This is a genomic window from Tardiphaga sp. OK246 (assembly GCF_900188215.1).
GTDB classification, from domain to species: Bacteria; Pseudomonadota; Alphaproteobacteria; order Rhizobiales; family Xanthobacteraceae; genus Tardiphaga; species Tardiphaga robiniae.
Genome location: NZ_FZOX01000012.1, coordinates 1 through 57,671, shown reverse-complemented (window position 1 = coordinate 57,671; position 57,671 = coordinate 1). Strand labels below are relative to the sequence as shown.

The following is a 57,671-nucleotide window of genomic DNA, read 5'->3' as shown; positions in this document are numbered from 1 at the left end:
CCCGCTGCTTCCCTGGCTGGCCCAAGTGTCAGTTCCATTCTCTGATCTGGTGGGGTCACCTGAACGCGCATTTTTGCTTGTAAATGCATGTATCAGTGCGGCAACGCTGGCGGTCGTCTTCTCCACGGTCATGCGTCTGAGCGCTGGAGTTCTAGCGGCCATTGCAGCTGTCCTTGCTTGTGGTGGGGCCTCACTATTCATCGGGATGAGCCACGAATTCGTTGTCGAGCCTTTGCAGGCGTTGCTGATTGCCGTGCTAATGCGAATTTCGTTGGACGCCGACGTCGTGCCACTGCGTCGGCTGCTTGCTGGGCTGGTCATTGTTGTCGCGTTGGCCATGTTGGCCAAGACGACCAGCGCTGGGTTCATTTTGCCGTTCTTGTTCTACATTGTTCTGGTCAAGCTTGTTGTCGATCGGCCTCTCCCGCAACCGTTCACCTTCGCCGATCTCGTTCTGTTTGCCGCCGCCCTCGGCGCTGCAGGGGCCGCACTTCTCGTCTACGTGGCGAATTGGAACGAGATGGTGGGACATTTTCGCAATGCCACGTCCGCCGAGATCGCAATCCAGTACGGATCCATTGGCGCGTTTGGGCCGAAGATAAAGTTCTGGTTCGTCGCACTGCTTCAAGCGGTATCGCCATGGACTTTACCTCTTGGCGTGGCAATGATCGCTATCCCGGTCGCGCTTGTTGCCGCAGCCGCTCGCACGCTCGGCGTTCCGCCACGGCAGTGGTTGTTCAGCGCAGTGCAGTCGCGCACTTTGTTCGCATTCTGTCTATTCGGCACGCTGTCGGCAGGTTTGGTGAGCTATGCGAACCAGATCAATGAGGAAACTCGTTTCCTCAATCCGATGCTGCCGATTCTGAGTGTTTCTTTCAGCTTTACTTTGAAGCAGTTCGGGTCCCGATGGCTTTCGTTCGCGGCGATCGCGTTCTTTGCCGCTAACGCGATTGCGGGACATCTTCACGCCCTCGGATTGATCGACTTGGGTCCGACACGTTCTGTTTGGCTAAAATCCTATCGGATCGAGACGGCATCGGTTGATCGGCTATCGAAGGCCGTGGCACTCACGTGCGATCATTCCCGGCCTCCGCGATACAATATCGTCGGCGTCGAGTTGCCCGACTTCAACGCCAATTCGGCTGCGTTCTATGGCGAGAAATTGCGACCGCGCGGTCCGTATGAATGTTATTATACTTCGCTCGGATATGCAGAAAAGAATGTCGATACCGCGATTAAGCGTATCGCCGATCTGAATGCTCAATATTTCATTACGCTGCCGCATGCGTTGATCCCCAGCGTTGAAACCAACTTTCTCAACATCGTTGACCGTCCAGCCGCGGACTGGGTATCCAGCAGCGACCAGTTCCAGCGCGTCACGGAAAGCGGCGATCAGGTCGTCGTTTATCGTCGGGGGCCATGATGGCCGTGCCGAAGGGGGCCAGCCGTGTTGTTACGTGCAGACTCGTTAACAGGTCAGTATGCGGCGCGAACGGAAGTGTATTTAAATCGCCGAGCGAATTTGCTTCCAAACTCGACGTTGGACGACGTGGAAATGGCGTTGGAGTTTTCAATGATACCGCATGACCGGCTGTCCCGAATTCTGGATGATATCGTTCGGAGTTTATCGCGTCAGGCGATCGAGATTGAAACTGTGCTGGTGCTTGGCGGGGGGGATTCCGCTTCGGTTTCATCGCAATTATGGAGGAAGGAGACACAGGAGACGGCTCCATGGAGGATGGAGGCAAGCGCGCTGGAGGTGAAGACACGTCTCGATGCGCCATTAATTGGTCAAAGCGATGATACTCGCTCGGATTGCGTGCTTCTTCACATTGAGCTCTGCACTAAAGAGTTCATCGGCGGACTTCGCTCTCTGTCCGCAAACCATTTTGCCGTTCACGCCAACCAGGACGGCTTGTCGGATCGCGCAATCCAGAAACTGGTAAAGCTCGCATTCGATGTGGGTTTTATTGCTCTTGCAGGTGACTGGGCCCAATACAAGACCGTCGTATTTCTGCGATCTGAACGGATTGTGGACCTAAGCGGAATTGGTGGACCTGAATTTGGGCGGGTCAGTATGTCGACCCTCGGTCGGAACGGTCGATTCGCCAATCAGCTATTCCAGCACATCTACATCCGCTTCTATGCGCTCAGACACAGTCTGGTTGCTTCCCATCCGAACTGGATCGGCGAGGTGATGTACGGGTTGCCCAGCCCGCCCGCCATCACGGAGGCGAAACTACCCGAACTCCGCTTTTATGCATTCGACAACGATGATCTCTATCTTTGGCGCATGCAGGAGGCAGTCTACGACGTCGACTTGTGGGGGTACTTTCAGGAGACGCCGGAGTGCTGGCAACCGCATCGCGCGCTTCTCAGACGCATGCATTCGCTCGCCGAGCTGTATCGGGCCCCGGTCAGGCAGGCAATCGAAAGGATGACCGACGATGGCCGCCGGCCACTTGTCGCGTTACATGTGCGACGCGGGGACTATCTGCAGCTCCATCAAGAGGGACTGCCTTGGTATCGCTTAGTGCCTGAGGAGTGGTATGCCGCCTGGCTGGATCGGCTTTTGCCATCGCTACGGGATCCGGTCGTCTTCATTGCGACGGACGACGTGGATCTGATCTCCGCTAAATTTGCCCAGTATCATCCCGTATATGCCCGTGATCTCGATCTGCCCGATACGCTACAGACGTTTATGTTCGACTTCGAAGTCCTTCGGCAGGCAGGCTATCTCGCCATTTGCAACAGCAGTTTTTCACGCTTTGCCGCGATCCTCGCAGAGGATTCGCAGCGCTGCGTCGCTCCCGAGTTGAGAGTGGGGGCATTCGTTCCATACCAGCCTTGGACCGATCAGCAGTTTTGGTCGCGGTTCGAAGAGGGGGAGAAGGCTAGTCCGTCATTCGGTTATGGCCGCCAAAGCGCGGCCGCGCGCGGCATCATGCTGCGCCAGGAACGCGGCAAGTCCAACGCTGCGCTTGAAGATTATGAAAGAATTCGACTGTCGTTGGTCGAAGCTTACGAGGCCGGGCAGGCGCGGGCGAGCAAGGCGGAAGAACGAGCACGACAGGAGGCAGATCGCGCCGCTGCTGCGGAACAACGGGCATTTTTCCCCGAGCGAATGAATTTGCGCTCCATCGTGAGAGGATCGCTAAGAGCGATGGCAAGAGTTGTATTTCTGACTCTAGCCGCGCTGATGCGAAAGGTGAGCGCATGGATGGCACCGCGTTTTCCGGGCTTGTCCGGGCGTCTTGGAGGCGGCGTGCGCCTCCTCGAGCAGCGGCGCTATCGTGAATTTCTGGGCGGGTCGAAGCGCGGATTGAAATGGTTGGTTCGCAGGGTAGCCGGTCGAATCGGTGCCGGTCTCGGTGGACGCGTGCCTACGTACCGTGCGTGTTTCTCCGAAGCTGTCCCCCGTCAGAGAATTCTGTCGCCAAAGATTCGCCTCTTGCATGGATATGGTTGCGAAAATACGAAAGCAGCATTGAGCCGGCAATCCATTGTTCTCGATTTCGCGTCGGGCTATGGTGCGGTGGACGCAGTCGAGGTACTGTTCGCGTCGGAAGCTGATTTTGTCTGTATTGTCGCCGACGGTGCCGTGCTCGACACGACAGCCCTGGAAGTTGCTGTCGCGCTGTCGATCAGTGCTTCGATCCGGCCTGGCATCGTGTGCTTGTCCGCTCACGAGTCCGGAGCGTCTGCTGCCGTAGCCGGTTCGCGCGCCATCGGTGCGGTCGTTCTGCCATCCGACCTGCTCAATGCCGTGTTACCGAACATCGCGCATCCGCCAAGGCCGGGTAACCTTCTGAAGGATTTGCCGGCTGTGCACCGCGAACTCGCGAAGAGAAATGGCGAGGTGATCCTGCCTGGCCTTGTAGATTTGCTTGGCGGTCGGCAACCGCTGTTCGTCGTGCACGATTTCTCGCGCGAAGTACCTCGAGAACACCTGCTGACGCGCGCGGGAAGCGCCGACGCTGCCCGAGATCTTGCTCAGACGTTGGCGAGCATTCGACGTAGGCCTGAGCTGCAGGCGCGAGCCAAGCTGCTCGTAGTAGTTCCGTGGTTGCCGAGGGGGGGCTCAGAAGTATTGCTGCTCGACATCCTCACAAGCCTCGCTTCGGCTTGGTCGATTCACCTTGTGACCACGTTGGCGGACGAGCATGTGATGAGCAACGCATTTCTTGAGGTCGTGGCGGATGTCTACCATCTCGGGAACGTGTTCGATTCAATCAGAATAAAGGCATTCGTTTCCGGCCTGATCGCCGCCTTGCAGCCGGCTGTAGTTCTCTCGAGCAATTCCTCACTGCATTACGATCTCTTGCCCGAGTTGAAGGCGATGAACCCGCTGATTCATTTCATCGACGTGATACATAACGATCTGCCCGAAGGACACATCGCTTCCGCGCAGATGGCGTCGAGCGCACTGACCAAGCATATTGCGATCAGCCGCAGGGTGGCTCAATCATTAACGGCGCGTGGGGTCCCCGCCGATCGAATTGCTCTGATTGAGAATGGCGTTGATACGTCGTTGTTCAAGCCGGAAGGAAGTATATCATCTGCATGCGTCGAACCGAAGGCTGCTGCTAAAAGGCTAAAGCTTCTGTTTATCGGCCGCTTCAGTCCGGAAAAGCGACCGATGGCGTTTCTCGATGTCGTAGCCCATCTGAGCAGTCATCATCCGGTAGAGGCCAAGATGGTGGGCCACGGACCGCAAGGCGATCTCGTCAGGCAGCGCATCAAAGATGCCGGCCTCAGCGTGACATTGCTGGACGAGTATCCACGAAGTAATCTGGCGGACCTTTACAGGACGGCGGACATTCTTGTGCTTACATCGACTGTCGAGGGAATGCCGTTGGTCGCGCTGGAAGCTCTGGCTGCCGGATGTCCGGTCGCGGCCACAGATGTTGGAGATTTACGTCGCATTATCGTTCCTGGCTCGAATGGCTTCCTGGTACCCGTAGAGCAACCCGAACTGATAGGGAACGTCCTCGCCGACTTTGTGGGACAGGCGGAGGGGGGGCTATGGTCGCTTCGTGAGAAAGCGCGGGCCTCGGTGATCGAGGCAGGGATGGATTACGATACGATGATTGGCAAATATTCCAGTCTCTTCTCAAGCTTGCTGGTGCGCCAATGAATCGGCCTGTATCTCTTGAACGGCTCGATGTTTCCTTCGTTGTCAATATTCATGCCGGACATCGCTACCTTTGGCGTACGATGCAATCGCTTGAGGCCGCGGCAATCTACGCTCGATCGGAAAGGCTGCGCATTGAGCTGCTTTTCGTCTTGGACAGATCGCCTTTGCCTACAAAAAGTTGGATCCGCGCCTACCGGACGGACTTGTTCGACCGAGTTCGGATTGAGGAGGTCGATAATGGATCGCTCGGGCTTTCCCGTCAGGCTGGACTGCTGCTGGCTGGCGCCGAATATATTCAGTTCTGCGACGAGGACGATCTGATCTCATCAAATGTGACATTGGTGAGTTATCGCGTAGCGCAAGCTGCCGGTCCGCGCAGCCTCGTCATTCCCGAGTTTCTCTTCGCATTCGGTGCGCAGGCCTATCTGGCTCACTATGCGTCGTCTGATCACGTGCCTAAACTCTCCATCATCGCTCAGCATCCATTTGTCTCCAGATTGTTCGTCCACCATTCCATCGTAGAGACTCTCGCATATGACGATGTTCCGCTTGGAAGTGGCTATGCCTACGAAGACTGGCATTTTAACTCGATCGCTCTCGCACGCGGATTCACGTTCGAGATTGCACCGGCCACCGTCATCTATTACCGGCAGAGAGCTAAAAGCCTCTTACAAAATATGAATGCAAGTTCGGTCGGGCTGCCGCCTCCAAGTCCTCTGTACGAACCGATGACGTTCATCGTCACTTGCAGGGATGATTTTCATCGGCTGCAGCTCGGAGAACTGCCAGCTTTTGATCCGAAGGCGATGCTCGACCGTTTTGTCGCAGACGCGGATATTCTCGATGCAACGCTCGCTGCTCACGAGATCGATGCAGCCATTGTTGTTGACACGCTGAAGGAGGCTCCACTCCTATCCAATCTTGTCGGGGATTTTACGCTGGGGCAGGCTTACTTCAAAGCCTGCAAACAAATTCTTGCCGAAAAGTTCGACGTGGTCATCTTGTGCGAGACGCCGGATGCCTATGCTCGTTCGGGAACCCTCGATGCGACATTCACGCGTGGCAGCGGAGCAGGGTCCATGCTTGTGCTTCTGGACGGCGGGCCGCACGATCGGTCGAGCCTGTATTACCTGCCACCATGCGCTGTTGCTATCGATCTCCGGTCTCTGGAGCCCGGTCTGTCAGACATGCAAGTTGACATCGTCGCTCTGCGACTAATCGAGGCTGCCGCACCGCAGGCTGATATTCATCTGTCGGCGTCAAGGTTTGGCTCTCGATTCGTTCGCAAATTCGCGGCGCTGCTCGCAGACGTGGATTTCATATTTCACTGTTCGCCGACCGACGGAGACGGCCGGTCTGAAATCATGCGCGGCCATGAGTTCAACTTCATTTCCGAGTTTGGAGACGACATCGACTGGATCGTCTGCGCCGACGCTGCGGCAATCAAGACGTATAGAAGCCGACTGGATTGGTTGAATGCCAAACTGATCCGGAAGGAGGATTTATCGCAACGCGCTCGCAGATTGACAGCACTAGGCCCGCCAACGACGAAATGATCAATTCGTGGAGTGTGTACTGGTCGGTACGCCAAACGCCATTAAGCGGCAGCGTGGCCGTCTCTAGATGTCAGCGTGTCCTTTTCGATGACGATGAGCATACGGAAACCCAGCCAACGGCCGAGGGCTCTCTCCAGGCATTTTTCGAAGGAAAGGCCGGCCTTGGCTCCGTTGATGGAGATCAACGACCACTTCTTGAAACCGCCGCTGAGTGGGTAGACGAAGAAGGAAAACCAATGCGTATTCGCAATACGCAGGCTGGGAAATAATTGAGCCATTTGCTTGCGAAAACGACCAGCGAGCAGGGTCGGAATAGCTTGGTTGGAGTCGTAGGCATTGCGCTTAGGGTCTGGCGTCCCATTCACCAAAGGGGTTGCGCTCATATCAACGGGCTCGTGATGAATGAACTTGTAGAAAAGCCAACTTCCCCATGTGATGGCAGGTTCGACGAGAACAATGCGCCCCCCGGGACGCAGGGTGCGCTGCGCTTCGGCAAGAAAAAGAGCCGGAAATTCAAGATGATGCAAAACATCAAGCATCACGATATTGTCGAACGATTGGTCGCAGAACGGCAGCTTCTGCGCATCGGCAACAACATCGAGCCAATCGGCATACTGGATGTCCGACGAGATCACGTCGCGAAAGGCCTCTTTGAGATTACCCGCACCGCCCCCGATTTCGAGCGTTGTGCCAACCCTGCATGACGCAACGATGCGTTCGAAAATATCTCCGTACACCAGCCTGAGTACAGGCTTGTCCATCCACGTCGCGCGATAACCTTTTAAAGCCGTCTTCAAGACGATTAAAGTCCCGTTGAAAGAGTGAGAGGTCAATGGTCGGATGCTCGAACGAGTATCACGGATGAGGGCGTGGTGATAGGATAAATCGATCAACGACGTATCGGATACTCCGTGGCGGTCGGTCTGAGGACTGAGCAGATCAAGTCCGCCAGCTATACTCTCGATCGTCATTTTTCGCGGCTGACAAGACGGTCAATGGCTCCTCTCGGGGGCATCGGCCTGTGCATTTCACAGCCATTGAGACAGCGCATCGGGCGGGCTATGAGCTAGGATGGCAAAGGCTGGCTGAAAGTGATAGTGAACTCTTCTCCACAACGAAACGTGACTGAATCGGGCCGCGGACAGCTGATTCGTGCGAGCCTAATGCTTGCGAGAACGCTGCGTCGACTTGTACGCGCAGTCGCGCGTCCGCTGCTGCGCGCACTGGGATGGCGCGGCGCACAACTTAGGGGCGTGAATGGGCAGGGCGAGCGAATCATCGCGGAGATACGCGAGATACATGCGCGTTACGTCAAACTCGCCAGCGATGCGGTTCGGTTGATCGCGGCGCGACGTCCATCGCGGCGCGGCGCACCGATCTCGCGGGGGGTTTGCATCGTTCGCACGCAGGGGCGCCGGATCGATCTCATGGCTGAGGCAATCGCCTCGGTGGAAGTGCAGAGCGTTCCGATGCAAGTTCTGCTAGTGACGCACGGTAACAACGAAGCATTTTCCCGGGTAAAGGCTTGGCAGCAATCGAGTGGATCGTCGGCCATTTGTCTTCATGCGGGAGTCGCGGGCCGTCGTCGGGGTTACCCAGCAAATGTCGGACTGGATTATATCTCCCAGCATGCCCAGGAGTTTGATTTTCTGTGCTTCCTGGATGACGATGACATCCTCTATCCGTACTTCGCGAGCCGTATGGCTGAGGTCCTGGATCTTTGCGATGCGGATCTTGTCTATGCCCAGGCCAATCAGCGTGACGCTTGGCAAGCTCCGAAGCAAGGGGGGAATCTCCTGCCTCCAATGTGCTTGCTCGGCGGAAACTTCATCGTGATGAACTCCTTTGCCTTGCGGGTTGAAGCTTGGGTTGAGTCCCAGGTGTTTTTCTCGGAGGAGATGGAGTATTTGGAGGATTGGCATTTCCTGTTGAAGCTGCTCGATCGCGGTGTCGTCTTCGAGCCTCTATTTGAAACGCTTAGCGAATATAGATTGCTCGGCGACGGAAATGCGTCAGTCAAGAAATTGCCGCTGCTTTATTCGGCCGGTATCCACCGTATTGAGGCGGCATGTTTTGAACTGCTGAGCAGCAGCGATGCATCAAACTTTTACGCCGACGTCAGTCATTTTGATTTTTCGTCCCGAGAGCCGTTGACCTCCGGCGAGGTGGCGGTCATCGAAGGTGCTCGGAAGAAGTTCGAGATGGCTCGTCGGACGTTGAAGCCAGCGGCGTTGCCGCCCGAGGGGGCATAGCGATGACGTCACCGTTGAGGTCGCTCGACATTTCCGTATTGATGCCGGTCTATATCCGGGAGCCGACCCGCAAGATAATTGATCTCCTCGATCGTGCCGTCGAGTCTGTTGCCGAACAGAAATATCCCGGGGAAGCGGAAATTCTCATCGTTGATGATGGAAGTTCGACTCCCGTTCAAGAGCTTTTAGCGGGCCATGAGCGTCGCATTCCGTTGCGCTTCGTTCGCTACGTGCGGAACAACGGTCTGGTGTACGCCCTCAATGCCGGGTTGAACGCCGCCAGATACGGTTTGATTGCGCGGATGGATGCAGACGATTGCTGGGCTGCTCACAAGATAGAACAGCAGATCGATCGCCTGGTCGCGGATCCCGACCTCACTGTCGTGGGGACAGGTATGAGGCGCGTATTCGAGGACGGTTCGCCGACCGAGGATCACATCCGTCCGGATGGGTGGTCTCCTCTCCTAAAATTCTTTGTGGACTGCGGATGCCCATTTCCGCATGCCAGCATATTGGCCAGAAGCGATATATATCGTCTCCTCGGTGGATATTCGCATTCAGAGCGCGTCTCGCATTGCGAGGACTATGCGCTCTGGGGGATCTGGCTTCGTTTTTTTAAGCCGGCAATGATAGAGCTTCCGCTTCACATCTATACCGTATCGGCCGACTCTGTTTCATCGCGGCATCTGGCCCAGCAGCAAAAGGCGACCGGACGGATCAACTCCGCATTCGCATCGCTGCGCGTAGTCGATACCGTGCCGGATGAAATGTCGAGTCTGGCGGACATTCTCGGCATCTCCCTCCTTCAAGCCGGCGTTTTATGCTATCGGCTCTGGCATCTTAAGATCGCAACCTGCTTGCCGGAAGCCGCTCTCGCCCCGCTGCAGAAGATGCTGACCGATCGCGATGTCGCGTCATCACCTTCGGGAGGAATCGTTGCCGTTTCCCGGATCCTCGGCGCCTTCGGATCAGTTGAAGATAGGGGAGGCGTTCCGATACAGGTGAGACCACGCCTGACATAGCGTAGACGTAGGCACGCACAGCAACCACCGAGTTGCGCCCTCCAATAATCGATCTGCAGGTCAGGCGACTCTCTTGAGATACCCATTTGGAGCCACTGTAATCAGCAGTTTCTGCTCCATCTGCAGATCGACCTCGAACTCGGGATGCCGCTTGAGGTAGTCCCAGACAGCGGTTTTCGGATTGTCGCCTTTATCCCAGGGACGATCGGGAAATGAGCCCGGCGGCATGTCTTCGATCAGCGTATCGAAGACAATGCAGTAACTGCCGATCGTCGTCAGCGGTGCATAGGCTTCCAACTCGGCGAGCACATGCTCATGGGTGTGATTGGAGTCGAGGGATACCAAAATGCGTTCGGCAGTCGTTGCAACTTCACGAACTTTCGCGACGATGTCGGGATCAATCGAAGAGCCCTGAATCATATCGATTCTGTTGGCCATCGGGTGGCATTCGATGGCCGCTCTGTTGTGCTGCCGTATATCGATGTCCACTCCTAACACGCGTCGTTTTGGCTTGTTGGGATCGAGTAACTCGCTGGATTGCTGCGCATCGCAGTAATCGAGCAGAGCAAGCATCGACGCATTCATGACCAGTGAGCCGCCATGCGCGATACCGGTCTCGATGATGAGGTCCGGCCGAACCTGCCAGATCAGCTCCTGCATGGCGACCATATCCTGCGGATATTGGATGATAGGCCGGCCTAGTGCGGAAAAGTGATAAGAGTAACGAGCGGCGTTCGCCATCCGAATCCAATCGGTGGTGGCTTCGTGCAACCGGGTATCACCGCCTTGCGCAGCGATTTCTCTCGCGCACTCGTCCTGAAAATCTTCCCGTCTTGTCAAGTGTCCCTCTTCTCGATTTCTATTCGCACCTCGAAGACATCATCGCCATCGGAAAACCAGCAGGCGGGATGAGGTCTGAAGGTGCGTGCACGAAGTAAATTTAGTAATTCACGTCCCGTATAACTCCGGTCAAGATTGATGTGACTAGCCTGTTCGAGCTCGGATGCCTGATGATAGCTTCCGCTGCCAATGGGTTGTGGGAACCCACTGAGTTTAAGTGTACGCAAGTCTGGATAGCAATCCTTGACTAGAACGACGGTTTCTTGCTGTGCTTTTGAATAAAGCGAGGCCCCGTTGTCTTCCCATCCGTATTCTATCTGACGTTGTGAGACGATTTCCCCTGTATCTACTCCTTCATCGACCTTGTGAAGCGTGACGCCAAACGGAACCTGCTCCACTAAAGCCCAGAAGTTATAATGTTTCCCACGATTGTATGGTAGGAAACTGGGGTGTGTGTTCACGAATCCGGCAATCGGTAAGGCCAGAAGATCGCGTCTCAGTAGTTTTGGCCACCAAGCGAGAAAGCCCAGATCGAATTGTTGATGTTCTTGATCGGCATATTCAATTAAATCGCTTTCCGATGTGAAGACCGCGCAGGGTATGTTGTGTTGGGTGGATGCTTCGAAAATCGCGTTCTTGGAAGTGGTGACGACTAGTGCAAGATCGGCAGCCCAGTTAGATGCGAGCCATTCAAAAATGGAAAGACCGACCGTTCCGTCGGCCATCAATAGCAGTCGCATCAGTTTTTCCTTCGAAGATAGAAGCAAATCGTCTGCAGCGATTTAGCCAACAACGGAGCGCTCGATGACTTCGCTGATCCGTTGAATGTCGCTCGTTTGAAGGTCATGGTAGCTCGGCAGATTGACCGCCCGTTCATGAAGGTCGTGAGCGATGGCGTTGCCCGTCTGGCTGTCAAAGAACGGCAATGTTGATAGCGGCCAGAAGAACACCCGGCCATCGATTTCGCTATTTTTGAACTCTGCAAGCAGGGCTGCGCGATCGAATTGTACCGATTTATCGACCACGATTGTTGGCATCCAATAGCCATTGCGCCTGCCGTCTGGTTCCGGGTTCATGGTCAATGGCAGATGCGATAGCCGCGATTTGTATTCGAGGAATACCCGCCGTTTTTCGGCGATCAGCTCGTCGATGCGCTCCATCTGCGCGACGCCGATGGCTGCCTGAATGTTCGACATCTTGTACTTGAAGCCAATCATGTCGGGCCAAAACTGGCGTGTCTGCGTTCGCGAGCGGCCATGATTAGAGAGCGTTGTGACCTTCTCGTAGAGCGCGTCGTCATCGGTGACGAACATGCCGCCTTCACCGGTGGTAATGGTCTTGGTGCCATGAAACGAGAAAGTCCCGAACAGTCCCATCGAACCTGCGCGCCGGCCATGCCAAACTGATCCTATCGCTTCCGCCGCATCCTCTATAATGGGGATTCCGTGGCGTCGGCCGATGTCGCGCAATGCGTCCATGTCGCAGAGATTGCCGTAAATATGCACTGCCAGTATCGCTTTGGTTTTCGCAGTAATCGCGGCCTCGACCCGTTTTGGATCAAGGCACCAACTGTCGGCACATATATCGACAAGGACCGGGGTCGCGCCGAGATACTTTACCGGCGCAACCGACGCGATCCAATTGATGTCGGCGCAAATGACCTCGTCGCCCGGCCCGATATCGAGCGCGGCCAATCCCATATGCAGCGCACCCGTACAGCTTGACGTCGCGATCGCATGCTTGACGCCCAGATGCGCAGCAAATGCCCTTTCGAAGCGACCGATATATTCGTAGCAACGTTCGCCCCAGCCGTTGGCGGCAGCGTCCGTGGCGTAGCGTACTTCGAGATCGGTGATCGACGGTTTGGTATAGTGAATACGGCTCATCAGACCCGGCTCAGGTGTTCTTGGAACGATGGAAGGTTCTGGTCTCGACCGCTGACCTCTCGGTGCTCCACGGCTGGCCAATCTACGGCAATGTCTGGATCATTCCAGCGAATACCACGGGACGCCGAGGGGTGGAACGGGACCGTCATCTCGTAGAAGACTTCCGTGTCGGGAGCCGTTGTCTGAAATCCATGCGCAAAACCCTTGGGAATGTAAAGCTGCTGACGGTTGTCCGCTGTCAGATCGCTGGCGAACCAGCGCCCGAAAGTTGGCGAGTTTTTTCGGAGATCGACGATGGCATCAAAAATGGCCCCCCTGGTGACACGCACCAGCTTCTCTTCCTCATGTGGAGAAGCCTGAAAATGCAGTCCTCGCAAGGTGCCAGAGCGCGGGCTCCAGGAGACGCTTTGCTCCACAAATGTCGCATTGAGGCCAAAGCACGCGAACTGCTCTTGACACACTGTCCGCGCAAAGAAGCCTCGCGAATCTGACAGCGGCTCGATCTCGATTAGCCAAGCTCCAGCAAGCGGTGTTGGATGGAAGATCACGAGATGACACGCAGGGTGGGAATTGGGACCACGAACTGGCCGCCCCACGTCCGGATATCGGCCATGTCCGCCATGACCTCGTCCTGGATATTCCAAGGGAGAATGAGCAGGTAATCTGGACGACTAAGACCGACCTCTGCGGGCGATCGTACGGGGATGCGGGAGCCGGGCAGAAGGCGGCCTTGCTTGGCCGGATTTTTGTCCACCACAAAATCGATCATGTCGGATCGAATCCCGCAATAGTTGAGCAGTGTGTTGCCCTTTGCCGCCGCGCCATATCCGGCAATGCTTTTGCCGCGTTCTTTGGCGTCAATCAGAAATGTAAGTAGCTGTCGTTTGGTGGCGGTCACGCCTTTCGCAAAGGACGCGAAACGCTGTGGCGTGTCGAGCCCGGCAGTTTGCTCCGCGTTCAATATTCTCTGGACCGTCGGAGTTTGCAAATAGGACGCTGCGGTATGACAAAGATAGACTCTCAGGCTGCCGCCGTGGGTCGATAGCTGCTCAATGTCGAACACACGTAATCCGTGGCGGGCAAAAATCGGCGTTAAGGCGATCATCGACAGATAGCTGTAATGCTCATGATAGATAGTGTCGAACTGGTTCTCTGCGATCAGGTTTAACAGATGCGGGAATTCGAGAGTTACGATGCCATTTGGCTTCAGCACGATCGGCATGCCGGCAACGAAATCGTTGATGTCCGGAACATGTGCCAGCACGTTGTTGCCCAGCAAAAGATCGACCGTCCACCCGGAATCCGCGATGACACGCGCCGTTTCTCGGCCAAAGAACATCTCTCTGGTTTCGACACCCTTGAGGCGTGCTGCCGCTGCAGTGCTGCGCGTCGGTTCGATTCCCAGAGCCGGAATACCGGCTTTGACGAAATACTGCAGCAGATATCCATCATTGCTGGCGACTTCGACGACTTTGCTAGATGACGTCAATTTCAATCGCGCTGTGACCGCTTCGACATAGCGGTGGGCGTGATCGAGCCAACTAGCAGAAAACGACGAGAAATAGAGATAATCGTCGTGGAAGTGGGCATCGGAGGATGGGCCGCTCTCAAGTTGTACCAGCCAGCAGTTTTCGCAAGCGCATGCCTTGAGCGGAAAATACATTTCACCGGCACCAGTATCTTCCGGCTTGATGAACGCGTTGGAAATTGGTGACAGCCCAAGGTTGCAGACGGTCTGCGTCAGGGGCGCTCCGCAGGACCGGCAGTGAGCAATCACGAGAGATACTCCTGCAGTTGCCGGCGCGTGACAGCTGGCGCGACAGACCTGTCGGTCGCAACTTCCCGATACCAAGTTGCGGTGGCCGCCAACGCGGTGTCGAGCGACCATCGGCTCGTCCAATCAAGTTCGCGATGAGCCTTCGCGGAATCGAGATAGAGAAAGCCGGCTTCGTGCGGAGCGTCACCGTTGGCTTCTGTGCTCCAGTCAAGTCCCGGCCATAGTTTTTTCAATCGCTCGAGAAGCGTGGCGACGCCGATGTTGTCGGTGGGCGGGGGGCCGAAATTGAAGGCGGAGTCGGCGCCTTCGGAGCGAGCCAGCAGCGCTCCAGCCAGCGTGAGATATCCGCTGAGGCAGTCCAGAACGTGTTGCCAGGGACGCGTTGCGTATGGGTTGCGGATGATGAGCTTGGTCCCGGAGGCTATGGCGCGCGCAGCGTCGGCCAACAGCCTGTCCTCCGACCAGTCACCGCCACCGATGACATTGCCGCCGCGCGCGCTGGCCAGGCGCGGGCCGCTGCCGGCAAAAAAGCTTTTGCGATAGCTATGCACGACGAGCTCCGCGGCAGCCTTGCTAGCGCTGTAAGGGTCATGACCGCCGAGCGCGTCGATTTCGCGGTAGCCCCATGTCCAGCCCTGGTTGTCGTAGACTTTGTCCGTTGTCACGACCACGATCGCTGCCACGCTGTCAGAATGGCGCAAGGCATCCAGCAAATTGACTGTGCCGAGGACGTTGGTGCTCCATGTCGTGGTGCATTGAACGTAACTGCGGCGAACCACGGCCTGTGCCGCCAAGTGAATTACGACCTCAGGTCGTGATCGCGCAACCGCATCGGCCAGCCGCTCGCTGTCACGGATATCGCCAAGATAATGGGCGGACAGCTGGCTTTCTACTTTGGACAGCGTGAAGAGATTTGGCGATTCCGCGGGCGGCAATGCGTAGCCGGTAACATTGCAGCCCAGCGCGTTCAGCCAATGCACAAGCCAGCTTCCTTTGAAACCCGTATGGCCGGTCAAGAAAACGCGGCGTCCGGCGAGCCTCCCGATATGAGGGTTGAGCGTCGTCATGGCCAAACGCGCCAGGGCGCCTTTTTTTCCTGCCATAGATGCTCAAGCGTCACTTTATCGCGCAGTGTATCCATAGGCTGCCAGAAGCCGCTGTGCATGTAGGCCCGGAATTCGCGGGCGGTGGCCAAGGCGTCCAGTGGCGCGCCTTCCCAGCTTGAGTTGTCGCCATCAATAAAGTCGATAACCTGGGGTGATAGAACAAAATAGCCGCCATTGATCCAGCCGCCATCACCTAACGGTTTTTCGATGAAGCCGTTGACTACGTCTCCGGCGAGGTCCAGTGCACCGTAACGACCTGGCGGTTGGACTGCAGTCACCGTGGCTAGCTTCCCATGCGCTCGATGGAAAGCGACTAGGGCACCGATGTCCACGTCGGACAGGCCGTCGCCGTAGGTAAAGCAGAAATCGCGCTCGCCTTGAAGGAAATCCGCAACGCGACGAAGGCGACCGCCGGTCATCGTCGTTTCGCCTGTGTCCACCAATGTAACGCGCCAAGGTTCGGCGAACTTCTGATGGACCTCCATCGTGTTGTTTTTCATGTCAAACGTCACGTCTGACATATGAAGAAAGTAATTCGCAAAGTATTCCTTGATCAAATAGCCCTTGTAACCGCAGCAAATCACAAAGTCATTTATGCCATGAGCACCGAATAGCTTCATGATATGCCACAGAATAGGTTTTCCGCCGATTTCAACAAGCGGTTTGGGCTTAACAGTCGTTTCCTCGGAGATTCGAGTTCCAAGGCCTCCCGCCAGGATCACAGCTTTCATAAACGCATCCGACACCTAATGTTCGCGCTCAGTTAGCATATCAGGGCGGGTCGGGCCAACATAACCCGTCGCCAGGTGGGAGACGATTCTGCCGATCACCGTCTGTGAAAGATTGCAGTGGAATAAGCTAATATTCCTATTTAATGCCCCGGCCCTTGGTGTGCCGACCGTTACTTCGTTTGCTGCTTGTTAGGGAGTTTTGGCACCGGCGGTCCCGCTGCGACATTCAATTGGAGCTGCACGCACGCTGTCGCATAAGCGCAAGGTCGACACGCCGTTCGGTGCGTACCGTGCGCCGGGAAGGGCGGGCGAGGCCAGCCATCAGAACCTACTTATTCAGGTCCGTAGAATTTTCTCAACCGTCGCCCGTTCACCGGACCCGCCGCATCAATGAGCGCAGCGGTTCGGTAAGTTTCCAGGACCGCGAATTTTCAATGAGTTGCAATTTGGCGAGAAGCTGTTCGTTGGACTGCCGAACACCACCCAGATCACTCTCAAGCTGCGCAATCTTATCGGTGACGTCAAAGAAATTTTCGCCGGGGCTTGCATCACGCCGGAGCTCAAACAGCGTTGCGGCGTCACATTGGTCCATCTCGTCTGCCAAGATCTCCATGTTCCCCCTGATATAAACCGAGCGTACCACCCTGAAGCCTGCCTTAGTCAACCAATGCTCGAACAATTGCTTGCTCATGAAATTGCGCCAGCCTGGATGATCTCGATAGGACTTCGTCGGCTGCTTGTAGTTGTTACTGTAGTGACAAAAACCCTGCGCGCCGGGCTTCATCACCCGTCGAAACTCACCGACGTAGTTATGGACCACGTCGCAGTCGAAATGGACCATTGCATCGTAGGAGAACAGAAATGTTATGCTTGCGCTTGGAATGTCGCGCAAATCTATCCCGTTATTCTGGACGAGTTTAACGCGGGGATCGGACCGGAAACGGTCCTTCATGAACTCTACATTCGTTTCGTTGATGTCGACCGCGACGACATCGTTCGATCGTTCGATCAAACGGGCCGTGTTCCTGCCGTGGCCGGCCGCCAGATCCAGACACTTGGTGAAATCGGCGCCGTCAATCATGTTTGAGACAAACATGTCCCATTGCGACTGGGCTGAGGCTTCAGCTACGTCGTAATACTCACCATTCGTCCAGTCATCCCCAACTTGTTTTGCCGCGGCAGCAAGATCAATCATGCCATGTCTCCGCTATGCGATGGCCGTTCAACTCGCTCTATTTCACAGCATCGCGTCGAGCTTAGCAAGACCGGCCGAAACAAGTCGATTGACGATCGGCGAGTCTATCCAACGGAAGAGCGCGGTTAGGAATATGACACACCCGACCTTCTCGATGAAGCTCCGCCCCAATGGTAGGATCATCAAGATATAGATCGCGACGCAGGCGCCAAAGGATCGCCAGAAGGCGTCGCTAAACTGAGTAAACGCGAACGCATACATCATCGACACGATGATCCCGCGAGCGCTGATAAATCGTGTGCCGATGGCTGCTATCATCTCATCTAGTTCAGCCTCATCTTGCGGAGTTAGGCGGGGCAGAGCCGATGTCTCGGCTCCGCCGCCAACTTGAACAGAGATGTTGTTAGACATTGCATTGTCCGCCCTAGCTTCAACGATGAAACGAATGCGACACAAGTCCGTGACACGATGATGAAAGCAGAGTAGCAACGATGTAGACTATTGTATAATCCTTGAGCTGCATTGATAATTTATGCAACTTATTTGTTTGCGCGAGTATAGCGGTCGATCGGCGTTTCTCCGTAAATGTGGAACCGCCTGCCGGAGAATCAGCCTAGGTTCTGCCACATGCCGCTGCGCAGGCGGTTTTGCCAAAACCCAACGCAGCGCTGACCGCAGCGCCGATCGCGGCGAAGGTTGGCCGCAAATGCGGAACTTTGTCCGCACTGCTTGCATCGGTGGTGGACAAAGCCAGTGACGGACAGCTATTTCGATGGGCTATGCGCGACTGGGTGTCTGTGCCTTTTCACTCCCGATCTGTGAAAGGACGGGCTGGAGCATCGGCTGTGAATTTGGGGAAATCGAATGACCATTCTCGTGACCGGCGGAGCCGGCTACATCGGAAGCCACATGGTGCACGCATTGCGCGATGCCGGTGAGCGTGTCGTGGTCGTCGATAACTTGATCACGGGTTTCAAAAATGCTGTGCCGGAGGGGGTCGCGTTAGCCATTGGGAATATCGGTGACGAGATATTCATCGAGCGCCTGGTTGCGGAGCAGAACGTCGAAGCCATCGTGCATTTCGCGGCATCCTCCGTCGTGCCGGAATCCATTCGCGACCCGCTGATGTATTACAAAAATAATACATCAGCCTCGCGGAGCCTCATTGAGGGCGCGATCAAGGGAGGTGTGAAAAAGTTCATTTTCTCATCGACAGCAGCTGTCTACGGTAATCCCGAGCAGTCGATCCCCCTGTCTGAGGATGCGCCCAAGAAGCCTATCTCTCCCTATGGTACCTCCAAACTGATGACCGAAATGCTGCTCGCCGATGTCGGGCAGGCATATGAGTTCAAATACGCGGCCTTGCGCTACTTTAACGTCGCGGGGGCGGATCCGTCGGGGCGCGTCGGGCAATCAACCCGCAATGCAACGCATCTGATCAAGAGCGCGGTGCAGGCGGCGCTCGGATATCGAAGCAGAATTGAAGTCTACGGGACGGACTACGCGACTGCTGACGGGACTTGTGTGCGCGACTACATCCATGTCAGCGACCTGGTCGATGCTCACGCTTCGGTGCTGAAATATCTGCGCGATGGCGGCGAGAATCTCACGATCAATTGCGGCTATGGGCGCGGCTATTCTGTTCTTGAAGTCATAGACTCCGTGAAGCGCGTTTCAGGACGCAATTTTGAGGTCGCCTTCGCTGACAGGCGACCAGGCGATCCGGAATCGATCGTGGCCGATGTTCGTAAGGCCCATTCGATGATCACCTGGAAGCCGAGTTACGACAATCTCGACACGATCGTCGAGCATGCGTTGGCGTGGGAGATACGGATGGCGACCTCGCACTTCTGTTGATTTGTAATGATCGGTATTAGAAGTGCCGGAGGCAATCTAGGACACTAAGAGAGACGTGTCTTTTAACCGCCGGGCAACCGAGGAGAAAAACGGAACCTCTTTGAGTATGTCGCGAAGGGGCGGAGGCGGCTGCACTCCCAAGCGCCAGTAATTCATTCTACGAACTAAGTATTCGCAGATCGCCCAAATTGTCGCAAACAGGAAACCTATCGATAGTAGGAAACCGCCGATCGCCAAGAATATCAGGAGCGGCAACGTCAGCGCCACGACGACGATGGTGCTTGCCAAGATCAGCAATTTTCTCACCTTTGCTTTATGCCGCCGCATAATTGCGCGTATGCTCAAGCCTTCCTCGGCGATCGGACCGCTATCGATGGTGTTGCGATTGGGCGCTGCGTGCGGGTGACCAATACTCGGCTGGGGGGGGGCTTCGAAGCCGAGGACACTAGCTAACTGCCCGCGCCATACGACCCAGGTAGCGTGCTCTTCTTCCGCAACCATCAGGTCGCGGAGAAGTATCGACCCGGCCTCGAACTGCTGGTCCAATGAGCGAATATCGGATTTATAGCCAATTGCGATGACGTTAAAAAGTGGCGGTTTATGTCCGGATGCCTCTTGTCGAATCTCTACGTCTTTGAATCCCAGTATCTCAAAGGTCTTACGGAACCGGGACGGGAACCATTGCCCCACATGGTAAGCCCACGCGTCTGCTTGGTCTCCTTCAAGATGTCGGATCGCACGCATTTTTTGCTCAAGACTGTCCGCTTCGAGAAAGTCCTGCGCCGAAGCCTCGAAGTCCGGTGTCTCTATATGAAGTTTGCCGCCCGGTCTTAACCACCGTTGCCATTTGACGATCGAGCCAATCGCAACTGCACGATTAAAATGTTCGAAAACATGCTGAAGCCTGATCTCATCGACTGTACTGTCGGGAAGGTCAATTTCATTGATGTCGCACGCTACATCGGGGGTAACAGTCATCACACTGTGCTCTGACTGCGGATAGTCAACGTTTACGTAGTCCTCGAAGTACGCATAGCCACAGCCAAGGTGTAGACGCACCGGCCTTTTGCCGGCACGAGCATAGAGTGAAATCGCAATCAGCGGCGTTTTTGAGGATGCTAATCTGTCAAACAGTTTGGGATTATGATCCTTGAAGTCTAAAATCTCCGCACAACGAAGAGCGCAATCCCGGACATTGCGAATGCCTAAAGTTGTCGCATTAAAAACCAAAACCGATGAATACAGACCGGGGCTCATCACGTCTCTGCAATGGGAAAGATCATTGCTCTGCGCCAAGAGTGTATCGTACTCGTTTGTTAGGTTTGCTGCATCTGAGAAAGCCCGAATCGTGTTGAGCCAGTCGGCGCGTACTTCATTCGAACGAACGGAGGCAAATGCACTTGATATCGCAGACTCCAAGACCCTTGTTTTATCGACCCAAGTTCTGGCGAAAGTGCTGCTATTGCGCTGAACTTTATAGAACGCATCTAGAACAGCGAATTCAATGACTCTTCCCATTGGGACGTCGCTCTCGTACTTGAACTTTGTGTCCGAGTAAAACTGCTTGACGACCTCACTCTCCTTGCTCCCCTGGGTGTGAAGAGTGCCGTTGCTCTTCGAGCTTGCCCCGTTGATAGACAGCGGGGCGTCAGAATAACAGAACTCTTCGATCGTGTCCGCAATTGCAAAGGCCGAGTAAATGTCTGGTGACATCGCGCCGAAAAAAATTCCGTTATTTCGTTGTTGGAATGAACGAATTTCGTTCAAGTGGACAAAGGAGTTATAGATGCAGGGTAATCGATTGTAAGGTGCTCGAAAGTCAAGCACTTGCTTCACGGTTTTAACAGAGTTGAGCTTTTGTATATTTTGGGCGATAGGTAAGTAGAGCCAGTTGCGATACTCTGGTATAATGTGGTCTGGCCAACAGTATTCGATTTTTTGCCAAGTGAGAGCTTTGGCATTTGTTTTCGTCAGCAGTTGTCGAGCTTGCGCAATTGCGCCGGGCAATAGGGCATCATCGTCACCGAGAAATGTGACGAAACCATCTTGTACGTGGCTTAGTGCAAACTCCCAGTGTTCCGACATTCCCAAGCGAATATCCGGTTTCACATAGCGAATTCTTGGGTCATTGAATTTACTTACTACCTCAAAAGTATCGTCATCCGACATATTGTCGCTGACAATAATCGAAAGGTGGTTGTCATCCTGCATCGTACAAGTTTGTATCGCGCTCTGAAGCGTTTGAGCGCGATTGAGTGTTGGGATCACGACCGTGAACATCGGAGTGGTGGACATAACGCAATTCTCCAGCGCCAGTGCTGATTGGAGTTGTGCCTACTTCGAACAATGCGCGGCTCGAGTCGAAGTGCGAAATCAAGTTTAGCGTTTTGTAGCTTCCACGTGATACCCGATGGTGAACTCAGGAATCATGACTTTCTTGTCGAGTGCGTAGAAGTAAGGGGCCAGAACGTCACCGATTAGGTGTGACGCTCTGTCCGCGAACTCACCATGGTATTGGCTGTGTTTCTCTGAATTCCACGCAAACCGCGCGCATTCTTGCGCGAGGTGGGCAAAATATCCGTGGTTGGGTTCAATCGATACAACATCACAGGCAAAATCGGCCAAGAACTTGCGGTACCAGTGGGGCGTGTACCCGCCGTAAAAGTGATAGGGTTGCTGATGAAGGCCTGATCCAAGCGGTGCGGTGATGAAAAGACGTCCGCGAGGTCGTAAGATGCGAGCCATCTCTGCGAGCGCCTCAATCGGCCGCGGGACGTGCTCGAGGACCTCGGTGCACAGTATGGCATCGAACGAATTGTCGTCCACCTCGATCGCCGTGATATCCGAAACGTAGTCAATCTCAGCGTATGTACCTTCGTCTCCCTTGTATCCTTCGTAGGCCGCAAAATCGTGGGATTTATAGACACAATGTGCAAATAGGTTTTTGTATGGACCCGTTCCTGCACCCACATCGAGTATGCGGGAGCCTGGAGCGACCGTGGCTGCTCGATCTGCGACCCAGTCATCTCGGGTGCTTTCGTTCCAAGTGTGGACGTGATTCAGATCGGAGTGCCCTTGCGATTTCATCCATTGGATGAGCGGCGCTTGCTCAAAATCACTTTGGTCTCTGGGAAACTCATTTTCTGCTCGAAGAGCTTTCGCTTCTCGGAGAGCTTCATCGAGATCGCGTCTAGCCTGTTCAGTTTCCGCGCGGGCAACGTCAAGCCGGTAAGGTACACGGCGCAAAACTGGGATCCTGCTAAGGAAATTCTCAATTCGACCCACGGGCATTTGCATCTCGTTGTTTGTACGAACTCGTAGAGTTCAGGTGTGGTATACTCCGGCGTTCAACATCGGTAACATGTCTCGGCCTACGAAGACGGACGATGTAGGACGCCGCATCAGACGTAGTTGGCGGAGCCTTCATAAGCGCCGATCACTTCCTCAATCGGTCCAAAAGCTTTCGGAATGCCTTGGTCGAGCCAAAGACCAAGATTACACCATTCGCGGCACACGTTCATCTGGTGTGTGGCGAGCACCATGACATTCGCCTTCCGCACAAACGACTCGATCCGTCGCTGGGCCTTCACCATGAAATGGGCGTCGCCTGCGAGAATCCACTCGTCCATCAAAAGAACTTCGGGCTCAAAGCAGGTCGCAATGCCGAAAGTCAGTTTCATCAACATGCCCGAGGAATAGGTTCTGACCGGCATTTCCAGATATTCGCCGAGCTCGGTGAATTCAGCGATATCGGGGAGGTGCTCCTCGATCTCTGCAGGCGACATGCCCAGGATCATGCCTCGAATGCGAATATTGTCGAAGCCGCTGAGATCGGTGTCGATCCCGAGACCGATGTCGAACATGGGGGAAATGCGCCCGCGAACCGAAATGGAGCCGACATCCGGCTCGTAAATCCCCGCCATCACGCGCAGAAGCGTCGTCTTGCCCGCGCCGTTGTGCCCGATCAGCGCGAGTCGGTCACCTGATTGGAGTGATAGCGAAATCCCGCGGAGTGCTTCGATCGTGATGCGGTCGCTAGCATCACGGCTGATACGCCCCGAAGAGCCGCGGAAAAGAAGGCTCTTCTTCAGGGACCGGGAGCCCGCGTGATAAATCGGCAAGGAGACTTGAACGTTATCAAGACGCATTATTTGCAACGAAGCGGCTTCGGAGGGGGGGGGTGTCATCGGCCTATACCCAATATGGGATGCGGGATCGAAACCGACTGAAGAACGCGAGTGCGATGATCGCATTGATGCAAGTCAGGCCGATTACCATCAGGTAATTTTCAGTGGACGGGAGCTCACCGAGGAGCGGAGCTCGCGCGATTTCCACCAGATGATAAAACGGATTCAAGGTCACGAAATAAGCTTTTTTACCTAGAAAATTTGCCTTCCAGATAATGGGCGTGATGAAGAATAGGATCTGTACGACGCTGGCGACGATTTGCGGAATGTCGCGGAAGCGCGCCGAAATCATGCCGAGATAGATGCTTGTGAAGAAGCTGTTCAAGAGAATTAGCGCGAAGCCGAAGATCGAAAAGAGCGAAGCAAATCCTGGGTTCACCTGAAAGAAAAGAATGATCGCAAAATAGACGACGAAGTTGTGGGCGAACGTAATCAGCTTGCTCCAGACAAAACGCAGCACATAGACGGAGTAGGGGAGGCGGATTTGCTTGATGTAGGATTCTGATCCCGTAAATAGCGATCCCGCTTCCAGTAGGACGGTACTTATCAACCCCCAAACCATAAGGCCGACGCACAGAAATGGCATAAATTCGTGCAGAGGGACTTTGAAGATTTGTGAATAAACGAGACCCATGGCGACGATCATGATCGCCATACTGGCCGTCAGCCAGAAAGGTCCGAGAAGCGAGCGTCGATATTTCTGAACGACGTCACTCCAGCCAAGCCTCCCCCATAGCCGCCACATGCGCAAGCCGTTGACGAGATCGTCGATCGCGAGGCCAAAGCGTGACGCTTCTTTGTGCTCGATTGAAACTGTCGGATTGCTCATTTGGGCCAAGTCTGGAATTGACGAATCAATGCGGCGCCGGTGACATCGGTACATTGCCAATCTGTAAGCCGCAGCTCCGAGATGTTGGCGCCGCCGCCCTGATAGACGCTTCCGATATTGGAGGCAACTCGTGTTTCCGGGCGGCCTATCCGCGTTCAAGTCGCCTTGGTCGTCTTCACGCATGAGTGCAGCGGGCCTCGGTGGCGGCTCCTGCTAAAATGCCTGCTCGCACATGCGATCACCGGGGCGGTAAGGGCGGTAAGGCAACTCATGGCTCTTGGGTGCTCTGCCAAGGGAACCGGCAGCGACGGAGGCAGCGAGACGCAGTTACCCCATGTTGAAGCATCCGCGCGTGCGTAAGGATCGTACTATGTTGAGATCGGCGCCGAAAACAAAAGGCAACACTCAGATTGATATCCTTGCAGAGCTGTCCTAGTGCTTGCAGCGCTCAATCTGGCTGCTCGAATGTGCCGGTCTTGCACCTTCGTTGTTGCCGACCGTCAGACCGTTTATCCTCCGATTCCAACCATCATAGTGCATGAATGCGTAAAATTACGACGCTTGCGGCTAAAGTTCTGATTTCCGCCGGTATGCTTTATTTCGCAATGCGCGGGATCGACTACGCGTCCATAGCGTCCAGATTGAATCAGATGGAGTTCGGTTGGATCGCGATCGCGTTCATCCTTACCATTCTTCAGATTTATGCTGGGTCGGTTCGCTGGGACCATATTGCGGGCGTCTGCGGTTTTCGTTTAGGGGGCGCTCGATCTTTTCGTTATAGCTTGATTGGGGCTTTCTTCAACCAAACCCTGCCGTCTTCGATCGGGGGGGATGCAATGCGAGTGTGGCTGATGGCCAAGGCCGGTGCGAATTGGCGTACGAGCGCTTACTCGGTGCTGGTCGATCGCGCGATCGGTTTGATCGTGTTGGCGACAATCGTGGTTGCGAGCCTTCCCTGGAGCTTGTCGCTGATCGCCAATCTGAAAGGTCGCATCGGGTTGCTCCTCGTCGATGCGCTGGCTCTTTCGGCCGGGCTGGTGTTTTTACTGCTCGGATTGGTTCGTTGGCAGCGGCTTATCGCTTGGTCCCCCGTGCGACACCTGCACGCATGTAGCCGGATCGCCAGTGCCGTGCTGTTCGACTGGCGGTCTCGCTTTTTGGTTGCTGGGCTGTCTGTGGCGATTCACCTCGCGACGGTCGCGATTGCATGGTTTGCATCCCAAGCCATTCAGGCTCCGGTGGGCTTTTTCGAGATGTTCTGTCTCGTTCCTCCCATTATCCTGATCACGATCATGCCGGTTTCGATCGCGGGCTGGGGATTACGGGAGACGACGATGATGATTGCTTTCGGTTATGCCGGCCTGCCGCAGGCCGACGGCGTGATCGTATCGGTTCTGTTTGGTGCGCTTAGCTTTGTTGCCGGATCGCTCGGCGGCATTCTCTGGGTAAGCAGTCAGGAAAAGGCCGGCCAGCAGCCTACCACGCTGCCACTCCAGTGACGAGCAGACTTCCGCGAGTCGGCTCCAGCCGATTTCGGCGACGGGGCGGGGGTCAGATCGCCTTGATCTTGAAGAATGCGAAGGTGACCATTTTCAGGAGCATCCAGCCGTGGGTGAAGCGAGAGATCTGCGTCTCTCCGTAAACGCGCGCGCCATATCTAATCGGTAGATCGATTGTCTTGAGATTGAGCTTCGATGCACCGAAGATCAGGTCAAAATCGCCGAACGGGTCGAAATCCCCGAAATAGGCCTTCCCCGCTTTGAGGCGTTGGTAATCGCTGCGGCTAATCACCTTGGTCCCGCACAGCGTGTCGGTATATCTCTGGTTTAGCAGCCATGAGAAAAGGTACGAAAACACGCGGTTCGCGATCAGGTTCAAGAAGCGCATGGCCCCGTCGTCCATCGGATAGACAAGCCGCGAACCATTGATGAACTCGCCTTTTCCTGAACTGATTGCATCCCAGAATTTAGGCAGTTGCTCGGGGGGCATTGTCAGGTCGGCGTCGAGGATCATTAGGACATCTCCGCGCGCGACGTCAAAAGCGGTAAACACGGCGTCGGCCTTGCCCTTGCCGGGTTGAACCATCGTCTTAATGTCGAGCTGCGGATACGCTGCTTTCACGCGCTCCATCTCATCGAAAGTGCCGTCGCTACTGTGGCCTTCGATGAAGATGATTTCGATATCTTCGCAGAATTTCTCGATGCGCTGCACCGCCGGCTCGATATTTCCGCGTTCGTTGCGCGCGGGAATGACGACCGTGACCGACTTGAAGTTCGGGTTGCTCGCGCGCAGCGACCTACACACCACGTAATTGCGCAGGGCCAGTTGGCGAATGCCGGGCAGCACACTGACAAACCTGTTGAGGAATCGTCCGATTCCGAGAGCGTAGACAGGCGACAGAACGCGTTGCTCGGATTTTACTGTGTCAAGGCCCGAAAGCTCTGCTAGGCCTCTGAGATCAGCGGAAGAGAGGATGTTCTGCTCCGGATAAGGCATCCGCCGTCCGAGCAATTCGGCGAGTTTCAACGCCGGATACCAGAGATGCGAAAAATACCCAATTACGATCCGAGTGTCGCGCGAACACAGATCATGCAACTGAGCGAGAAATTTCTGGCAATCATCAATCGATCCGATCGTGTCCATGATCAAGATGAAATCGAACTGTCCCTCGATCGATGCAATAACGTCTGCATCTTCCACGTCGCCAACGATGAACTGAAGCTGGGGATGCGCCGTTCGGGCTTGGCCGATCATTTCGGGGCTGAAGTCGATGCCCACGCCATAAGATGGCCTCAAACTTGCCAGTGTATCCCCTGTCCCGCATCCGATCGACAGGACGCGCGCGCCCTCAGGGATGACGAAGCGCAGGTAGGTCTGATCTTCCTTATGGAAAAAGCTGGCCTTGTCCTGCCAGGCATTTCGCTGCTTGGCGTATTTTTCTGAGAAAGCCAGGATGTGCGCTTTGCGCGCGGAATTGACGTTTGTCATCTTAAAGTCTCGGGACCATCAAGTAATCAGTGCCTGTCGCAAATCGAGCCGTCCTGAGAAAACGCGATCCATCGCTTTTCACATCCTGGTCCCGCAATCCGACTGGGTACAGGGTTCGTTATCGATAAACAATGGGCTGATAGAAAATACAGTTCCCCGTCGCAAGCGTCGGAAGGAACTGCGCTTTTACGTAAAGACAGTCGCCGATCGCACGCGGCCGATCGGCAGGCAGATGCGCAAAGCCTTACTGGCGGCTCAATGGATCTGTAGGACTTAATCCTTAGTTCGGCGCTGTCTTCTCCACAGCAACAGAACTCGCTATCCGCCCGCAGCGACACCGACGGTGCTCCCAGGTATAGCCAGTCGCGATCTGCCGAGCCGTAGGGCCGGCTGCTCGATCAGTACCGCCGAAAGGATTGCCATGACGACTGTACCCAGCACGGACAACGAAAGAGATGTCCAGAAGTCAAAACGGTAGGTCACAATGATCTGCTGAATCGGAAACGCGTAGAGATACACGCCATAGGAGATGTCCAGAGAAGGATTGATCGCAGCCGGAGGCCGAATGCGCCCGAGAGTGACCGCCGCCAAGCAGATTACAGGCAGCATTCCGACCTGAGGAACTAGCAGGGCGGTCAAAGATGCAAGAACGCCGACCGCAAGAAAGCCAGGCGCTGCGCCAATGTTCTTCTCGATGATGGCGAAGAGTGCGCCCGTCAGAAACGCTACCGCGAAGCGATTGAAGTGAGCGGTGGCGGTCGTTTCTCCAGTTACGTAGAACCAGACCAGAAAGCCGATATAGAAACCGATTAAAGTGAGGAAGAGCAACTTTATTCGATACCTCACAAAGACGGATATCAATGCGAGATAGATATAAAGCTTGATCTCCGCCGGCAGCGTCCAAAGCGATCCGTTCATGACGGACGGGAACGGATTGGTCTCAAAAACGCCCGGCAGTTGGTACCTGAGCCCGAACAGGATGGTCGAATTCCGGAACAGGAAATCCGGCACAAATGGGAGGATTCCTGAAATCGGCGCGCTCGACACGAACAGTGCGACAATCACGCAGAACACGGCGAGGCCGACGAGTGCCGGGAAAATGCGCAATGCGCGCCGCTGTAGGAATTGCAGCGCTGACGCCTTCGTTGTCAGGCTGATCGTGTTCAGATACCCGCTGATTGCGAAGAAAATATTGACGCCAAGCGCGCCGTTGAAATGGGTGGGTTCCGGCAGCCCCACGAGAGCGAATTGGTGGGACCACAGGACCAGCATCGCGGCGATCAAACGAAGCAGATCGAAGGAATTGTCCCGGTACGTCAGTCCCATTCGTCGTTCTCCACAGGCGGTGCTGCCCAGTGCCGCGCTCAACCGGCGATTTCGATGCATTCAATCAGGGAGCCATTGCGATGGCTTCCCTACAACGAAAGACAAAAACTTTTACGCCAGCCGACGACCGCAGTAGGCGGTTTCCGGCGGCGGACCGGATCTCAAAAGCGGGTCTATCGTTCCACCACGAATCGCGCGCTTGCCGCGACTGGCGGAATGCCGGTTGCTGGCTCGATGTGGTCTGGGACCATACCGCCGATATGTTTGCAACATTCCGTCCTTATAACCGCTCTCCTAGATGACAGCGAGGTGCGTCAGCCAGTAGTTAAGGCGAATGGGTCGCTATCCAAAGGCGAATACACGTCTGTCATCTGATTGAAGGATTGCAACTATAGAGTAATATCTAACATCTATACATCTGCATCAAGCTAGCTCGGGGGGGCGGTCGTGGTCGATTATGCTTTGATAGGTCCGAAGTGGGGTGGCACAGGGCTGGGAACCGGTGGTGGCGTTATCACCTGGGCCGTGGATGGGACGGTTGCAGCGAATTTCATCACAATTTTCAATCAAGCATTTATCGAGTGGTCTCAATACGCGGACATTCAGTTCAAGCAGGTTTCATCGACGGCGTCGGCGCAGATCGATCTGGGATTCACATCGATTGACGGTTTGAACAATACGCTAGGTATTGCGCACTACACTTTCGCCGGTCCAAGCTTCATTTCCTCATCGGTCGAGTTCGACACCGGCGAAGGCTGGCACTCGGTGGGTGGTCAAGCGGTGAGCAATTCTGGTGTCGACTTATTCATCGTCGCGTTGCACGAGATCGGACATACCCTGGGAATTGACCACTACAATGTCGTTCCTGCCGTTATGAATGCTACTTACAATGGTTCGGTTTCTGGCTTTACGGCCTCGGACATTCACGCGATCCAAGCGATCTATGGCGCTCCCGCGGTCATTTATGGCACAGCGGCCGATGACTATATGTATGCCGGCACCAGCGGACGCACATTTGTCGGCGGAGATGGAAACGACTCGATCAATGGCGGCGCTGGGATCGATGCGATGTATGGCGGCGGCGGAAATGATGGTCTGTTCGGCGGCGATGGCGCCGACAGTATGAGCGGCGGCGATGGCAACGATTACATCGTTGGCGGCAACGGCAACAACAGCATGTTCGGCGATGCCGGCAACGATAGTCTGAATGGCGGTCCCCAGAATGACTATCTTGTGGGCGGCGCGGGCGACGACGGTATGTTCGGCAGTGATGGCAACGATCAGTTCTTCTCAAGCTCCGGCATCGACTGGATGGTCGGCGGCCGCGGCGCAGATACCTTTGTGTTTGCCAAAGGCGACGGCGCGGACACAATAGCAGATTTCAACGTCCTCGAAGACCACATCAATGTTGCGGGAAGCGACATCCATTCGTTCGTGGAACTGGTCGCCCACACATCGTTTAACGGCGTAAATACCGTGATCGAGCTCGGTGGCGGTGATCAGATCACCATCATGAATGTGCGTCCCGAAACGTTAACCTCTGACTTATTTTACGTCTAAGCGATCGGTTGGAGAGGCGGGGCATCTAATTGGCGCCGGCGACTAGCGTGCGTCGTGTCAACTTTGTTTTCGTCGGCTGCATTTCGAGCGCAAACCGTTCATAATGTCAGCGGCGTTTAGTTTTGCGATCAGGGGGCCGCCCGACAGTTCAAGGAGACCGGTGCCGCTAGACCAAGTGTCCGGACCTGAATATCGTGGTCGCGGCATGCGGAGATGCGTGTTACAAATTCAAGATGCTCGCCCCCCGCCGGGGGAGGGGCTGCACCTTGATGCTGTGAAAGAGGCTGGCTTGTGTCGCTATTTGACTATGATCTGAGTAGAAAGAAGGTCTTCGTGGCGGGCCACCGCGGTATGGTCGGATCCGCTATCGTACGCCGGTTGGCGACGGAAGATTGTGAGGTTCTGATTGCCGAGCGCAACGACGCAGACCTTCTGAATAGTGAACAGACCCGGAAATGGCTTGAACGACACCGGCCGGATGCCGTCGTGCTAGCCGCGGCAAAGGTGGGCGGCATTGGCGCCAACAATGCGTTGCCGGTGGATTTCCTCTGCGAGAACATGCGCATTCAGCTCAACGTCATCCAGGCCAGCCATGCCGTCGGCGTCGACCGTCTGCTGTTTCTCGGCTCGTCCTGCATTTATCCGAAACTTGCCAAGCAGCCCATCAACGAGGACGCGTTGCTAACCGGTCCACTGGAGCCGACCAACGAATGGTACGCGATCGCGAAGATCGCCGGTCTTAAGATGTGCCAGGCCTATCGGCAGCAGTTCGGCCGTGATTACATTTCGGCGATGCCGACCAACTTGTACGGCCCTGGCGACAATTATCATCCGGATCACAGCCACGTCCCGGCGGCGCTGCTGCGCCGTTTCCATGAGGCCAAACTCGCCAATGCGCCGTCTGTCTCAGTGTGGGGCACGGGAATGCCGTTGCGCGAATTTCTCTACGTCGACGATATGGCCGATGCTTGCGTGTTCTTGCTCAAACATTATTCTGAACGCGAGCCGATCAATGTGGGCACTGGCGAGGAGATTTCGATCGGGCAGTTTGCGGCGATGGTCGCAGGGGCAGTCGGATTTCGTGGCAAGCTTGAATTTGACACTAGCAAGCCGGATGGCACACCGCGCAAGCTGCTCGATAGCTCGCGAATTCTGTCGCTCGGATGGAAGCCTAGGACTTCGCTACAGGAAGGGCTACCAAAGGCTCTGGCGGACTTCCTGAATGGGGGTGGACGCCATCTTCACGTTGCGAGTGCTGCCGCCGAATGAAGAAGGCTGAGGGCACCAGGAAAGAATGAGAAAACGGGAGCATGCAAATCGCGCTTCGCCCGTTTTTGCTTTACTCGAAGCGTTCGTAATAGCGAAAGCCGTGGCGCTTGATCAACTCGTCGCGCTCAGCCGACCTAAGGTCTTCTTGCATCATCTCCGAAACCAGCGACTGGAAAGAGGTTTTTGGCACCCAGCCGAGCTTGTTCTTGGCCTTGGAAGGGTCGCCGAGCAGCGTCTCGACTTCGGCCGGACGGAAGTAACGGGGGTCGACCGACACAATGCATTTGCTCGACGCGGGATCATATCCTTTCTCGTCGACGCCTTTACCTTCCCAGCGGATCTCGATGCCGACTTCGGCTGCCGCTAGATTGACGAATTCGCGGACCGAGTGTTGTTTACCGGTGGCAATCACAAAATCCTCCGGCTTCTCCTGTTGTAGCATTAGCCACTGCATCTCCACGTAGTCGCGGGCGTGGCCCCAGTCACGCAATGCGTCGAGATTGCCGAGATAGAGCCGCTCTTGCAGGCCGAGCTTGATACGAGCTACTGCGCGAGTGATCTTACGGGTGACGAAGGTCTCGCCGCGGACCGGCGACTCGTGGTTGAATAGAATGCCATTGCAAGCATACATGCCATAGGCTTCGCGGTAGTTCACCGTGATCCAGTAAGCATAGAGCTTGGCGACGGCATATGGTGAACGCGGATAGAAAGGCGTTGTCTCCTTCTGCGGGGTCTCTTGGACTAGACCGTAGAGTTCCGATGTCGATGCTTGGTAGAAGCGCGCCGTCCTGTCCAACTTGGTGATGCGCATGGCTTCGAGGATGCGCAGCGCGCCGAGGGCGTCCGAGTTGGCGGTATATTCCGGTTCTTCGAAGGACACCGCGACATGGCTCTGAGCGGCAAGATTGTAGATCTCGTCTGGCTGAACGTGCTCGACAATGCGGATCAGACTCGACGAGTCAGTGAGGTCGCCGTAATGTAGCTTGAAGGCCGAGTTTTCGTCGTGCGGGTCGCGATACAGATGGTCGATGCGGTCGGTGTTAAAAAGAGACGTACGACGCTTGATGCCATGGACTGCGTAATTCTTGGCAAGCAGAAGTTCAGCAAGATACGCACCGTCCTGGCCAGTGATGCCCGTAATTAGCGCAGTCTTCTTCGGCATTTGAGTGGAGTCCCTGAAAAAGCGATTGCGGTCACCTCAACTATAACAAGAAGTATCACCGCAATGATCGTGGTCGAGTTCCTAGGGTCCGAGTCCTGAAGCCCGATACAGTCGGGATGACCTAGAAGATGGCAAAGGTCAAGCGAGACGGTTCGAGGTTTTTCGGCTATTCGATTAGCGAAGGCTTACTCCGAATTCACTGTACTGCCGCTCACAAGTAGAAGCCGTACGGGACACGACGGCACCACACCTGAGATCACCGCTCTTAAGCTTAAACCTCCGCGGCTGCGGTCGGCGAGTTAGATTGAAGGGGCCAGTATGCTGAAAAGCGAAATTCACTGTCAATTTTAAAATATGATGAGCCAAAGTGTCTACTAGTCAAGAGGCGATCCATGCTCGATAGCGAAAGTCATCGAGACTCTGAATTGTACGCATTGAAGTCACAATTAGATCTCGGTCAGCCGTCACCGTGCCCCACGTAGAATTTCGCTATAGAGATTGCGATAATAACCCTAAGGATGGCTTCGGTGAACTATGATAGCATAACAAAGTCGACGGATGTGGATATCGTTCAGGTACTCAAATCCAAAATGATCACCGACGCCCTGCCACTTTGGTCAAGCGAAGGATGGGATTCGAAGTCTGGCGGCTTTGTCGAAAGATTAAACATTGAAGGGCATGCCAACCTCGCAGCTCCACGCCGTGTTCGCGTTCAAGCCCGGCAGATCTATTGCTTCGCCAAGGCTGCGCAGCTTGGTTGGAATCCGGCTGGAAAAGCCATCGCTCAAGAAGGCTTGGCGTATTTGTTGGAGAAGGCGAAGTCGCCGGATGGCAAGCCGGGCTTCGTGCATATTCTCGCGCCCGATGGTTCGGTGCTGAACCCGCTGCGTGACACCTATGACCACGCTTTCGTCCTGCTGGCACTGGCGACGGTCTATCAACTGGATCGCGATGCAAAGGTGCGCGCCGAAATCGACGAATTGATGCAATTCATCGATACGCAGTTGCGCTCGCCAGACGGCGGTTACCTCGAAGGCGTCCCGGCTTCGATGCCGCGTCGGCAGAATCCGCAGATGCATCTGCTGGAGGCGTTTATTGCGGCATTTGATGCTACCCATGATCAGGCATTCCAGGCGCGGGCCGGCGATCTGTTCGGTCTGTTCTCGTCGAATCTGTTCGATGCGAAGAAGGGCGTGCTCGGCGAATATTTCGAACAGGACTGGTCGCGGATCGAGCCGGTCAGCGTCGAGCCCGGCCATCAGGCCGAATGGGTTTGGCTGCTCAAGGGCTTCGAACGCATCACCGGCTGCCCGACCGGCAAGCAGCGTGCCGCGTTGCTCGAATCCGCGCTGCGCTATCGCGACGCCACCGGCTGCCTCGTGGATGAAGGTGATGCCCAGGGCAATATCGTCAAGGCCACACGGCGCTGCTGGCCGCAGACCGAGATCATCAAGGCTTTCGTCGCGCAGGCGGAGTCAGGCGTAGAGGGCGCGGCCGACGAGGCACGGACGGCGCTGATGCGGCTGGACAAATATTATCTGCGGCATCCCGTCAAAGGCGGCTGGTACGATCAGTTCGACGGCGACGGACGCTCGCTGGTTGATACGATCCCGGCGTCATCCTTCTATCATATTCTATGCGCGGTCGCCGAAGCCGAACGGGTGCTCGGCGCCTGATGGTCTGTGCGGTCTAGCGGATGGCTTCGTTTGGATCCGTCGGCTTGGTCCGGAACACCACGAAATGCGACATCGTGAAGTTCACGATGAAGCTGACCAAAATGGCCAGAAGCTTGGCGGCATAGACCGGCATGAAATGCGACAGCACCACCAGCGTGGTGGTGGTTGCGATCACGCCTAATACACCCGAGGCGACGAAGCTGAGATAATCCTTCCGGCGCAGCACGCGGCCGGATTCGGCGCGGAACGTGATCATGGTGTTCATCACGTAGGAACACGATACGGCCACCAGCCAGGCTATGACATTGGCGGGCACCAGCGGCAGCTTCAGCACCTGATAGGCGAGGGTGAAGATGGCGAGATCGATGAGGGTGTTGCCAAGGCCGATCACGCCGAAGCTGATGATCTTCGACACCGTGGGGCGCGACAGCCAGGTCTCGACAATTTGTGGTAAAATCAGTCTCACGGCAGCAGGCATCCTCAATCTGGGCGGCTGCATAGCAGGATCGCCCGGGGAAGTCCGGCTTTTTATGATGCGCCGCGGCAGTCCTGCGCGGTCAGTTCCCGCGCTCGTCCGCGATGATCTTGCCGTCATTAGGCAGCGAGGCCGGCGCCACCAGCTCCACGGCCCCCCCGAGCTTGCTGACGGCCCTGAGCGTGGCTGTGACGGCCTCCTGCAGGCCGGGCTTGTCCTTGGCCGCCGCTTCGGCTTTCAGCACCATGGCGTCATTCTCGCCGTCTCTGGACACGACCAGCCGTAGCCGGCCGAGTTCCGGGTGCCGCTTGCCGATTTCGGCGACCTGTTCGGGCCGCACGAACATACCCTTGACCTTGGTGGCCTGGTCGGCGCGGCCCATCCAGCCCCGGATGCGCATATTGCTGCGGCCGCAGGCGCTGGGGCCGGGCAGGGCGGCCGTCAGGTCGCCCAGAGCCAGCCGGATCCAGGGGTGGTGGGGGTCCAGTGAGGTCACCACGATCTCGCCGACATCACCCTCGGCCACGGGTTCGCCGGTCCCGGGGGTCACGATTTCCAGGATCAGGTCTTCATTGACGATCAGGCCGTTCCGGGCGGTGCTCTCATAGGCGATGAAGCCCAGATCAGCTGTGGCGAAGGCCTGATAGGCCTCGACACCGCGCGACGCGATTTCGGCCTGCAGCGAGGGTGGGAAGGCCGCGCCGGACACCATGGCGCGCTTGATGGACGAGACGTCGCGATTGGCCGCCTTCGCAGCATCGAGCAGGATCTTCAGAAAATCCGGCGTCCCGCTATAGGCGGATGGACGATAGGCTTCAATCAGTTCGAGTTGTTGTTCGGTGTTCCCCGGGCCGGCAGGGATCACGGCGCAACCGAGTGCCCGCGCGGCGCCGTCGAAGATGAAGCCGCCGGGGGTCAGATGATAGCTGAAAGTATTCAGCAAGACGTCGCCCGCGCGGAAACCGGCGGCATAGAGCGCCCGCGCGCCGCGCCAGGGATCAGCCTGTTTCGACTCCGGCTCGAAAATGGGCCCCGGCGAGGTGAACAACCGGCCGAACGAGCCGGTCGCGCCTGACACGAAGCCGCCGAACGGTGGACTGGCCTTGTGCAGGGCCGGCAGGTCGGATTTGCGCAGCACCGGCAATTGCGCCAGCGCCGCGCGGTTGATAATGGCGGCGGGATCGATGCCCTTGAGATGTTCCGCATAAGCGGGTGCCTGCATCGCGTGGCGCAGCACATCCGGCAGGCGCGAAAACAGATTGGCCTGGCGCTGCGACGGATCGCAATTTTCGAGTGTGTCGAAGTGGCGCATCTGGGTGTGTCCTGGTGGTTTGGCGTCGTCGCGGTTATTCCGGTAGCCTGTGGCGCCGTGCTAGTGGGAAATCATGTCGTCAGAACGTATCGTCCAATGGCTCGACAGCTTCGGCCAGCTTGATTTTCCTGCTGCCGTCGTGTTGGCCGCATTGGTGGTTGCCTCTTCGTTTTTGCCGATCCCGCGAACATTCATCGTGTTCGGTGCCGGTGCTGCGTTCGGCTTGCGCTCTCTCGTCGTCATTGTTCCAGTCGCCGCGGCTGCATCCGCTCTGGCCTTCATGCTGGCGCGCTCTGTTCTGCGCGGTTGGGTGGAACGGCAGACCGAGAAACGCGCGGCCTGGCGCCTTATTGCCCAGGCCGTCGATGACGAAGGCTGGCGCATCGTCGCACTGATGCGGTTCGGCGGACCATTGCCCAATTCGGTGCAAAATTATCTGTTCGGTTTGACAAATATCGGACTGCTCCCGTTCGCCCTGGTCACTTTCGTGTTCACGCTGCCGCAGATCGTGCTTTACGTGTATCTCGGTGCGTCCGGACGGGCGTTGTTGCTCGATGATGGACCAATGCCGCTCAGCCGTGTGCTGATTGCCATGGCCCTGGTCATTGTGTTCGTCATCCTGTTGCTGGTGTCGCGCCGCATTCGCGCGATCCTTGCGTGCAAGACCGGCATCGCGACCTGCGGGACCGTGAGCAGCTAAAGCCATCGCTTCCTGCGCTTGAAGCTCTTCAGATTCTTGAAGCTCTTGCGCTGGTCGCCGGCGCCGCCGAGATAGAACTCCTTCACATCCTCGTTGTCGCGGAGTTCGTCAGCGGTGCCGTCGAGCACGACTTTGCCCTGTTCCATGATGTAGCCATGGCTGGCGACGGAGAGAGCGGCACGCGCGTTCTGCTCGACCAGCAGAATGGTGACGCCGAGATCGCGGTTGATCTTCTTGATGATGGCGAACACTTCCTTCACCAGCAGCGGCGATAGGCCCATCGACGGCTCATCCATCAGGATCATCTTGGGCCGCGCCATCAGCGCTCGGCCGATCGCCAGCATCTGCTGCTCGCCGCCGGAGAGATAGCCGGCGAGGCCGGTGCGCTCCTTCAGGCGCGGGAAGTAGTCGTAGACCATCTCGATGTCGGTGGAGACCTCGTTGTCTTTCCGCGTGAAGGCGCCGAGGCGGAGGTTTTCCAGCGAGGTCATGTCGGACACGATGCGGCGGCCTTCCATCACCTGGAAGATGCCGCGGCGGACGATCTTGTCGGGATCGATGCCGTCGATGCGCGTGCCATCGAACAGGATTTCGCCGCGCGTGACTTCGCCGTCTTCGGTTTTCAACAGACCGGAGATCGCTTTCAGCGTGGTCGATTTGCCGGCACCATTGGCGCCGAGTAGCGCAACGATCGCGCCCTTCGGCACCTCCATGCTCAAGCCGCGCAGCACCAGGATGACGTCGTCATAGACGACCTCGATATTGCGGATGTCGAGGAGCGGGGAGGTGGCGGGGGCCACTGCAATCTTCGTCTCGGGCTGAAGTGTAGTTTGCACAGTTGTCACTCCGGTCGCTGTTCTTTTCCCTCCCCCTTGCGGGGAGGGTGGCCGGCCCACTTGGGCCGGTCGGGTGGGGGTGCCACAAGCGCCGTCGCTCGTGGCGCCCCCACCCCTGACCCCTCCCCGCAAGGGGGAGGGGAACATCGGCGTCTTAGTTCAAACTACCACCCATGCCATTCCGGCTTGCGCGGCAGTTCCACGGTCTTCACCTTCTCCAGCTTGATCGTGCCCTTGACCATCAGGTCGTTGAGATCGCCATCGGTCGCGCCGGACACCTTCGAGCGATACAGGTCGACCTTGGTGGTCGGGCGGTGATCCTTGTCGGTCCAGGTCGAGGGATTGCAGACGCCCTCCATGCCGGCCGGCACCCAATCCTTCTTCTGGTAGAAGCCCTTGGCGACGTTCTCGCCGGTAGCGCCGCCGTTCTTCGCGGCCCAGTCGAGCGCTTCCTTCATGTAGAGCGAAGTGCAGACCGCCGCGATGTAGTGCACCGGGCGATAGATCTTGCCCGAAGGATCGGAGATCTTGGAAATCTCCTGCACCGTCTTCATGCCCGGTGCGTTGCCGCCCCAGCTCACCGCCGTGCGCAGCGGGAAGATCACGCCATCGGCAGCATCGCCTGCGGCCTTTGCCGCGTTCTCGTCCATGCCCCACACATTGCTCATGAACTGTACGTCGACGCCGGCTGCCTTGCAGGCCTTCATCACCGAGATGTTCGAAGCTGCGGTGTTGCCGAGATAAGCATAGTTCGCGCCGGCGCTCTTCAGGCTGAGGCATTGTGCGCTGTAATCGCCGGGCGCGAGTGCGAAGACCAATGGCGGCAGGACGTCAAAGCCGAGTTCGGCGGCGAGCGCTTCACCCGCGGCCTTCGGCGCGTTGGGGTAGGGGTGGTTGGCGCCCATATGGACATATTTCGGCTTGCCCGACTTGCCCTTGGACTTCCAGTCCTCTGCGGCCCAGGTCAGTTCGGCGCGCAGCGCGTCCGAATAGGACGGGCCATAGAAGAAGTTATACGGCGCGGGCTTGGCCTTGCCGCCGGCGCCGGTCGGGTCGGTCAGCGCGGCCGAATAGGAGCCCGAGATGTCCGGGATCTTGTCCTGCGCGAGGAAGCCGGTGAGCGCTTCGGTATCTGCCGTGCCCCAGCCCATGATCGCCGCGACCTTGTCGGCGCCCGACCACTTCTTGTACAGCGCGATGGCGCGCGGCACCTGATAGCCATAGTCGTTGCTATCGAGATTGACCTTCTTGCCGCCAATGCCGCCGTTCTTGTTGATCCAGGCGTAGGTATCGACCACACCCTGGCCATAGGGCGTGCCGACGTCGGACGTGCCGCCGGAATAATCGGCGAGGTGGCCGACGGCGATCTGCGCCTGCGCACTGGCAGATGCGCCCGCGATGAGAAGGGCAATGGATGCGGACGTTAGAAATGTTTTCATCGTCATGAGCATTCTCCCGTTGGATTTTATATTTTGTCGTTTCGTCTAGTCCGTCCCGTTCTCAATGCGAAAACGGGTAGAGTTTCCAGTAGGTCTTGATCTGCCGCCAGCGATGCGCGAGCCCGTCGGGTTCGAACACCAGGAACACGATGATGATGAGGCCGATGGCGATCTCGCGCAGAAAGGTCAGGTTGTTGTTGAGCGCCAGCGCTTTGTCGATGACGCCGCCCTTCAGCTCCATGCTGATCCATTCCATCGCTTCCGGCACCAGCACCACGAAGGCCGTGCCCATCAGCGTGCCCATGATCGAGCCGGTACCGCCGATGATGACCATGGCCAGGAACAGGATCGAGCGCTCGATGCCGAAACCCTCGTTGGAGACCACGAGCTGGTTATGCGCGTACAGCGCGCCGGCGATGCCTGCGAAGAACGCCGCGAGGCCGAAGGACAACGTGCGATATTTGGTGAGATTGATGCCCATGATCTCGGCCGAGAGATAGTGATCACGCACAGCCACCAGCGCGCGGCCGTCGCGCGAGCGCATCAGGTTGGTAACCAGCAGATAGCTCGCCACCACATAGGCCAGCACCACATAGAAATACTGCCGGTCGCCGCGCAGCGTATGGTCGAAGATCGAGAACGCTTTGGCCGTCGCCGGCACCGAGCCGCCGCTGAACCAGTCGGCGCGGGAGAAGAAGTCGAGCAGAATGTATTGCGCGGCCAGCGTGGCAATAACGAGGTACAGCCCCTTCAACCGCGCCGCCGGCAGGCCGAAAATGAGTCCCACGATGGCCGTTACCACGCCGGCGATGGGAATCGAGAAAAACACCGGGATCGGATAGTTGTTGGAGATATAGGCCGAGGTGAAAGCGCCGAACAGGAAGAACGCGGCGTGGCCGATGGAAATCTGGCCGGTAAAGCCGACCAGGATATTGAGCCCGAGCGCCGCGATGCCGTAGATGCCGATCATGATCAGCTGGCTGAGCCAGTATTCGCTGAGCAGTTGCGGCGCGAAGCAGATCAGCACCACGCCGAGGATCGCGGCGTTGCGGCTGGTGGTGGTCGGAAAGATTGTGGTGTCGACCGCATAGCTGGTGCGGAAGTCGCCGGCCGGGATGAGGGAGGGACTGGCCATGTGTTACACCCGCTCGATGTCTTTGGTGCCGAACAGGCCGTAAGGCTTGATCATCAGGATGATGATGAGCACGTAGAACGGCGCGACCTCATAGAGATTGCCCCAGTGCAGATATTCGCTGTCGATGAATTGCGCGAAGTTCTCCAGCAGTCCGATGATGATGCCGCCAACCACGGCGCCGCCGATACTGTCGAGACCGCCGAGGATGACCGCCGGAAACACCTTGATGCCGTAGATCGACAGGCCCGATGAGACGCCGTTGACCACGGCAACCACGACGCCCGCGACGGCGGAAACCATCGCCGAGATGGCCCAGGCCATGGCGAATACCGTCTTGACGGAAATGCCCAGCGATTGCGCCACCTGCTGGTTGAACGCGGTGGCGCGCATCGCGAGGCCCCATTTCGACACTTTGAAGAACCAAGCCATGCCGATCATCATCGCGACCGATACTACGAGGCTCATCACATAGACGGTCTGGATCTGTAGGCTACCGATCGTCACCGACTGGCTGGTGAAGACACGCGGGAATGGCTGCGGATTGACGCCATAGATCCATTTCAGTGCCGCCTGGAATACGGCGGACAGCGCGATGGTCACCATGATCACCGAGATGACCGGCTCGCCGACCAGCGGCCGCAGGATCACGACCTGGATCAGGATGCCGAAAGCAAACATGAACACCAGCGTCATCGGCATGCCCAGCCAGAACGGCACCTGGTATTTGGTCAGCAGCGTCCAGCACACCCACGCACCGATCAGTAGCAACTCGCCCTGCGCGAAGTTTACGACCTGGGTGGCTTTGTAGATCAGCACGAACGACATCGCGACCACGCCATAAAGCGTGCCGACCACGAGGCCGTTGACGAGAAGCTGGAGGAGGAACTGCGTGTTCATGCGATGGCTTCCGCAACAGAAGATGCGATCGTCCCCTCTCCCCCGAGCGTGGCGAAGCCGCGCTGGGCGGGAGAGGGTGCCTGAGCGTAGCGAAGGCGGGAGAGGGGGCGCCACAGATGACGTCGGCGTGTGTGGCTTCCCCTCTCCCGGGTGAGTTCGGGGCGACCTTCGGCGCTCCCCTCTCCCGCAAGGGGAGAGGGGATAATTATGCGCATCGCGCTATGTTGCGAACAGACGTTCATTCCGCCGCCTCCATGCGCGCGCCATCCCGCGCCATGTCCACCACGACCAATCGCGTGCGGATGCGCTGGGAGGTGCCATCCTGGAAGCGGATCGTTGTGTCGACGGGGATATCCCGGGCGCCGCCATAGATGCCGTCGATGATGTCGGCGTATTTCTCGTTGATGACGCTGCGGCGGACTTTTCGGGTGCGGGTCAGTTCGCCGTCGTCGGCGTCGAGCTCCTTGTACAGCAGCAGGAATTTGGCGATCCGCTGCGCGGGCGGCAGCGTGGCATTGACCGTCTCGACTTCCTTGCGGATCATCTCATAGACCTCGGGGCGTGACGACAGGTCCGTATAGGTCGTGAACGAGATGCGGTTCTTCTCGGCCCATTTCGAGATGATCGAGAAGCGGATGCAGATCATCGCCGCGAGCGCATCGCGGTTGTCGCCAAGCACCACGGTCTCGGCGATATAGGGCGAGAATTTCAGCTTGTTCTCGATATATTGCGGGGAGAAGCGTTCACCGCGCGCGGTCTGTGCCAGATCCTTGATGCGGTCGATGACGACGAGTTGCTTGTTGTCATTGAAATAGCCGGCATCGCCGGAATGCATCCAGCCATCGCGCAGATCGGCGGCGGAGGCCTCGGGCGATTTGTAATAGCCGAGGAACATGTTGGGGTGCCTGACAACGATCTCGCCGACGCCCTGCACATCGGGATCGCGGACTTCGATCTCGATGCCGCTGCCCATCGCGATGCCGGTGGTGTCGGGATCGACGGCATCCGGCGGATGCAGTGTGAAGGCGCCGAGCGTCTCGGTCTGGCCATAGAGCGTGCGCAGCGGCACGCCCATAGCGCGGAAGAATTTGAATGTGTCCGGGCCCAGCGCGGCGCCGCCGGTGGCGGCCGAGCGCAGCCGTGTGAAGCCGAGACGATCACGCAGGGCACGGAACAGCAGCGTATCGGCGACGGCCGAGCGCTTTCCTTGCGCGAGTGCGGATAGCCCGGATTTCATGCCGAGTTCATACAGGCTCTGCTTCAGCGGCGATGAATCCATCACCCGTGCGCGCACGTCCGCTGCGATGCCTTCCCAGACCCGCGGCGCGAACAGCACGAAGGTCGGCGCGATCTCTCGAAAATCGTTCATCATGGTGTCGGCCTGCTCGACGAAGTTGACCTTCATCCGGCTCAGGAGACCTTTGCCGAGTGCGTAGACCTGCTCCATGATCCAGGGCAGCGGCAGTACCGAAACATATTCGTCGTCCGGTCCCTTCGGATCGAACGACAGATACACCGCGCAGTGGCCGAGCACGCGGCCTGCGGCGAGCATCGCGAGCTTTGGGTTCGATGTGGTGCCTGACGTGGTGCAGAGGATCGCGACATCCTCGCCCTGCGTCGCATCGACCAGTTGATCGTAGAGGCCCGGCTCGCGCGCCGCACGGTCGCGACCCATCTGGGCGAGCCTGTCGGCCTCTAGCAGGCGCGGATCGTCGTATTTCCGCATGCCGCGCGGATCGCTGTAGACGATGTGCTTCAGCGCCGGCACACGGTCAGCGAGGGTGAGCAGCTTGTCGACCTGTTCTTCATCCTCCGCGAAAACGATCTTCGCTTCGCCGTAGTTGAGGAGATAGGCGGCTTCCTCGTCGAGCACGTCGCGATAGAGACCGAGGCTCATGCCACCGATAGCATGCGCGGCGATCTCGGCAGCGACCCAGTCGGGCCGGTTATCGCCAATAATGCCGATGACGTCGCCACGGGCGATGCCGAGCTCGACCATGCCAACCGTGAAATCCTTCACCCGGGCATGGTAATCGTTCCAGGTGAACTCCCGCCACAGGCCGAAGTCCTTTTCGCGCAGCGCGATCTCGCTGCCATGTTCTTTGGCGTTGAGGCGCAGCAGCTTCGGATAGGTATCTGCCTGTTTGACGCGGCCGGTATAGTCCATCATGCGGCACTCTCCGCAGCGATAGGCGCATGGTCGGGATCGACGAGGACTTCGTCCTCTTCACCGAGATAGGCGCGCTTGACGTGTGGATCGGCCAGCACGGCAGCCGGATCGCCCTCGGCAATCTTGCGGCCGAAATCCAGCACCATCACGCGATGGGAGATGTCCATCACGACGCCCATGTCGTGTTCGATCATCATCACCGTCATCCCGTATTCTTCGTTGAGATCGACGATATAGCGCGCCATGTCCTCCTTCTCCTCGAAGTTCATGCCGGCCATCGGCTCGTCGAGGAGGATGAGGTTCGGCTCCAGCGCCATCGCGCGGGCGAGTTCGACGCGTTTGCGCAGACCATAGGGAAGGGTGCCTGCGGTCGCCTTGCGCACGCTCTGCAGATCGAGGAAGTCGATGATCTCCTCCACCTTGCGGCGATGCTCGAGCTCTTCCTTGCGGGCGCCGGTGAGCCAGTACAGCGAGCCGGTGAGGAAGTTGTTCTTCAGGAGGTGGTGGCGGCCGACCATGATGTTGTCGAGCACGCTCATATGATGAAACAGCGCGAGGTTCTGGAAGGTGCGGCCGATGCCGAGGCCGGGGCGGGCGTTTGGATTGAGCCCGGTGATGTTCTTGCCGTGGTAGAACAACTCGCCTTCGGTGGGACGGTAGCGGCCGGAGATGCAGTTGACGATGGAGGTCTTGCCGGCGCCGTTCGGCCCGATGATCGAGAACAGCTCGCCGTCATTGACAGCGAAGCTCACATCGGTGAGCGCGCGAACGCCACCAAAGCGCAGTGACACCCCGCGCACGTCCAGAGCAACCGCCACTCAAATCCTCCCAGATACGGCGCTTGTCGCGCTCTTTATCCACGTTCCTCGGATGGTCCCGAGCCTATATCGCCCGGTCACGCTAAGCCATTCTACTAATGACCTTTCGCGGTGGTCTTCCCTACGTCAAATCGGTATCCTGAAATGTCTCGCGGCGGACAATCTGCCTGCCAATTTGTCGCGCGAGCGTTCTTTTGCGCTGCAACATTCGAAGTGAAGCGGACCTATGATTGCTGCAGATCATCTCAAGCGCATCGCGGCCTGGGCGCGGGACCTGAACGAGAAGGAGATCGAGGTCGCGCGCGCGGGCATCGTCGAGAAGTCGTTCAAGGCGAATGAATTCGTCTGTATGCGTGGCGACCAGTTCGAATACTGGACCGGCGTTGTCAGCGGCCTGGCGAAGATCGGCACCATCTCGCGCAGCGGCAAGGAAGTCAGCATCACCGGCCTGACGGCGGGCGCGTGGTTCGGCGAGGGCAGCGTGCTGAAGAACGAACCGCGACGTTACGACATTGTCCCGCTACGCGACTCCAAGCTCGCATTCATGGAGCGCCCGGCATTCATGTGGCTGTTCGAGAACAGTGTCGGCTTCAACCGCTTCCTGGTCTCGCTGTTGAACGAACGACTCGGTCAGTTCATCGCACTGACTGAATATGGCCGCAGGCTCGATGCCACCGGGCGTCTCGCGCGCTGCATTGCCTCGCTGTTCAACCCGATCCTCTATCGCGACGCGGCCCGCCATCTGGACATCACCCAGGAAGAGCTCGGTGCCATCACCGGCATATCACGGCAGAAGGCGAACCAGTGCCTACAGACACTGGAAAAGGAGGGTCTGCTGCGGCTGGAATATGGCGGCGTGACAGTGGTCGATCTCGAAAAGCTGGGCAGTTACGGCGATTAGGGATTCCCTCGCCCCGCTTGCGGGGTGGCGTGGACGAAGTCCGCGACGGGTGAGGGGGAGCCAGCGAGTGAAACACTGGCTCCCCCTCACCCGAAGCCTCGCTGACGCTCGGCCCCGACCTCTCCCCGCAAGCGGGGAGAGGTAAGGAAGAGCGCTCAGACTTCCAGCCATTCCCTGCGCACGGCGTCATTGGCCTTGAGTTCGGCGGGCGTGCCTTCGAACACGATGCGGCCGTGCCCCATCACATAGACCCGATGCGAGATGCGCAGCGCGATGGAGAGCTTCTGCTCGACCAGCAGGATCGCCACGCCACGGCGCGCGATCTCGGCGATGAGATCGCCGACCTGCTGGACGATGATCGGTGCGAGGCCTTCGGTGGGCTCGTCGATCATCACCAGTTCAGGATCGCCCATCAGCGTCCGGCAGATCGTCAGCATCTGCTTCTCGCCGCCGGACAGCACGCCCGCCGCGGTATCGGCGCGCGCGGCGAGGTTCGGAAACATGCCGAGCATGTCGTCGAGCTTCCACTTGCCGGGATGACGCGGATCCTTGATCCCCAGCATCAGGTTCTGCCGTACCGTGAGGCCCGGAAAGATGTCGCGATGCTCCGGCACGTAGCCGAGGCCGAGATGCGCGATCCTGAAGCTCGGCAGGCCGGCGATATTGGCGCCCTTGAAGGTGATCGTGCCGTGCGGCGGCACTTCACCCATGATGGCCTTCACGGTGGTCGAACGCCCGACGCCGTTGCGGCCGAGCAGCGAGACCACTTCGCCGGCATCGATATGCAGATCGACGCCCTGCAGAATGTGGCTCTTGCCGTAATAGGCGTGCAGGTCCTGAACTTGGAGCATCACGCCACTTCCTCGCCGAGATAGGCTTCCTTGACCTTGGGGTTGCCGCGGATTTCCTCCGGCGTGCCCGAGGCGATGATCTGGCCATAGACCAGAACCGAGATGCGGTCGGCGAGGCCGAACACCACGCTCATGTCGTGCTCGACGATCAGCAGCGTGCGGCCCTCGGTCAGCCGCCGGATCAGCGCCACGGCACGCTCGGTCTCGGCGTGACTCATGCCGGCCGTGGGCTCGTCCAGCAGGATGACATCGGCGCCGCCGGCGATGGTAATGCCGATTTCCAGCGCTCGCTGCTCGGCGTAGGTGAGCAGACCCGCGGGCACGTCGCGGCGCGATACGAGGTTGATATCCTGCAGGATCTGCGCGGTGCGGTCGCGTACCTCGGGCAGGTTGTCGACATTCTTCCAGAACGCGTAACGATGGCCGGTGGCCCACAGCACAGCGCAGCGCAGGTTTTCCCACACGCTCATCTTGGCAAAGACGTTGGTGACCTGGAAGCTGCGCGACAGTCCGCGGCGGTTGATCCGGAACGGTGGCAGGCCGGAGATCACCTGATCGCGCAGCAGGATGCTGCCGACTGATGGCTTCATATAGCCTGATATCAGATTGAACAGCGTCGACTTGCCGGCGCCGTTGGGGCCGATCAGCGCGTGGCGTTCGCCTTGGGCGACCGTCAGGTTGACGTTGCGGATCACGGAGGTGATGCCGAAGGTCTTCTCGACGCCGCGCAATTCAATAGCGGTGCTCATGCGGCCACTCCCTTCTCGCGCGCGGCGGTGAGGGCGTCGTCCCAGCTGCCGGCGATGCGCGCCCAGGTCTTGCGCGCGACGATAAAGCCGCCGATCAGCAGCACGGCGGCAACGGCCCAGATTGCCGGGTTCGCCGCGTCGAACGGAATGCCGAACGCCTTGATGTGGGAATCCTCGCCGGGATTGACGGTAAAGTGGACGGTGGTCTCGATCGCCAGCATCAGGCCGGTGATCATCGCCAGCGTCGGTACGAAGGCGACGAGATAGCTCGGCAGCACACGGCTGAGCGTGCCGCCTTTCAGCAGCGGCCGGTGCATCATCAGCAGTCCGGTGATGCCGCCGGGCGCGAACATCACCACGGCGATGAAGATCAGGCCGAAATAGAGCTGCCAGACCTGTGTGAGATCGGAGAGGCCGAGCGACAGCAGCGTGACGAAGATCGCGCCGACGATCGGGCCGATGAAGAAGCCGACGCCGCCGATATAGGTGGCGAACAGCACGGTGCCCGATTGTACGGCGCCGAGATAGGCCGAATTGGCGATCTCGAAATTGATCGCGGCTAGCGCGCCCGCTATGCCGGCAAACAGGCCGGAGAAGCAGAAGGCGATATAACGGATGATGTGCGGATCGTAGCCGACGAACTGCACACGTTCGGGATTGTCGCGCACGGCGTTGCACATGCGCCCGAGCGGCGTGCGGGTGAGGGCATACATCGCGATGACGGCAATCAGCGTCCAGGCTGCGACCAGATAATAGATCTGGATCTGCGGGCCGAAGCTCCAGTCGAACAGACGCAGCACCTTGGTGCGATTGGCGGAGACGCCGGCTTCGCCGCCGAAGAAGGTGCGCAGGATTAACGCTGACGACGCCACCAGTTCTGCGACGCCAAGCGAGATCATCGCAAAGGCCGTACCGGAGCGCCGCGTCGACACCCAGCCGAGCAGCATGGCGAAGACGAGGCCAGCCGCGCCGCCGACCAGCGGCACCAGCGGCAGCGGGATCGCAAACTTGTTCCTGGCGATGATGTTGATGGCGTGGATCGCCAAAAAGCCGCCGAGGCCGTAATAGACCGCGTGGCCGAACGACAGCATGCCGGTCTGGCCGAGCAGGATATTGTAGGACAGCGAGAAGATGATCGAAATGCCGATCAGGCTGAAGGTGGTCAGCGATCCGCCCGACGAGAACAGTTTCGGCAGCACCAGCAGCGCCAGCGCGGCGGCGATCCAGATGCCGTAGAATTTCAGCCGGTCGGATGCGGCGGGACGGGGCGGCGCGATGGTTGCCGGAATCTTGGCGGTGGCGTCGCTCATGTGTCGCGTGTTCCCAGCAGGCCCATCGGGCGGAAGATCAGGATCAGCACCAGCAGCAGATAGGGCATGATCGGTGCGATCTGGGCGACGGTGACGTTCCAGATGTCGGACAGCCAGGTGGCGGCATAGTCGGGGCTGAGCGGGCCGAAGGCGCCGGCCAGCGAGCCGTTCATCGATACGGCGAAGGTCTGCACGAGGCCGATCAGCAATGAGGCAATGAAGGCACCAGGCAGCGAGCCGAGGCCGCCGACGACCACGACGACGAACAGGATCGGGCCCAGCAAACCGGCCATGTTGGATTGCGTGACCAGTGCCGGGCCTGCGATCACGCCGGCGACGGCGGCGAGCGCAGTGCCGACGCCGAACACCAGCATGAAGATGCGTCCGACATTGTGTCCGAGATGGCCGACCATATGCGGATGGGTCAGCGCCGCCTGTACGATCAGGCCGATGCGCGTGCGCTTCAGAACCACCAGCAATCCGATGAAGATCACGATGGAGACGACCAGCATGAAGATCTTGAAGGCCGGGTAGTTGGTGGAGAACAGCGTGAAGGCCGGGAAGTCGAGCAGCGGCGGTACGCGGAAATCGACCGGGCTCTTGCCCCAGATGATCTGCACGATCTCCTCGATGGCGAAAGCAAGCCCGAAGGTGAACAGCAGCTCGGCGACGTGGCCGTTCTTGTGGACGTGACGCAGGCCGTAGCGTTCGACGGCGGCGCCGAGCGCGCCGGCGAGCAGCGGCGCAAGGATCAGCGCGGGCCAGAAGCCGAACCAGCGGCTGATCTGGAAGCCGAAGAATGCGCCGAGCATGTAGAAACTGGCATGGGCGAAGTTCAGCACGCCGAGCATGCTGAAGATCACCGTCAGGCCAGAGGCCATCAGGAACAGCAGCATGCCGTAGAGGACGCCGTTGAGCGTGGAAATGACGATCAGTTCAAGCACGAAGTATCTGCCTCTCGGTGAGGAGTGTGCCGGAGTGCGGCGGCGTCTTAACCTCTCCCCGCTTGCGGGGAGAGGTCGGATTGCGCAGCAATCCGGGTGAGGGGGAGGCAGTGAGTGAAACTGAGAGTCCCCCTCATCCGTCCCGAACTTGCTCTGCAAGTTCGGTCCACCTTCTCCCCGCAGGCGGGGAGAAGGCAGGGCTTACGGCCGTTCCATCTTGCACGTGGTGGGCAGCACCGTCTGCGGCGTGTCGATCTTGGCGGCCAGCTTCCAGCCCCAGCCGGTCTTTTCCTCGTCGAACGGCTCCTTGTCGGTGCGCTCGCCGAACGAGGCGATATACATCGGCTGGAAGAATTGATGGTCGTCTTTGCGCATATTGCCCTTGCCACCGTCGAACACCTCGAACTCCATGCCTTCGAGGGCTGCGGCCACCTTCACCGGATCGAGCGACTTCGCTTTCTCGGCGGCCGCGGCGAACATGCGCATCTCGTTCACAGCGCGCGGATAGAACAGGCTGAAGTCATACTTGGCGCGCAGTGCCTTTTCGAACACGTCGGCCGAGGCGTGGCCGAGATTCGGGATGCCTTCGGCGATCTGGAACACTTGGTGGTTCAGGCCGGCCTGCTTGATCGCGGTTGGGCCGCCGGTGCCGCCGGCATAATAGGTGAACCAGCTCACCTTCAGGCCCGCGTCAGCCGCTGCCTTCAGCAAGAGGGCAAAATCCTGACCCCAGTTGCCGGTGATGACGCTGTCGGCGCCGGAGGCCTTGATCTTCGCAATATAGGGCGCGAAGTCGGTGATCTTCAGCAGCGGATGCAGTTCGTCGCCGACGATTTTGACGTCCGGTCGTTTGGCGCCGAGCATGGCACGCGCCTGGCTGCGCACCGACTGACCGAACGAGTAGTCCTGATTGATCAGGTAGACGTTCTTCACCGCAGGCACGGTCTTGATGTAGTTGGTAAGCGCTTCCATCTTGATGTCTGAATTGGCGTCCCAGCGGAAATGCCAGAAGCTGCATTTCTCGTTGGTCAAGACCGGATCGACGGCGGCATAGTTGAAGTACAGGACTTCCTTGCCGGGGTTGCGGTCGTTGAACTTGGTGACGAAATCCGACAGCGCACCGGCGACCGACGAGCCGTTGCCCTGGGTGATGTAGCGAATGCCGCCATCGATCGCCTTCTGCGCCTGGATCAGGCTCTCTTGCGGATTGGTCTTGTTGTCGAGTGGGACGATCTCGACCTTCTTGCCGAGAATGCCGCCCTTGGCGTTCAGCTCATCGGCGAGAAACTGGAAGGTCTTGAGGCCGACTTCGCCGACGCTGGCGCCGCCGCCGGAGAGTGGATCGATATAACCGATCTTCACGGTCTCCTGCGCCATCGCCGTGCCGCCGAGCATCGGCAGCGCAATGGACGCAATGAGGGCTAGTTTGCGCATGGTGTTTCTCCCTGGAAGCATTTGTGCTGGCCGTTGTCGCGACGCCGAATCTTTTGATCCATCCGTCGCTGGCCTTATGCCGGGAGTGTGAGCCAAGGCGGTAGAAGCTGCAAGCCTCACTTGCTGCCTCACTTGGTCGTAGGCGCAACCTTCGCTTTCTTGGATATTGCAGCGTCGCCAATGATTTCCGCGGCGCGCAATTCGTCGATTTCCGCTGCACTCAGGCCCAGAATATCGCGCAGGACTTCCTCATTGTGCTGGCCGAGCGTCGGCGCCAGCCGGGTGATCGGGTAGGGCAGTTTTGCACTGCCTTCGCGATAGGCAACGGAGGGCAGCAGATGCGGGCCCATAAATACCTTGGTCACCGGCTGCCAATGTCCGACTGCGAGCAGGTGCGGATCCCCGGCCAGATCCAGCGGCAGTCGCGCGGTACCCGCGGGCACGCCGGCGTCCTGCAGCGTCACCATGGCCAGATCCGGTCGCACGGTCGTCGTCCAGTGCCGGACCGCGACCTCGATACGGTCCTCCTCGGCGCGGCGGCCCTCGGCTGTGGCAAGTGCGGCGTCATCGGCCAGGTCGTTGCGATGCATGACCTTACACAGCGCTTGCCATTCCTCGTCGCTGCGCACGGCAATGGTGATCCACTGATCTTCGCCGAGACACGGGAAGCAACCATTCGGCACGAAGCGCGGATGCCGGTTGCCAATGCGCGGGCCGGATTTTCCCGTGGCGGATTGCTCGATGACCGAGGGTGCGACAAGAGGCAGCAGGGCTTCCGTCGCACTGAGGTCGATGTGCTGGCCAAGGCCGGTATTCTTCTGATGCATGAAGCCGAGCATCAATGCCGCCGCGGCACTGACGCCGCCGAAGGGATCGCCGAGCGCGGCATGCAGCATCGTCGGCGGATCGCCTTCGCGGCCGGTGACAGACGGCAGGCCTGACGCCTGTTCCAGCGTCGAGCCATAGGCGCGCACGCCGCTCCATGGACCGGTCATGCCGAAGGCGGGCATCGTCACCACGACGAGACGCGGATTGATCTTGTGCATGGCTGCAGCATCAAGGCCCATGCGCGGCAGCACGTCGGCGGCATAGTTGTCGATCACCGCATCGGCGCCTGCGAGCAGTTGTTTCAGCAACTCCTTACCGCGCGGATTGGTGAGATCCAGCGTGATGCCGCGCTTGTTGCGGTTCATCTGCTGAAACCAGTAGATCTTCTCGTAGGTGCGCTCGGGAAAATACGGGCCGCGTGGATCGGTGCCACGAAACCAGTCGGGATACTGGCAGGACTCGACCTTGATGACGTCGGCGCCGAGATCGCCCATCTGCCGCGTGGCCGATGGACCGGCCCAGCCCATGGTGAGATCGATAATGCGCAGCCCCTTCAGCGGCTGCGGATCATCCGGCGTTGCTTGCCGCGTCGCTACGCGCTGATGCGCAAGCAGGGCGTCGATGGTGTCATCGCCGGCAAATGGCGCGCGGCCATTCGGTTTGGGCCGCGAACCCGTAAGTGTTTGCGGCAGCACCGGCGCATCGAATGATGCCGTTCCAATCTCGACTTTCGCGAAGGCGCCGCGATCGCGGTAGTATTGCTGCTTCAGCAGCGTCTCCATATCGGGCACGACCGCGAGCGGAAGACGCAGCTCGATTCCCATCTCGAACCATTCGTTTGCGCTCTTGTGCATCAGGATGGGCTGGAAGATATCGAACAGCGCCTTCGAATTGTTGGTGCGCGCGAGGCCGTCGTTGAACTGCGGCTCGGTTTCCAGTTCGGGAAGGCCGAGCATCACGCAGAACGCAGCCCATTGCGCCGGTGTCACGACAGTGATGCCGAGCCAGCCGTCCTTGGTTGGGAAATTGCCGACGGGATAGCCGCGGCCGAACCGGTTGATGGCCATGCGTGGCCGCGTGAAGCCGACTTCCAGCGCGAGTCCTGTGTCGAATTCGCTGATCTGCAGCATCGCCTCATGCGCGCTGACGGCAAAGCGCCGCGCGCCGTTGGCGCGACCATACATGCCGGCCAGTGTCGGAATGAACGCGGTGAGTCCGGCCATGACGGCGATCTGTCCGTCGCGCGGCAGCACCGGCGGGCCTTCCTGCGCCCCGACCAGCTTCACGCTGCCGGACAGGCTGCGACAAACGGAGTCCGTCGTCTGATAATTGCTGTAGAGGCCGTGTTCGCCGAACCACGAGATCGCGGTGATCGCGAGACCGGGTTGCTCGTTGCGCAAGTCATCATGCGTCAAGAGTGAGTTCGGAATCTCCGAAGGCGCGCGCGCGTCGATCAGCAGGTCGCATGTCGCAAGCAATGCGCGGACCCGCGCGACATCATCGGCCTTATCGAGATCGGCGATGACACTGCGTTTGTTGGTATTCAGCCAGGCGAAATATCCGCTCTCGCGGCGGCCATCGCCGGCATCGACGAGCGGCGGATAGTGCCGCGCAGGATCGCCGTCCGGCGGTTCGATCTTGATGACCTCGGCACCGAAATCGGAAAACAGTTTGCCGCAGTAATCCAGCGTATCGCCGGATCCGATTTCCGCGACACGCAAATCCGATAGTGGCAAGGTTGGCATTTCCGCCCGATCATTTTTTTATGTGTCGGGGCATCATGTCGAGATGTGTGCGGGCGTCAAGTCATTCGGCGCGCGCTGCAGCCTTGTCGAGCGCAATCGACATCGCCGAGATCAGTGGCTTCATGAAGAACGCATCATTGGCCGGAGTGATGTCGGCTTCGAGGCCGTACGATTTCAATTCATCAGACACGACGGGACCAACCGATGCGATCGGTGTCTTTGCAAGTGCACTGCGCAATTGATCCTCGCGGCCGTGCGCCTTCGCAGCATCGACGAGACGACGCACCTGACCCGAACTCGTCAGCGCGATGGCATCGACGCGGCCGGCTTCCATTTCGTCGATGGCCGAGAGGATGTTTGTTTCAGCGGCCTTGGAGTCGTAGATATAAGGCAGCACGGTATCGACCTCTGCGCCGCAGGAGGTGATCGCTGATATCAGAACGCTGTGGTCCTTCTCGGGATAGAGCTGCAGGCCGAGGCGATGGCCTTTGAGATCGAGCCGCGACAGCATTTCGGCGACGCCTTCGGAGGTCGGCTTCTCGGTGGTGATGTCAGCCTCGAGGCCGATCTCGCGCAAGGCGCGCCCGGGCTTCGGTCCGCGGGCGAATTTGCGGGATTTGCCGACTGCGGCGATGAACTCTTTTTCGATGCCGCGTTGACGCACGATTTTCATCATCCGGCGAAGCCCTTCGCCGGTCATTAAAACGAGGTCGTCGAAGGGGTTAGCAATGAATCGGCCGATCCAGGCCTCGACCGGGGCGGAATCCGGCGCGTCCTCGATGGTGAACATCGGACATTGCAGCACATTGGCGCCCTGTTCGGTCAGCAGGCGGGAGAATTGCGCTTCCTCGCGGGTCTCCAGGATCAGGATGCGATAACCGTTGAGCTTGTCAGCCATATCCGTTCTCTGCCTGTTTTCGTTCGTTAATTCGCTGGCAATGACGTCCATATTGCAGCGTGCAATTGGATTGGCGCAAGCTTGCTTCGGATGATAGAGCAGGGCCTCGATTTCCGGTCCCCTTGAAGCAGATCAGCCCGTCCCATGTCCCATCAATTCGTCCTGACCCTGTCCTGTCCAGATCGCCCCGGCATCGTGTCCGCTGTATCGACCTTCCTGGCCCATAATGGCCAGAATATTCTCGATGCCCAGCAGTTCAACGATGTCGAAACCGGGCACTTCTTCATGCGCGTGGTGTTCAACGCCGCCGACGTGAATGTCGGTCTGGCGGCGCTGCAGACCGGCTTCGGGGCCATCGCCGAGCGCTTCAAGATGGACTGGCAGATGCGCGACCGGGCGACCCGTCGCCGCGTCATGCTGCTGGTGTCGAAGTCCGATCACTGCCTCGTCGATATCCTGTATCGCTGGCGCACCGGCGATCTCGACATGATCCCGACCGCGATCGTCTCGAACCATCCGCGCGAGGCCTTCAAGGATCTCGATTTCGGCGACATCCCGTTCCACCACATGCCGATCACCAAGGAGACCAAGCGCGAGCAGGAGCAGGCGATCTGGGATCTGGTCGGCACAACCGAGACCGAGCTCGTGGTGCTGGCGCGTTACATGCAGATCCTGTCCGACGAGATGTCGGCGAAACTCTCCGGCAAGTGCATCAACATCCATCACTCGTTCCTGCCGGGCTTCAAGGGCGCACGGCCCTATCACCAGGCGCACGCGCGCGGCGTCAAGCTGATCGGCGCCACCGCGCATTACGTGACCAGCGATCTCGACGAAGGTCCGATCATCGACCAGGACGTCGAGCGCATCAGCCATCGCGACACGCCGGAAGAACTCGTGGCCAAGGGCCGCGACATCGAACGCCGCGTGCTGGCGCGCGCCATGCGCTATCACCTCGAAGATCGCGTGATCCTCAACGGCATGAAGACCGTCGTCTTTATGAACTGAGCGAGGCGCCGCGCGAAATTCGCGATCAGCGCACGGCCTCTGCAGACGGCGATGTGGCGGGGCCAGGCCCCGTCATGGCGCCGGATTGGTGCTGCTCGTGCCGCTTCGCGTAGGCTTCGTATTCGGGAGAGCCCGGACGCGGCGGCGCGTCGGCGGGCAGGCCGCCAGCCCATGCCGGGATCAGGTCGGCCATGCCGCCGGCCATGAATGAACTGATTGAGCCACAACCGCCAAGACTGCAGGACAACAGTATAAGACAGACAAAAACGGGGACGCGGCGGGCTACTGGCATGGCGGCAACATCATTTAGGCGGTCTGCGGAATATAGCAGATCTGCGACGGGTTTTGCCGAGAATTGAAGGCAAATCAATGGTCAAATATTACCGAGGACGAGGGAAAGTCATTTACATGACTTTCGGATGCAGGGGAGGTGCAGGATGACTGAAATAAAGGCCTTTTCTGCTTTCCGCTCTCTCGGCATCCTTCACGTTTAGGACCCTCTGTGTGGGAAAGACATGGTTATCGCTCATCATTCGAAGCCGTTCGGAGCGGCTAAAGCTCCTCAAATCGACACGCCAGCGAAGCAAACTGCAGCCGCGGAAGACCCCCCATTTGGATTGGGGTCAACTGAGCCGTCGCCACAGATTTTGCGGCGAAGAAGCGCGGATGTTGTACCGGAGTGAGGCCGTTTGATGTTCATATCAGCGCCATTGTGTGATCAGACGCAGCGCTGCCGTCTTTCCGCCGAAATTTGTTTCCGTGACGCATTGGTGCGCCGCAGAATAGCCATGACCGTTAGTCGAAATAGGCCACGAAACACGGTCCGGGCGCCTATGAAATTCCACGCAATGCTGCGGCGGAATAATCCGGATGAAGGTCTAGCTGAAAATTTACGCAGCATCGGGCCGGGGGCATTTCAAACGTGGCGTCTGTACTTCAGTTGATTTCATCCCTGACCGTGGGTGGGGCCGAACGGCTGCTGATCAACTTTGCGGCCAGTTGCGGACCGGGTGCGGGCGTGCCGCAGGTGTTTGTCGTCATCAACGATCGGCTCAATCTCGATCTCGCCGCCGAACTCTCAGCCACCGGTCACCCGATCTATTTTCTGAAACGCGCGCCGGGCAATCGCAATCCGCGCATCATTTTGACGCTGCTCAATATCATTCGCCGCCATGACATTCGCGTCATTCACGCCCATGACAGTGGGGCGAAACATTTCGCGATGCTGAGCAAGCTATATCGGCCCATGAGCGTCGGCTACACGATCCACAATACCGGTCTCGTCAACGCGTGGGACCGCGTAAAGCTTCGGCTGCATCAGCGGTTCGTCGATTGGAACATCGCGATCTCTGCCGCGGTCGAACGCGAATGTCAGGCCGTGCGTCTGCAGCGGTTGTTCAAGGTACATAACGGCATTCCGCTGGGCGCCTTCTGCGCCGTGGCCCGCGAACGCCGTTTCGGCTCACCGCTGCGGCTGATCAACGTGGCCCGCATCTATCCGAAACAGAAGGGCCAGGACATCCTGATCAAGGCGGTCAGTCTCTGCGTCGCTCGTGGGCTCGACATTCGCTGCGATTTCGTCGGCAGCCCACCGGAGGGCGACGAGTCGACCCTCCTGAGTTTGAAGGCGCAGGCGATCGCCGAGAATGTCGCCGATCGTGTTCGCTTCCTGTGCGGGCGCACCGATGTGCGCCGTCCGCTGGACGAGGCCGATATCTTCGTGTTGCCATCGCGTTTCGAAGGTTTCGGACTGGTGCTGCTCGAAGCCATGGCGGTCGGCCTGCCTGTCATCGCCGCGGATGTTGATGGCCCGGCCGAACTGCTGGTCGACGGCTCGAACGGTATCAAATTCAAGGTCGGATCCGCCGAGGATCTCGCCGACAAGATCGCGGCGCTTACGGCGCAGCCCGAGCTTGCCGCGAAGATCGCAAGGAAGGCGAAGGATTTCGTCACCGAATTCGATATCGCCAATATGCGCGACCAGTATTTCGGCATCTACGGGCAGATGATGAAGGTGAGCTAGGACCGATCGACACTCACTCGCTCCAGATCATTGCGGCGGCGAGGTGGATGAAGCCAGCGAAGTGCGAGGTTCGTCCGTCATAGCGTGTGGCGAAGCGCCGGAAGTGTTTGAAACGGCAGAAGCAACGCTCGATCCGATTGCGCTGCTTGTAGGCGTTGATGTCGTGCGGGATGATGACCTTGCGGGTTCGGTTTGATGGTATGATCGCTGTTGCGCCCATATTGACGATGATCGCGCGCAGAGCGTTGCTGTCATAGGCCTTGTCGGCAAGCACGGCTTCGCCGGTCTGGCCGTGGAGCAAGGCAGGTGCCTGGGTGACGTCGCCAGCCTGTCCAGCTGTGATGATGAAGCAGAGCGGGCGACCGAGTGCATCGGCCAGCATATGGATCTCCGTGGTCAGCCCACCTCGGGAACGCCCCATCGCCTGATCTTTGCCCCCCTTTTCCGCTTGCGGCCTGCTGGTGAGCGCGAACGATGGTGCTGTTGATCATCAGATACTGATTATCCCGCTCTGCCGTCAGGGCCGTGAACACGCGTTCCCAGCCCCCCATGGCACCAGCGGCTGAACCGCCGGTGCACCGTTTCCACTTGCCGTACCGTTCCGGCAGGTCGCACCAATGAGCACCCGAGCGCAGAACCCACAAACAGCCGTTCACAAACAGGCGGTTATCGGACGCTGTGCGACCTGCATCGCTAGCCTTGCCCGGCAGCAGCGGAGAAATCTTCACCCACTGTGCCTCATTCAATTCGTAGCTTCATCGCCAACACATGTTCCGTGCAAATCACGGAACCCTATGAATCAGCGATTTAACCTCTCGGGAATCCTGAATGTCGATCGGCCCTAG

Annotated in this window: 46 protein-coding genes and 1 pseudogene (1 of these 47 running past the window's edge); 14 read left to right on the top strand and 33 right to left on the bottom strand. The window is 58.1% G+C overall.

Translation table 11 applies throughout. The features are described from left to right. The 3 genes from CHC01_RS30835 to CHC01_RS30825 all read left to right on the top strand — a co-directional run. Window positions 1-1,423: the 3' portion of an ArnT family glycosyltransferase gene (locus CHC01_RS30835; protein ID WP_176454764.1), read on the top strand. 212 nt of this gene lie to the left of the window's left edge; 1,423 of the gene's 1,635 nt are visible here — the last part of the coding sequence; the start codon falls outside the window, past its left edge; the stop codon is at window positions 1,421-1,423. 150 nt (window positions 1,424-1,573) lie between these two features. Then, a complete protein-coding gene (locus CHC01_RS30830) occupies window positions 1,574-5,137 on the top strand; it encodes a glycosyltransferase (RefSeq protein ID WP_176454763.1) in 3,564 nt (1,187 codons plus the stop codon). Continuing rightward, window positions 5,134-6,693: a glycosyltransferase family A protein gene (locus CHC01_RS30825; protein WP_141137213.1), complete on the top strand. Its 1,560-nt coding sequence runs from the start codon at window positions 5,134-5,136 to the stop codon at window positions 6,691-6,693. Before CHC01_RS30830 ends, CHC01_RS30825 begins: the two co-directional genes overlap by 4 nt. Before the next feature lie 41 nt (window positions 6,694-6,734). On the opposite strand, the gene CHC01_RS30820 is transcribed toward CHC01_RS30825, so the two are convergent. Next, window positions 6,735-7,664, bottom strand: coding sequence for a class I SAM-dependent methyltransferase (locus CHC01_RS30820; RefSeq protein ID WP_244558584.1), 930 nt, complete (start codon window positions 7,662-7,664; stop codon window positions 6,735-6,737). Window positions 7,665-7,790: 126 nt separating this feature from the next. Here CHC01_RS30820 and CHC01_RS30815 point away from each other — a divergent pair, with 126 nt between their 5' ends. Both CHC01_RS30815 and CHC01_RS30810 read left to right on the top strand, forming a co-directional pair. Next, a complete protein-coding gene (locus CHC01_RS30815; protein WP_141137212.1) occupies window positions 7,791-8,945 on the top strand; it encodes a hypothetical protein in 1,155 nt (384 codons plus the stop codon). Window positions 8,946-8,947: 2 nt separating this feature from the next. Next, on the top strand, window positions 8,948-9,967 hold the full coding sequence (locus tag CHC01_RS30810) for a glycosyltransferase (RefSeq protein WP_089268149.1): 1,020 nt from the start codon (window positions 8,948-8,950) through the stop codon (window positions 9,965-9,967). A 60-nt stretch (window positions 9,968-10,027) separates the two neighbouring features. Here CHC01_RS30810 and CHC01_RS30805 read toward each other — a convergent pair whose 3' ends face one another. The 9 genes from CHC01_RS30805 to CHC01_RS30765 form a co-directional block, all read right to left on the bottom strand. Beyond that, entirely contained in the window at window positions 10,028-10,807 is a 780-nt protein-coding gene (locus CHC01_RS30805) for a cephalosporin hydroxylase family protein (RefSeq protein ID WP_502695693.1), read from the bottom strand. Continuing rightward, the gene (locus CHC01_RS30800) at window positions 10,804-11,547 is read right to left on the bottom strand and encodes a formyltransferase family protein (protein ID WP_089268148.1); all 744 of its coding nucleotides are present in this window, start codon (window positions 11,545-11,547) and stop codon (window positions 10,804-10,806) included. The genes CHC01_RS30805 and CHC01_RS30800 overlap by 4 nt, the downstream gene beginning before the upstream one ends. Window positions 11,548-11,589: 42 nt before the next feature. Continuing rightward, window positions 11,590-12,696, bottom strand: coding sequence for a DegT/DnrJ/EryC1/StrS family aminotransferase (locus CHC01_RS30795; RefSeq protein ID WP_210421728.1), 1,107 nt, complete (start codon window positions 12,694-12,696; stop codon window positions 11,590-11,592). Beyond that, a complete protein-coding gene (gene rfbC, locus CHC01_RS30790; protein ID WP_089268146.1) occupies window positions 12,693-13,241 on the bottom strand; it encodes a dTDP-4-dehydrorhamnose 3,5-epimerase in 549 nt (182 codons plus the stop codon). The genes CHC01_RS30795 and rfbC overlap by 4 nt, the downstream gene beginning before the upstream one ends. Beyond that, window positions 13,238-14,470, bottom strand: a complete 1,233-nt coding sequence (locus CHC01_RS30785) for a class I SAM-dependent methyltransferase (RefSeq protein WP_089268145.1) — start codon at window positions 14,468-14,470, stop codon at window positions 13,238-13,240. The genes rfbC and CHC01_RS30785 overlap by 4 nt, the downstream gene beginning before the upstream one ends. Next, a complete protein-coding gene (rfbG, locus tag CHC01_RS30780; RefSeq protein WP_244558583.1) occupies window positions 14,467-15,573 on the bottom strand; it encodes a CDP-glucose 4,6-dehydratase in 1,107 nt (368 codons plus the stop codon). Before rfbG ends, CHC01_RS30785 begins: the two co-directional genes overlap by 4 nt. Then, entirely contained in the window at window positions 15,534-16,307 is a 774-nt protein-coding gene (gene rfbF, locus CHC01_RS30775) for a glucose-1-phosphate cytidylyltransferase (RefSeq protein WP_089268143.1), read from the bottom strand. Before rfbF ends, rfbG begins: the two co-directional genes overlap by 40 nt. A 370-nt stretch (window positions 16,308-16,677) precedes the next feature. Then, window positions 16,678-17,502, bottom strand: a complete 825-nt coding sequence (locus CHC01_RS30770; protein ID WP_089268142.1) for a class I SAM-dependent methyltransferase — start codon at window positions 17,500-17,502, stop codon at window positions 16,678-16,680. A 42-nt stretch (window positions 17,503-17,544) separates the two neighbouring features. Then, on the bottom strand, window positions 17,545-17,913 hold the full coding sequence (locus CHC01_RS30765; protein WP_089268141.1) for a hypothetical protein: 369 nt from the start codon (window positions 17,911-17,913) through the stop codon (window positions 17,545-17,547). A gap of 453 nt (window positions 17,914-18,366) precedes the next feature. Between CHC01_RS30765 and galE the strand changes: the two genes are divergently transcribed. After that, window positions 18,367-19,359 carry a UDP-glucose 4-epimerase GalE gene (gene galE, locus CHC01_RS30760; protein WP_089268140.1) on the top strand — a complete coding sequence of 331 codons (993 nt, stop codon included), beginning with the start codon at window positions 18,367-18,369 and terminating at the stop codon, window positions 19,357-19,359. A gap of 36 nt (window positions 19,360-19,395) precedes the next feature. Here galE and CHC01_RS30755 read toward each other — a convergent pair whose 3' ends face one another. The 4 genes from CHC01_RS30755 to CHC01_RS30740 all read right to left on the bottom strand — a co-directional run bounded on the left by CHC01_RS30755 (window position 19,396) and on the right by CHC01_RS30740 (window position 24,375). Further along, the gene (locus CHC01_RS30755; RefSeq protein WP_089268139.1) at window positions 19,396-21,654 is read right to left on the bottom strand and encodes a glycosyltransferase; all 2,259 of its coding nucleotides are present in this window, start codon (window positions 21,652-21,654) and stop codon (window positions 19,396-19,398) included. Window positions 21,655-21,738: 84 nt separating this feature from the next. Further along, window positions 21,739-22,605: a class I SAM-dependent methyltransferase gene (locus CHC01_RS30750; protein WP_176454762.1), complete on the bottom strand. Its 867-nt coding sequence runs from the start codon at window positions 22,603-22,605 to the stop codon at window positions 21,739-21,741. Window positions 22,606-22,760: 155 nt separating this feature from the next. Further along, window positions 22,761-23,546 carry an ABC transporter ATP-binding protein gene (locus tag CHC01_RS30745; RefSeq protein WP_089268137.1) on the bottom strand — a complete coding sequence of 262 codons (786 nt, stop codon included), beginning with the start codon at window positions 23,544-23,546 and terminating at the stop codon, window positions 22,761-22,763. A gap of 4 nt (window positions 23,547-23,550) precedes the next feature. Beyond that, window positions 23,551-24,375: an ABC transporter permease gene (locus CHC01_RS30740; protein WP_089268136.1), complete on the bottom strand. Its 825-nt coding sequence runs from the start codon at window positions 24,373-24,375 to the stop codon at window positions 23,551-23,553. Between the two features lie 542 nt (window positions 24,376-24,917). Between CHC01_RS30740 and CHC01_RS30735 the strand changes: the two genes are divergently transcribed. After that, window positions 24,918-25,874: a lysylphosphatidylglycerol synthase transmembrane domain-containing protein gene (locus CHC01_RS30735; protein ID WP_089268135.1), complete on the top strand. Its 957-nt coding sequence runs from the start codon at window positions 24,918-24,920 to the stop codon at window positions 25,872-25,874. 52 nt (window positions 25,875-25,926) lie between these two features. Here CHC01_RS30735 and CHC01_RS30730 read toward each other — a convergent pair whose 3' ends face one another. Continuing rightward, entirely contained in the window at window positions 25,927-27,363 is a 1,437-nt protein-coding gene (locus CHC01_RS30730) for a bifunctional class I SAM-dependent methyltransferase/glycosyltransferase family 2 protein (RefSeq protein WP_089268134.1), read from the bottom strand. 318 nt (window positions 27,364-27,681) lie between these two features. Beyond that, window positions 27,682-28,689, bottom strand: coding sequence for an acyltransferase family protein (locus tag CHC01_RS30725; protein ID WP_176454761.1), 1,008 nt, complete (start codon window positions 28,687-28,689; stop codon window positions 27,682-27,684). Window positions 28,690-29,136: 447 nt separating this feature from the next. Here CHC01_RS30725 and CHC01_RS30720 point away from each other — a divergent pair, with 447 nt between their 5' ends. Then, entirely contained in the window at window positions 29,137-30,249 is a 1,113-nt protein-coding gene (locus CHC01_RS30720) for a matrixin family metalloprotease (RefSeq protein ID WP_089268132.1), read from the top strand. Between the two features lie 291 nt (window positions 30,250-30,540). Further along, a complete protein-coding gene (locus tag CHC01_RS30715) occupies window positions 30,541-31,518 on the top strand; it encodes a GDP-L-fucose synthase family protein (protein ID WP_283805470.1) in 978 nt (325 codons plus the stop codon). 70 nt (window positions 31,519-31,588) lie between these two features. On the opposite strand, the gene gmd is transcribed toward CHC01_RS30715, so the two are convergent. Beyond that, on the bottom strand, window positions 31,589-32,680 hold the full coding sequence (gmd, locus tag CHC01_RS30710; RefSeq protein WP_089268130.1) for a GDP-mannose 4,6-dehydratase: 1,092 nt from the start codon (window positions 32,678-32,680) through the stop codon (window positions 31,589-31,591). Window positions 32,681-33,198: 518 nt separating this feature from the next. Between gmd and CHC01_RS30705 the strand changes: the two genes are divergently transcribed. Next, a complete protein-coding gene (locus tag CHC01_RS30705) occupies window positions 33,199-34,356 on the top strand; it encodes an AGE family epimerase/isomerase (RefSeq protein ID WP_089268129.1) in 1,158 nt (385 codons plus the stop codon). A gap of 13 nt (window positions 34,357-34,369) precedes the next feature. Here CHC01_RS30705 and CHC01_RS30700 read toward each other — a convergent pair whose 3' ends face one another. Together CHC01_RS30700 and CHC01_RS30695 are read right to left on the bottom strand one after the other, a co-directional pair. Next, the gene (locus CHC01_RS30700) at window positions 34,370-34,822 is read right to left on the bottom strand and encodes a GtrA family protein (protein ID WP_089268162.1); all 453 of its coding nucleotides are present in this window, start codon (window positions 34,820-34,822) and stop codon (window positions 34,370-34,372) included. A gap of 91 nt (window positions 34,823-34,913) precedes the next feature. Next, on the bottom strand, window positions 34,914-36,143 hold the full coding sequence (locus CHC01_RS30695) for a phenylacetate--CoA ligase family protein (RefSeq protein WP_089268128.1): 1,230 nt from the start codon (window positions 36,141-36,143) through the stop codon (window positions 34,914-34,916). Between the two features lie 73 nt (window positions 36,144-36,216). On the opposite strand from CHC01_RS30695, the gene CHC01_RS30690 reads away from it, so the two are divergent. Continuing rightward, window positions 36,217-36,843 (top strand): TVP38/TMEM64 family protein, encoded by a 627-nt coding sequence (locus tag CHC01_RS30690; RefSeq protein WP_089268127.1) that lies wholly within the window; start codon window positions 36,217-36,219, stop codon window positions 36,841-36,843. On the opposite strand, the gene CHC01_RS30685 is transcribed toward CHC01_RS30690, so the two are convergent. From CHC01_RS30685 to CHC01_RS30660, 6 genes are all read right to left on the bottom strand, one after another. Further along, the gene (locus CHC01_RS30685) at window positions 36,840-37,679 is read right to left on the bottom strand and encodes an ABC transporter ATP-binding protein (RefSeq protein ID WP_089268126.1); all 840 of its coding nucleotides are present in this window, start codon (window positions 37,677-37,679) and stop codon (window positions 36,840-36,842) included. The two genes, CHC01_RS30690 and CHC01_RS30685, sit on opposite strands and share 4 nt — an antisense overlap. Before the next feature lie 164 nt (window positions 37,680-37,843). Then, window positions 37,844-39,124, bottom strand: coding sequence for an ABC transporter substrate-binding protein (locus tag CHC01_RS30680; RefSeq protein WP_089268161.1), 1,281 nt, complete (start codon window positions 39,122-39,124; stop codon window positions 37,844-37,846). Window positions 39,125-39,179: 55 nt separating this feature from the next. After that, on the bottom strand, window positions 39,180-40,253 hold the full coding sequence (locus tag CHC01_RS30675; protein WP_089268125.1) for a branched-chain amino acid ABC transporter permease: 1,074 nt from the start codon (window positions 40,251-40,253) through the stop codon (window positions 39,180-39,182). Window positions 40,254-40,256: 3 nt separating this feature from the next. Beyond that, on the bottom strand, window positions 40,257-41,150 hold the full coding sequence (locus CHC01_RS30670) for a branched-chain amino acid ABC transporter permease (protein WP_089268124.1): 894 nt from the start codon (window positions 41,148-41,150) through the stop codon (window positions 40,257-40,259). Window positions 41,151-41,388: 238 nt separating this feature from the next. Beyond that, window positions 41,389-43,320, bottom strand: coding sequence for a long-chain fatty acid--CoA ligase (locus CHC01_RS30665; protein WP_089268123.1), 1,932 nt, complete (start codon window positions 43,318-43,320; stop codon window positions 41,389-41,391). Then, window positions 43,317-44,138, bottom strand: a complete 822-nt coding sequence (locus CHC01_RS30660) for an ABC transporter ATP-binding protein (protein ID WP_089268122.1) — start codon at window positions 44,136-44,138, stop codon at window positions 43,317-43,319. Before CHC01_RS30660 ends, CHC01_RS30665 begins: the two co-directional genes overlap by 4 nt. 226 nt (window positions 44,139-44,364) lie before the next feature. Here CHC01_RS30660 and CHC01_RS30655 point away from each other — a divergent pair, with 226 nt between their 5' ends. Beyond that, window positions 44,365-45,039 carry a Crp/Fnr family transcriptional regulator gene (locus tag CHC01_RS30655; protein ID WP_089268121.1) on the top strand — a complete coding sequence of 225 codons (675 nt, stop codon included), beginning with the start codon at window positions 44,365-44,367 and terminating at the stop codon, window positions 45,037-45,039. Between the two features lie 155 nt (window positions 45,040-45,194). Here CHC01_RS30655 and CHC01_RS30650 read toward each other — a convergent pair whose 3' ends face one another. From CHC01_RS30650 to CHC01_RS30620, 7 genes are all read right to left on the bottom strand, one after another. Then, window positions 45,195-45,890, bottom strand: a complete 696-nt coding sequence (locus tag CHC01_RS30650) for an ABC transporter ATP-binding protein (protein ID WP_089268120.1) — start codon at window positions 45,888-45,890, stop codon at window positions 45,195-45,197. Next, the gene (locus tag CHC01_RS30645) at window positions 45,890-46,639 is read right to left on the bottom strand and encodes an ABC transporter ATP-binding protein (RefSeq protein WP_089268119.1); all 750 of its coding nucleotides are present in this window, start codon (window positions 46,637-46,639) and stop codon (window positions 45,890-45,892) included. Before CHC01_RS30645 ends, CHC01_RS30650 begins: the two co-directional genes overlap by 1 nt. After that, on the bottom strand, window positions 46,636-47,949 hold the full coding sequence (locus tag CHC01_RS30640; protein WP_089268118.1) for a branched-chain amino acid ABC transporter permease: 1,314 nt from the start codon (window positions 47,947-47,949) through the stop codon (window positions 46,636-46,638). The genes CHC01_RS30645 and CHC01_RS30640 overlap by 4 nt, the downstream gene beginning before the upstream one ends. Next, window positions 47,946-48,893: a branched-chain amino acid ABC transporter permease gene (locus CHC01_RS30635; protein WP_068738207.1), complete on the bottom strand. Its 948-nt coding sequence runs from the start codon at window positions 48,891-48,893 to the stop codon at window positions 47,946-47,948. The genes CHC01_RS30640 and CHC01_RS30635 overlap by 4 nt, the downstream gene beginning before the upstream one ends. 201 nt (window positions 48,894-49,094) lie before the next feature. Beyond that, window positions 49,095-50,327: a branched-chain amino acid ABC transporter substrate-binding protein gene (locus tag CHC01_RS30630; protein WP_089268117.1), complete on the bottom strand. Its 1,233-nt coding sequence runs from the start codon at window positions 50,325-50,327 to the stop codon at window positions 49,095-49,097. Between the two features lie 128 nt (window positions 50,328-50,455). Then, window positions 50,456-52,900: a CaiB/BaiF CoA-transferase family protein gene (locus CHC01_RS30625; protein WP_089268116.1), complete on the bottom strand. Its 2,445-nt coding sequence runs from the start codon at window positions 52,898-52,900 to the stop codon at window positions 50,456-50,458. A gap of 61 nt (window positions 52,901-52,961) precedes the next feature. Then, a complete protein-coding gene (locus CHC01_RS30620; protein ID WP_089268115.1) occupies window positions 52,962-53,798 on the bottom strand; it encodes a uroporphyrinogen-III synthase in 837 nt (278 codons plus the stop codon). A 144-nt stretch (window positions 53,799-53,942) separates the two neighbouring features. On the opposite strand from CHC01_RS30620, the gene purU reads away from it, so the two are divergent. Both purU and CHC01_RS30605 read left to right on the top strand, forming a co-directional pair. Continuing rightward, window positions 53,943-54,803, top strand: coding sequence for a formyltetrahydrofolate deformylase (gene purU / locus CHC01_RS30615; RefSeq protein ID WP_089268114.1), 861 nt, complete (start codon window positions 53,943-53,945; stop codon window positions 54,801-54,803). A 922-nt stretch (window positions 54,804-55,725) separates the two neighbouring features. Then, window positions 55,726-56,826, top strand: coding sequence for a glycosyltransferase (locus CHC01_RS30605; RefSeq protein WP_089268112.1), 1,101 nt, complete (start codon window positions 55,726-55,728; stop codon window positions 56,824-56,826). Window positions 56,827-56,839: 13 nt separating this feature from the next. On the opposite strand, the pseudogene CHC01_RS30600 reads toward CHC01_RS30605, so the two are convergent. Then, window positions 56,840-57,572: pseudogene (locus CHC01_RS30600) on the bottom strand (IS5 family transposase). Window positions 57,573-57,671 lie beyond the last annotated feature (99 nt).

What these genes read in the sequence shown, in the direction of transcription:
- rfbF (WP_089268143.1), bottom strand. Translation starts at nt 16,307, where the DNA reads ATGAAAGCTGTGATCCTGGCGGGAGGCCTTGGAACTCGAATCTCCGAG.
- CHC01_RS30625 (WP_089268116.1), bottom strand. Translation starts at nt 52,900, where the DNA reads ATGCCAACCTTGCCACTATCGGATTTGCGTGTCGCGGAAATCGGATCC.
- rfbG (WP_244558583.1), bottom strand. Translation starts at nt 15,573, where the DNA reads ATGGCAGGAAAAAAAGGCGCCCTGGCGCGTTTGGCCATGACGACGCTC.
- purU (WP_089268114.1), top strand. Translation starts at nt 53,943, where the DNA reads ATGTCCCATCAATTCGTCCTGACCCTGTCCTGTCCAGATCGCCCCGGC.
- CHC01_RS30690 (WP_089268127.1), top strand. Translation starts at nt 36,217, where the DNA reads ATGTCGTCAGAACGTATCGTCCAATGGCTCGACAGCTTCGGCCAGCTT.
- CHC01_RS30770 (WP_089268142.1), bottom strand. Translation starts at nt 17,502, where the DNA reads ATGATTGATCTTGCTGCCGCGGCAAAACAAGTTGGGGATGACTGGACG.
- CHC01_RS30735 (WP_089268135.1), top strand. Translation starts at nt 24,918, where the DNA reads ATGCGTAAAATTACGACGCTTGCGGCTAAAGTTCTGATTTCCGCCGGT.
- CHC01_RS30800 (WP_089268148.1), bottom strand. Translation starts at nt 11,547, where the DNA reads ATGCGACTGCTATTGATGGCCGACGGAACGGTCGGTCTTTCCATTTTT.
- CHC01_RS30630 (WP_089268117.1), bottom strand. Translation starts at nt 50,327, where the DNA reads ATGCGCAAACTAGCCCTCATTGCGTCCATTGCGCTGCCGATGCTCGGC.
- CHC01_RS30680 (WP_089268161.1), bottom strand. Translation starts at nt 39,124, where the DNA reads ATGACGATGAAAACATTTCTAACGTCCGCATCCATTGCCCTTCTCATC.
- CHC01_RS30830 (WP_176454763.1), top strand. Translation starts at nt 1,574, where the DNA reads ATGATACCGCATGACCGGCTGTCCCGAATTCTGGATGATATCGTTCGG.
- CHC01_RS30650 (WP_089268120.1), bottom strand. Translation starts at nt 45,890, where the DNA reads ATGCTCCAAGTTCAGGACCTGCACGCCTATTACGGCAAGAGCCACATT.
- CHC01_RS30745 (WP_089268137.1), bottom strand. Translation starts at nt 23,546, where the DNA reads ATGACACCCCCCCCCTCCGAAGCCGCTTCGTTGCAAATAATGCGTCTT.
- CHC01_RS30740 (WP_089268136.1), bottom strand. Translation starts at nt 24,375, where the DNA reads ATGAGCAATCCGACAGTTTCAATCGAGCACAAAGAAGCGTCACGCTTT.
- CHC01_RS30665 (WP_089268123.1), bottom strand. Translation starts at nt 43,320, where the DNA reads ATGATGGACTATACCGGCCGCGTCAAACAGGCAGATACCTATCCGAAG.
- CHC01_RS30725 (WP_176454761.1), bottom strand. Translation starts at nt 28,689, where the DNA reads ATGGGACTGACGTACCGGGACAATTCCTTCGATCTGCTTCGTTTGATC.
- CHC01_RS30755 (WP_089268139.1), bottom strand. Translation starts at nt 21,654, where the DNA reads ATGTCCACCACTCCGATGTTCACGGTCGTGATCCCAACACTCAATCGC.
- CHC01_RS30695 (WP_089268128.1), bottom strand. Translation starts at nt 36,143, where the DNA reads ATGCGCCACTTCGACACACTCGAAAATTGCGATCCGTCGCAGCGCCAG.
- CHC01_RS30620 (WP_089268115.1), bottom strand. Translation starts at nt 53,798, where the DNA reads ATGGCTGACAAGCTCAACGGTTATCGCATCCTGATCCTGGAGACCCGC.
- CHC01_RS30655 (WP_089268121.1), top strand. Translation starts at nt 44,365, where the DNA reads ATGATTGCTGCAGATCATCTCAAGCGCATCGCGGCCTGGGCGCGGGAC.
- CHC01_RS30825 (WP_141137213.1), top strand. Translation starts at nt 5,134, where the DNA reads ATGAATCGGCCTGTATCTCTTGAACGGCTCGATGTTTCCTTCGTTGTC.
- CHC01_RS30765 (WP_089268141.1), bottom strand. Translation starts at nt 17,913, where the DNA reads ATGTCTAACAACATCTCTGTTCAAGTTGGCGGCGGAGCCGAGACATCG.
- CHC01_RS30730 (WP_089268134.1), bottom strand. Translation starts at nt 27,363, where the DNA reads ATGACAAACGTCAATTCCGCGCGCAAAGCGCACATCCTGGCTTTCTCA.
- CHC01_RS30820 (WP_244558584.1), bottom strand. Translation starts at nt 7,664, where the DNA reads ATGACGATCGAGAGTATAGCTGGCGGACTTGATCTGCTCAGTCCTCAG.
- CHC01_RS30705 (WP_089268129.1), top strand. Translation starts at nt 33,199, where the DNA reads ATGGCTTCGGTGAACTATGATAGCATAACAAAGTCGACGGATGTGGAT.
- galE (WP_089268140.1), top strand. Translation starts at nt 18,367, where the DNA reads ATGACCATTCTCGTGACCGGCGGAGCCGGCTACATCGGAAGCCACATG.
- CHC01_RS30675 (WP_089268125.1), bottom strand. Translation starts at nt 40,253, where the DNA reads ATGGCCAGTCCCTCCCTCATCCCGGCCGGCGACTTCCGCACCAGCTAT.
- CHC01_RS30670 (WP_089268124.1), bottom strand. Translation starts at nt 41,150, where the DNA reads ATGAACACGCAGTTCCTCCTCCAGCTTCTCGTCAACGGCCTCGTGGTC.
- gmd (WP_089268130.1), bottom strand. Translation starts at nt 32,680, where the DNA reads ATGCCGAAGAAGACTGCGCTAATTACGGGCATCACTGGCCAGGACGGT.
- CHC01_RS30640 (WP_089268118.1), bottom strand. Translation starts at nt 47,949, where the DNA reads ATGAGCGACGCCACCGCCAAGATTCCGGCAACCATCGCGCCGCCCCGT.
- CHC01_RS30810 (WP_089268149.1), top strand. Translation starts at nt 8,948, where the DNA reads ATGACGTCACCGTTGAGGTCGCTCGACATTTCCGTATTGATGCCGGTC.
- CHC01_RS30645 (WP_089268119.1), bottom strand. Translation starts at nt 46,639, where the DNA reads ATGAGCACCGCTATTGAATTGCGCGGCGTCGAGAAGACCTTCGGCATC.